This window comes from Deltaproteobacteria bacterium HGW-Deltaproteobacteria-2 (genome assembly GCA_002840505.1).
Classification (GTDB): domain Bacteria; phylum Desulfobacterota; class Syntrophia; order Syntrophales; family Smithellaceae; genus Smithella.
In genome coordinates this window covers 95,412-153,082 of sequence record PHBC01000003.1, presented here as the reverse complement: position 1 = coordinate 153,082, position 57,671 = coordinate 95,412, and the positions used below count along the sequence as shown (strand labels likewise).

The following is a 57,671-nucleotide window of genomic DNA, read 5'->3' as shown; positions in this document are numbered from 1 at the left end:
ATTCGATGGTGTGGGAAGCAGCCTGGTGCGCGATGCAGTGATTGAAGGTGGAATTATTAATCTCCATGATATTACCGACCGAAAAATTACGGAGGATCGGATAAGAAAGGCATTGGAAGCGACTGTTCAGGCTATTGCCGTAACCGTTGAAACGAGGGATCCTTACACGGCTGGTCATCAACGAAGGGTGGCTGATCTGGCTCGTGCTATTGCCACAGATATGAACCTTCCTATTGATATAATCAATGGAATAAGCATGGCCGCTACCATCCATGATCTTGGCAAGATATCCATCCCGTCAGAAATTCTCAGCAAACCAAGAAAACTAACGGATATCGAGTTCAGTATCATCAAACTCCATCCTCAGGCCGGTTACGATATATTGAAGGACATTGACTTCCCCTGGCCCGTTGCCAGGATAGTTCTGGAGCATCATGAAAGAGTGAATGGTTCGGGTTATCCGAGTAAGCTGTTTGCGGAAAAAACCCTTCTGGAGTCACGCATTCTGGCCGTTGCCGATGTGGTGGAATCCATGGCTTCACATCGACCTTACCGTCCTTCCCTGGGCATTGAGGCTGCCCTTGAGGAAATCAAGAAGAATAGAGGAATCCTTTATGACAATAAGGTTGTAGATGCCTGTCTTAAATTATTTTTAGAACAAGGTTTTCAACTTATAACTTTAGAACTTTAAGGAAAGAAGGGAAACCAAAATGAACATATCTAATTATTTATTGATGTTCAGGAAAATTTCGCAGAGCCTGTCGGGTGCTTTTAAGAAGGTGCTTCATGATACTGCTTTATTTGAATACTGTGGCAAGGTGACCTTCCTGCCACATCACAGAAGAATACCTGTGAAAATAATCCTTTCTGCTGCTGTGGTTGTATTTCTGGCAAGTCCGGTGTTCTCCGATGAAATCAAAAAGGGTCCACAACTCGGTCACGATCTGACGGAAATGAGCATCGAGAATCTGATGAACATTGAAGTGACGATTGTATCAAAGGAACCGAATAAGTATTTTGAGACACCGGCGGCAATATATGTTATTACCGACGAGGATATCCGAAGATCAGGCGCTACCAATATCCCGGAGGTGCTGCGCATGGCGCCGGGAGTCGATGTGGAACGCATCGACTCCAACAAATGGGCTGTCTCGATACGTGGTACCGCCACGCGGCTTACGAGGACAGTTCTGGTACTGATTGACGGTCGGAGCATCTATACCCCTGTCTTCGGCGGCGTCTACTGGGAAGACAACGACGTGATGCTGGCAGATGTGGAACGCATCGAGATTGTTCGGGGACCCGGCGGCACTTACTGGGGGGCGAACGCCATCTCCGGCATCGTCAACATCATAACCAAGAGCGCAAAGGATACCCAGGGCGGGATCGTGTCATTAGGCGCCGGAACCTTGGAAAGAATATTCGGAAATGTCCGTTATGGAGGAAAAAGTAAAGGGGGATTATATTACCGCGTTTACGCCAAATACTCTGATCGTGATGGCCTCAATCATGACAATCCCGATATGGACAAATATGATGAATGGCAGATGGGACAGGTGGGCTTCCGCGCCGATAAAGATCTATCCGAAAATGACTCCCTGACCGTTCATGGCGATTTTCACAGTGCGAGAATAGGACTTTACGGCAGCGTTTCGTCTTACAGTGCGCCTTATTCACAGATCGTTACAGATAAAGATGACTCCTACGGAGGAAATGTTGTTGCTCGCTGGCAAAGAAAGCTGGGTGAGAAATCCGATTTAGCGTTTCAAATTTACTATGACAAAGTCAATCATCAGGATATCCTCTATAATTCCGACACAGACATCGTGGATTTGGATTTCCAGCACCGTTTCCCCTGGATCTGGCGGCAGCAGATTACCTGGGGGGTGGGGTACCGTTTCACTAACAGCAAGACGTCAGGATTGGATACATCCTTTTTTCGTCCCGAGGATGAAACATTCAACCTCTACAGCGCTTTCATCCAGGACGACATTGAGCTGATTAGAAACCGCCTGCACTTTATCCTGGGTTCCAAGATAGAACATAACGACGTAACAGGATTTGTGATTCAACCCAGCGCGCGTTTGCTCTGGACGCCTACCAGTGAACAGACATTCTGGGCATCAGCATCACGGTCGGTAAGGACGCCTTCCCGCTTCGATTACGAGTATCAAAGCACGACTTTTGGGGGCTTGGTCGGAGGTGTTGTTCCTGCTTATTCACGAATCATATATTTAAACGATCAGCCTCAGGACCTAATTGCCTATGAACTTGGTCATAGGATCATTTTCGGCTCAAAGTTTTCTCTCGATACGGCCGTCCACTACGATATCATTTTTGAGACGCCTAGCATAGAGCAGGGCACGCCCTTTATTTACGTAGAAACAACTCCGGCACCGGCACACTACATCGTTCAATATAATGTGGACCATAAACTGATGGCCAAGGCCTTTGGAGGAGAGGTGTCGGCGGAATACAGGCCTTTTAAATGGTGGCGTATTACCGCCTCCCAATCAATATTTTATTTGCATATATTTAAAGACGCCGACAGCACCGATCTAAGAGACATGAGCGATATGGAAAAGGTCGTGCCGCGGCACCAGAGTATTTTACGTTCTTACTTGGATCTACCAGCCAACATGAACCTGAGTGCAATGTTCCGTTACGTAGACAATATTTCTACCCTGGACATTCCCAGTTATTGCAGCCTCGATATCCGATTGGCCTGGAAGGTTAAACCGAATATCGAACTATCGGTAGTGGGGCAGAATCTACTGGATAATGAGCATCCGGAGAATTCTGTCGAGAGTGAAATCCCAAGAGGATTTTATACGAAGATACAATGGCAATGGTAATTTCGCTTAAGTTTTGTCGGGCATGATAGGCAAAATGTTTTTTACCTTCAAGGATAGGTAAATTTTTATGAAATACCGTTTATCAATTATTTCTAAATGCGCCCTAATGACAATTCTTTTTGCTTCTGCTTGTTTAAGTTACGGCAATCTTGCGTTTGCCGAAGAAGGGCAACCAACTGAAGCTCAGGTGAAGGCGGCATTTATTTATAATTTTGGGAAGTTTGTCGAATGGCCTCCTGATCGATGGGGAGGAAAATACTTTATTATCGGCGTCTATGGCGATGACGACTTTGCTCAGGTTCTTAGAGAGGTCGTTGCCGGAAAATTCATTCACGAAAAGCCCGTATCAGTAAAACGATTCTCCAGGATGGAAGATATTACCGGTTGTCATATTTTGTTTGTCGGAAATGACGCGAAAGATAATTTGACAGAAATATTCAATTCAGTTCGTAAAATACCAGTGCTGACGGTGAGTGATATGCAAGATTTTGCAGATCGGGGTGGTATGATTAATTTCAGAAGGGTAAAAAATTATATAAGATTTGAAATCAATGTGAAAGCGGCACAGCAGACTGGATTACGTATAAGTGCTCAACTTTTGAAGCTGGCGATAATTATCGAATAAGTATTGTTTAGGCAGGAATAAAACTAATGGTTCGTTTCGGGTATTTTTCTATTAAGAAAAAATTGATCTGGATCAGTATGATAGTCAGCGCTTCTGTTATGCTGTTGTCAAGTATAGCGTTCGTTGTTTACGAAGGGATGATCTTTCGCGATACCATGGTGCGTGAGCTAACAATTTTTGCCGATATTATCGGTATCAATAGCGCTTCCTCGCTAATTTTTAATGACCCTGTGTCCGCTAAAGCAACGTTGAACCCGCTGAAGACAAAACCCAGTATTATATCTGCCGGCATTTATGGACGAAACGGTCAGATATTTGCGGACTATAGTAAGAATAATAATATCAAGGCACCACAAAATTTACAGGATCGTACGGACGGATACCGTTTTGATGGTGATTGTCTGGTCTTGTTCAAAAGAATTACCTCTGAAGGCGAACAAATTGGAATGGTTTATATTCAATCTGATTTGAGTGAAATGGAAAATAGATTAATCCAATATGCCGGTATTGTAATGAGTGTTTTGATTTTGGCTCTTTTGATGGCTCTTTTGATTTCTTCGAAACTGCAACAAATGATATCCCAGCCTATTTTACATTTGGCAGCGACAGCGAAAAGCATATCCGACGAAAAGGATTATACCGTTCGAGCCACAACAGAAAGCCATGATGAGTTGGGTACATTGGTTGACGGTTTTAATGAAATGCTTACCCAGATCCAGCTACGGGATTCCGAGCTGCAGAAGGCACGAGACGGACTGGAGATACAGGTAAAGGAGCGCACAAAGGATCTTCAGCAGGAGATATCTATACGTAAAATGACGGAGGTAGCGCTGAGAGACTCTGAAGATAAGTGGCGTAGGCTTTTTGAAGAGGCACTTGATGCGATTTTTGTAGCTGATAATATAACTGGTGAAATCATAGATTGTAACTATGCCGCCACTGTTCTTATCGGGCGTTCAAAGGAAGAATTAATCGGACAGCATCAGCGCATTTTGCATCCGCAAACAGAGACCGGCGAACAGTTTTCAGAGACATTCACGAAACACAAGTCTGCTGCAGAAGGAAAGATACTTGAAGCCCAGGTGATCACAAAGGATGGTATCATTAAGGATGTAGAGATACGGGCAAGTGTTATTAATCTCGGTGGCCGAAAGGTTCTTCAGGGTACATTTCGCGACATTTCCGAACGCAAGATTGCAGAAAAAAAGCTGGGGTATGCAATGGAAGAGCTGGCCCGTTCCAACGCGGAACTGCAGAAGTTTGCTTATGTTGCCTCTCATGACTTGCAGGAGCCGCTGCGTATGGTAGCAAGTTTCAGCCAATTATTGGGGAATAGATACAAGGATCATCTTGGACAGGATGCGGACGAATTTATTGGTTTTATTGTGGATGGAGCCAATCGCATGCAACGATTGATCAATGATCTGCTGTCTTATTCCCGCGTTGGAACGCGGGGAAAACCTTTCCAATCAATAGATTTTTCTGTGATTTTAGGGCAGGTGCTCGTTAATTTAGGTCCTTTAATTGAAGAGAATGGAGCTATCATAACCAACGGTGATTTGCCTGTCCTAATGGCTGATGAAACACAAATTTCACAATTGTTTCAGAATCTGATCAGTAATGCTATAAAATTCAGAAGCGCTGAGCGTCCGGTTATTCATATAACGGCGAGAAAGGAACCGGATGAATGGGTTTTTTCTGTTTGTGATAACGGCATCGGCATTTCTCCGGAATATCATGAACGAATATTTGTTATATTTCAGAGACTGCATGCCAGAGAGGAATATCAGGGAACAGGAATCGGGTTGGCCATCTGCAAAAGAATTGTGGAGCGGCATGGCGGGCGTATATGGGTGGAATCCGAACCTGGGAAAGGATCAAAATTTTTCTTCACAATTTCATTGCAAGGAGGAAATGTATGAGTGCCGAAATGAATAGTATGAGACCGATTGAAATATTAATGGTTGAAGACAATCCCGGCGATGTAAGATTGACAGAGGAGGCGCTCGCGGACAGTAAAGTGAAAAACGTTTTGCATGTTGTACGGGATGGTGTGGAAGCAATGGATTTTCTTTTCAAAAGAGGGAATTTTCAAAATGCAGTCCGCCCGGACTTGATTCTTCTGGATTTGAACTTACCAAGGAAGGATGGACGAGAGGTATTAAGTGAGATAAAAAATGATGAAGATTTAAGAACAATTCCCGTGGTTATATTAACTATATCAAAGGCGGAGGAAGATGTTCTGAAAGCCTATAGTCTTCATGCTAATTGTTATATTACGAAGCCTGTAAATCTTGCCTGCTTTATTGAAGTCGTCAAAGCAATTGAAGATTTTTGGTTCACTATTGTTAAACTTCCGTCGAAATAGATGAAGGGATGGAGATGAACGGTAAGCGTATTAAGGTTCTGTTAATTGAGGACAATCCGGGCGATGTCAGGCTGATTCGGGAGATGCTGTCGGAAGACAGCCGTAATGTTTTCGAGATAGTCCATTCCGACCAGCTTTCAAAAGGTTTGGAGTGTTTGAAAGGCGATGGTATTGACGTCATCCTTTTGGATCTCGGTTTACCTGATTCTCAGGGGATTGATACGCTCTACGCGGTCTTATTCAATAACAACAAAATTCCTATAATTGTCCAGACGGGTCTGAGCGATGAAGAACTTGCTATCGAAGCAGTAAAGGCCGGTGCTCAAGATTACTTGATTAAAAGGCATATAAATAGTTATTTGCTTAGCCGCTCTATTCGTTATGCGATTGAACGCAAGCGAATCAAGGAGGAGCTTCGCGATAGTGAAGAACGATTAAAAACCCTGTATCAGGAAAGCCCCATACCAACCTTCACATGGCAGAAAAGAGGGGATGATTTTTATCTTATCGATTTTAATCTTGCCGCGGTTCGAATTACCGGCAACAACGTATGCAATTACCTGGATAAAAGCGCAGAAAGCCTCTATAAAAACAAGCCGCAGATACTTGAGGATATGAGACAATGCTTCACGGAACATTCTGTTATTAGACGAGACGTTGTCTCGAAATTATTTTATCCGGGGAAATATCTGTCTGTTCATTATGCTTTCGTTTCTCCAGATCTGATCATTGTGCATGCGGATGATCAGACCGATCGCAAGAAGGCGGAGGAAGCGCTTCAGAATAGTGAGGCCAAATATCGTTTTTTAACTGAAAGAATGAACGATATTGTCTGGACGCTGAACATGAATCTACAGACAACCTATGTAAGCCCATCGGTTGAAAAGATTCTCGGATTCACACCGGAAGAACGAATGTCCCAGAATGTTATAGATCAAATAACGCCTTCGTCTTTAGCGCGAATACAAAAACAATTGCTTGATGAGCTACAGCATGAAAAAAAAGGCTATACCGATCCAAATAGAAGCGTGAAAATTGAGGTCGAGTATTATCACAAGGATGGTTCCGTTGTTTGGATGGAAAATAATGTAAGCGGCATTCGCGACAAAGATGGCAAAGTGATGGGTCTTCTCGGTCTATCCCGTGATATTACCGAGCGCAAAAAGGCGGAACTAATGCTTAGTGAATTGGAACGGCATCTGGAGGAGATTATCTTGTTCTTCCCCGATCCGACGATGATAATCGACCACCAAGGAAAGGTTACAGCGTGGAACTATGCCATGGAGGAACTTACCGGCGTGAAAGCGGAAGATATGCTTGGTAAGGGTAACTATGAATATGCTCTACCCTTCTACGGGGAACGTCGTCCCATTCTCATCGACATTGCTATAAAACAAGACGGTAAGATTGAAGGCGGGTATGACTTTGTAACTTGGCACGGCAACACCATTTCCGGGGAAAACTATATTACCCATTTAGGAAGTGAAAAGGAATATTTTCAGGGTAGCGCCACGGCACTTTATAATTCACGCGGCGAGATTATAGGTGCCATTGAATCGATTCGCAATATTACCGAACGCAAGAGAATGGAGAATTTGATAAAGGAAAACGAGAGAAGGTTGAATTTTTCGATTCAAACCAGTGAAATGGGCATATGGGAACTCAACGTATTGACGGGTGAAGCTTGGCGGTCTTTGCGCCACGACCAGATATTTGGTTATGAAACTCTTTTGCCAAAATGGACGTATGAAATGTTTATTGAGCACGTTATTCCTGAGGATCGCAATGACGTCGATGACAAATTCCATAATGCGTTATTAGCTGGAACAACATGGGAATTCGAATGTAACATCAGGCGCAGGGATGGTGCAATTCGCTGGATTTGGGCAAAAGGCAATCCTGCGGAATACAATGATCAAGGTAAATTGGTTATCTTCAATGGATTTGTGCAAGACATAACGGATCGTAAGCAGGCGGAGGAAAAACTAAGAGAAAGTGAAGAAAGATATCGTGAACTCAGTATTGTCGATAATCTGAGTCAGCTTTACAATTCCATGTATTTTTATCAACAGCTAAAAATTGAAATCGAACGAACAAACCGCTACGGACAGCCCTTGACTCTTCTCCTCCTTGATCTGGACGATTTCAAAAAAATAAACGACACATATGGTCATCTCGAAGGAGATGTTATCTTATCGCGATTGGGCCAGGTGATTAAAAGATGTATACGGCAAACTGATTCGGGCTATCGTTATGGTGGAGAGGAATTCACGATCATCATGCCCATGTCAACAGATAGGGACGGCGCCATTATGGCGGAAAGAATCAGAACAGAATTCAAAAAAGAGATTTTCCCTATTGAATCGAGTAAAAAAGACATACATATGACTGTGAGCATTGGGCTTGCACAGTACAGACCGCAGGAGGACATAAAAGCCTTTATTCACCGGGTCGATCAGCTCATGTACCAGGCGAAGAAAAACGGAAAAGACAGAGTTTGTTTTGAATCGTAGCGTTAAAAAAGTTCACACGGTAATTATCACGTTACTTCCAATACCTAAACATTTGTATATGGTGTCTATCTTAGATATGCGAAACAGTTTTTCTTGAAATCCTTTTATCATTCCACAATATTTTATCAAATGTCATTGCAAATGAGGAGGCACTAAGTCCTGCATTTTTTTCATCGAGCTTTATCAACGGTATAAGCTTAAAAATAGGACGATATGCGTTTCCAGGCAAATTGCTGAAGGTATCCTCCAAAGTCGTTTGACATTACAAATTCGCTTTGTTATATTTCAATAATAATTTATTTTGTGACGCCTAATTGATTTGGATGCAGTAATTGATGGAGCAAGAATAATTCCAAATAACCCGCTTAAATTTTAAAAGGCATTTTGCCGAGGAGAACAAAACAATGGATCAAAATAAATACAGGAAAATAATTTCATCCGCGATAGAACGTGAAATCGAAGCGAATGCGTTTTACAGTGCAGTATCAAAAAAGGCTAAGGACAAAAACATCAAATCTATTTTCAGCAAACTTGCCGAAGAAGAAAAAGAACACAAGCGTACTTTAGAGGGGTTCCTTGCCAAAGCTCCGGAGAAAATGCATTTCTCGGAATCGACAGATTACAAAATTGTGGATGCGCTTGTTACACCGCCATTGACTGCCGATCTCAAACCTGTTGAAGGTATTGTAATTGCGATCAAGAATGAACTGGAAGCAATGCAGATGTATACTCAACTGGCAAATGTCAGCACGGACGCAGCGCAAAAGAATATCTTTCTTGAGCTGGCCACGATGGAACGTGGACACAAGAGTAAGCTTGAGGATATGTATACAAATATGGCGTTTCCTGAAGTCTGGTAAATGGTGTAGTTTCATATTTGACATTATGTTTCGCAAAGTTTTATTAAATATCAATTAAAAGGAATCTTAAATGCAATTCCCACATCTTTTTTCATCTGTGACCATTAATGGTATGACTTTAAAGAATCGGGCGGTTATGCCGCCTATGGGTACGGGATACGGCAATCCCGACAGCACGGTCAGCGACAGGCTGGTGGCATACCTTTCACGGCGAGCACAGGGTGGCACCGGCCTGATCATAACCGAAGTTTGCGCGGTTGATGCACGCGGCAAGGGTTTTCCCAATGAGATTGGCATCTGGAGTGATGCCTTTATTCCGGGGTTGGCGCGCATTCCTGAGGCATTGCATCTCTTTGGAGCTAAGGCTGCGCTTCAGCTCCATCATGCCGGCCGTGAAACTTTTGAAGATGCGATAGGCACTATTCCCGAGGCACCTTCGGCTATACCCAGCGTTATCCTGGGCCAGCCATGTGAGGCTATGAGCTTGGAACGAATTACCCAGCTTGTCGAGGCCTTCGCTAGCGCGGCCGGACGCGCAAAGGAGGCGGGCTTCGATGCTGTGGAGCTCCACGGAGCTCATGGATATCTTTTAAATCAATTCCTTTCTCCCTTTTCCAATCAACGCGATGATAAATACGGAGGGAGCGATGAAAGCCGCGCGCGGTTTGTTTTAGAAATTATTGCGGCGGTGCGTAAGAAAGTAGGTAATGATTTTCCTGTCTGGATTCGCGTATCGGCCGATGAACTGGTACGCGGCGGGTATGATTTGTCCTTCATGCAGAAATTTGCGCCAATGATGGTGTCTGCCGGAGTTGATGCCATTCATTGTTCCGTGGGAGTTTATTCCACACCCGGCGGTTTGTCCATCGCTTCCATGGATACAGAGCCCGGTTTCAATTTGTTCCGTGCCCGCGCGCTTAAGGATGTTGTACATGTGCCTGTTATTGGCGTGGGGCGTATCAATAATCCGGAACTGGCCGATCAGGCTATCGCGCGGGGCGACGCCGATCTTATAAGTTTTGGACGTCAACATCTTACCGATCCCGACTTTATCAACAAGGTTCGCGATGGAGCTCTTGACGATATACGCTGGTGCACAGCCTGTAATCAGGGGTGTATTGAGCGCTTGAGTTTCGAAATGAAGTCGGCTACCTGCAGTTTCAATCCCGAATGCGGCGGCGAACATAAGGGGCAAGCCCCCAAGGCAAAACCTTCCAAGCGCGTATGGGTCATCGGTGCCGGACCGGCTGGTTTGTCGGCTGCTATGGCGGCATCAGCGCGTGGGCATAAAGTAAAAGTATTTGAGAAGGAAGAAAAACCCGGAGGGCAGTTGTTGTCAGCCAGCCAGCCGCCGCACAAATCGGCTTTCAAGGACTGGCTTATCTGGTCGCTGCGTCAGCTGAAAAAAAGTTCCACACCTGTTCATTGTCAAAACCTGATCAGCAAAGAAGAAATAAAACAACATATGCCTGAGGCTGTGATCCTTGCCTGCGGTGCATATCCGGTCACGCTTCCCATCCCCGGCCTTGACTCAGAAAAGGTGGTTGATGCCCGTGACGTTCTTACAGGCAAGGTTGAACTTAAAAGTCCGGCTGTTGTTCTGGGAGCTGGTTATGTGGGTATGGAAACAGCTGATTATTTGCTATCCAAAGGTATACCTGTTACGGTTCTCGAGATGCAGGCATTTCCTCCGGTTGGAAAGTTAACGGCACATGGATACTGGTTGCACAAACGCATCAAAAGTGCCGGTGGCAGGCTGATCTTTGGTGCTCAGGTAACATGCATTGAAGCAGGAGATGTGCGTTATCGCCAGGGAGATACAGAACGTATGGAGAATGCAGCTATGATAGTGACTGCCATGGGTGCCAAGTCGGATAATTCTCTGGAAGATGTGCTCAAAGAGTTGAGCATTCCCTATATAATAGTTGGTGACGCCAAAAGTCCTCGCCGCGTTCTGGAGGCTATCCATGAAGGCCACAGAGCAGGGGGAGAAATATAGACAAAGGGGCTGTTGACCGGACGTGCATTCCCGTATGGGAAGCGCAATAAATATTAGGAATATTCCTCACCGGTAAAAGCTGGAGGCTTTTACAAAACGCTGCCTGTATGCACTGGGCTTTGCATTTGCGCAGTGAATCCGGCGAATGCCGGATGCGCCACATGTCGTGTGCCTTGCATCTGAAAATACCGTATCAAGTACGAAACAGCCCTAATCAAGCAAAGAATCAGGTTGCCTGTAATTTACCACCTTTCGATGAGCCTGCCTATTGCTGCTTAATGGTATAGTTCCGCCAAGAAAAACCAACTCCCGTCTTCTTTAAAACGAGATTCACTATTGCTTGATTATAATCGCGTGAACCAAAAAATATTCAATATAATTAAACTTTTAATCTGCCGTTGCTAATACTGCAACTTTGAGGATAAAAGGATTTAGTTTTATTCATGAAAAAATATTTCTTGACTTGTAGACGACCGGTCTATTATATTATTGGACAAGTTAAAAGTAAAGGAGAAAGACCATGGATATTTACGAACGATTAAGAGAAATTCTGGATTCACATCCGTCGACGGCGCCAAAAGCAAAGTCAATTAATGAGATACTACACATACTTTTTACGCCGGAGGAAGCGGCTCTTGCCGTCAATATGAGCTATAAAGCTAAAAGTGCCTCCAGTATAGCAACGCTGGCTGAAGTTTCGGAGGACATAGCAAAAAAAAATTTGGAATCAATGGCCAACAAAGGAATTATTTATTCGAAGAATAAAGAAGGAGAAAAGTTATACAGTTTGCTTCCACTTATTCCCGGTGTGTTTGAGTTTCCCTTTATGAAAGGTGGTGGAACACCCATGCATCAGCGCCTGGGCCAGCTATGGGAAGACTATCATCATGAAGCGCTTGGTGCTTCCTTTGCCGGTCAGCCGACACCGCTCATGAGAGTAATCGCTGTGGAAAAATCGATTACAGCGCAAGACAGAGTCCATCCCTATGAAGAGGTCAAAAATTTCATTAACAATGCAAACTACATTGCGCTGACCAAATGCGCCTGCAGAGTCAGCGTGGGCAAATGTGACAAACCTAAGGAAGTATGTCTTATCTTTGGTGAAGCAGCTGAATTCCTTGTGGAGAGAGGGTTTGCTCGTCAGATCAGCAAAGAAGATGGGCTGAAGGTGTTGGATCAGGCGGAAGAGGCTGGATTGGTCCATACAAGTAATAACAGTGCTGACCGTGCCAACTTGATCTGCAACTGCTGCCCCTGCTGTTGTACGGTTCTGCGGGGGAGAACACAGTTAAAGCATCTTCATGCTTTTGAGCCAAGCCGTTTCGAGGCGTACGTCACTGGTGAAGACTGCACCGGATGCGCTATTTGTGCCGAAGAGCGTTGTCCGGTGAAGGCTATCGAAATGAGAGATGATGTTGCATTCGTCAACACAAAAGAATGCATTGGTTGCGGCTTGTGTGTGACCGGATGTCCGGCCGAAGCTATTAAGCTTGTTGAAAGAAAACAAATTCCCTCTATTCCGGCTACAGTCAGGGAAATGGGAGCAAAAGTACTTCAGGAAAAAGGAAGACTTGACGCTTTTCTAAAAATTATGCAAAGTTAATACGATTGTTCATAGGGAGAATCAGTAATGACCAAAACAAGTACACGTGAGGAGATCATCCGCAAAGGAGCTGAACTTATTCACGCGCAAGGCTACAATGCCACTGGTCTTCAGCAGATACTTCAAGCCGTGGGTATTCCCAAGGGCTCGTTCTATTTTTATTTTAAGAGCAAAGAAGATTTCGGATTGGAAATCATTGATTATTTCAGTGCAATGATCAGCGGAATCATCACACACTATTTGGGTGACAAGAAAATGCCGCCCGTCAAACGATTGGAAAAATTATTGGAATTTTTCGAAAATGCTTTTCAACAAAACGGACATACTATGGGTTGTCCCATCGGAAATCTCTCGCTGGAGCTGGCAGGCACTAATGAACGTTTACGTGTTCATCTGAAAGACGTAATCGGATCTCTCATTGCGCAAATAGAATCATGTCTTGAGGAAGCCAAGCGCGACAAATCAATACCGGCCAGTTTGAATACTGCTGATGCCGCGTGCTTGATTTTTTATGGATTCGAAGGAGCCATCCTGCATATGAAGGTTGTGAAAAATATAGAACCTTTTCGTGCCTTCCGAAGCTACTTGACAGGATATTTTGAAAACATTAAAGCATAGGAAAAGAAATGAAGAGGCATGACAATTTGTATTGTTTTGCTGAAACAAATAATGAACAAAGGAGAATTAAATTCCCAATCAGAGATAATATTGAAGTGATGAGATTAAGTCGATAAATCCGACAAATATAGTGCTCTGATTAAAATAGGAATAAAATGATAACATGCATGAACTTCCCGTTACTGAGAGTATTTTAAAGGTTGTATTAAAACACGCAGAGAAAAACAGCGTGCGTCAAGTCGTGTCTATTAGTCTGCAGATAGGTAAACTCAGCGATCTCGAAGATGAATGGATTCAACGCTATTTTGATTACCTGAGCAAGGGCACTTTGGCCGAAGGGGCAAAACTCAAAATCGAGCGAATGCCGATCATGGTGCAATGCAGCGCTTGTTCCACTTCTTATGAAGCCGAGGCGGCAAGTTTAGGTGATCTTGTCTGCCCGGCCTGCGGAGGAAAAAACATCACGCTTGTTTCCGGAAGGGAATATTACATCAAGGATATGGAGGTACAATAGTGGAAGAGGTCAGGCTGATAGAAGTTAAAGAGGAAATCCTGGCGGACAACGTCAAAGTAGCTACTGAAGTTCGGGAACGGCTCAAAAAAACAAAAACCATGCTTTTGAACCTAATGTCTTCACCGGGTTCGGGTAAAACCAGTCTGATTCTTCAAACGATTGCCAATCTAAAAGGAAAATTGCGTCTCGGTGTGATTGAAGCTGATATCGATTCCAAAGTGGATGCCGAAAAGGTTGCCGCCCAGGGCATTTCAGCCGTTCAGCTCAGGACGGGTGGATTCTGCCATCTCGACGCTACTATGGTTACTCAAGGTATTGATGCCCTGGCTGTGAACGATCTGGATCTTATTATCATCGAAAATGTAGGGAATCTTGTTTGTCCTGCCGAGTTCGATACCGGCGCTCACAAAAATGTGATGATCCTGAGCGTTCCGGAGGGTGACGACAAACCTCTTAAGTATCCACTGATGTTTTCCATCTGTGATGTACTGCTCGTTAATAAAATTGATTATTTGTCTCTCAGCAATTTTGACATGGCGGCCATGCGTAAACGAGTCTTGGCTTTAAATCCCCGCATCACCATCATAGAGGTTTCCTGTGTAACAGGATCGGGTATAGAAGACTGGATCACCTGGTTGAAGAAAGAAGTGGACAGCTTCAGGCAGTTAAAATAGTTCTCCACCTGAAGTATTGGTAAAAGCGAATTATGGAAACAACACAAGCGCGTACAAACAAGGTTGCTGTTAATAGAGGTAACCTGAATTTTACGGCGATTGATTTTGAAACTGCTAACTACGAGAAAACCAGCGCCTGTCAGATAGGAATAGTCGTTGTTAAAAACAGTGAAATAGTAAAAACATATTCGAGTTACATAAAACCATCCCCTAATTTCTTTATTCCGTTCTTCACTGAGTTACACAATATAGACGCTGGAAAAGTAAGCAAATTCCCTTTATTCGGTGAATTGTGGAGGGAAATGTCCGAGTATTTAACGGATTCGGATATACTGGTAGCGCATAATGCAATTTTTGATATAAATGTATTAATGGCCTGTTGTGGGAAGTATGGAATTGAATACAAATTGCCAACCAGTTTCTGCACTTGTCAGGCCGCACGCAGAAATTTGCCCCATCTTTCAAATCATAAGCTGTCGACTGTTTGTAGTCATTATGGAATAGATCTGAATCATCATGAAGCATTAAGTGATGCCAGGGCAGCAGCCTTGATTGCATTGAAATTGCTGGGATAATAATTAACTTTAGCCAAACATTTGCATTGTGCTCATTTTGTGATACAAGCTCCTGCAAATATAGTAAATCTTCAGTTTTTCAATTTTTTATTCCCGAATTGATATTTTAGGCATTTTTTATGTCTATAAAGTGTCTTTATTTGAGGAAACTACGGAAAAAAGTAAAGAAGATCAAAGTACTATATATTGTGGTATAAATTATTAGATAACACCATTTGTTGTATTTTTTCTTTACAAAGGAATAATCTTTTGCTAGAATTTTATAAATTCCAGCACAGACATTAAACAGAAAAATTATGAATTTAAAAAAGTTAGAAATATCCGGTTTTAAATCGTTTCGCGACAAAGTTATTCTTGATTTTCACAACGGAATCACGGGAATAGTTGGACCCAACGGTTGCGGAAAGTCCAATATCGTTGACGCTATCCGGTGGGTAATGGGTGAACAACGCGTCAAAGCTTTACGCGGGACAAAAATGGATGATGTTGTTTTTAACGGCAGCCAGGATTCCGCGCCGGTAAGCATAGCGGAAGTTACCATGACTTTGGTTGCCAATGGTCAAAGTTTCCCGGGTGCTTATTCCGAATTGAGCGAGATTTCTGTTTCCCGTAAGGTTGTTTGTGAAGGTGAGCATGAATATTATCTCAACAAGGTTCCCTGCCGGCTTCTTGATATCAAAGAATTCTTCATGGGCACAGGTGTTGGCGCCAGAACATATTCTCTGATTGAGCAGGGGCATGTGTCTAATCTTGTTGAAGCCAAGCCTGAAGATAGAAGATTGTTTATTGAAGATGCCGCCGGCGTCTCCAAATATAAAAGCCGCAAGGAAGCCGCAGTCCGTAAAATGGAAGCGACAAAACAAAATATTTTGCGGCTGAACGATATCATTAAGGAAGTAAAATCTCAGCTCAATACCATTTCCCGCCAGGCCAAAAGAGCGGAACAATATAAAAACATAAAGCAGCAAAGCAAAGAAGCGGAATTAACAATTGCCCTGCAAAATTATGTTGAACTTGCCGGGAAAGAATCTTCTTTACAGGCTGTGCGAACCCAACTTCAAGATGAGAATTCAGGCATTCATGCAAATCTCGAAGCTAAAGAATCAGCGTTAGATGAGCTGAAAATGAAACTTTTGGAAAATGAAGAGTTGATAGCCAAAAGCCAGCAGGAACTCTACGAGATAAAAAATACAATCAGTATTAAAGAAAAAAATATCGAATTTGCCAGCCGCCAGGCAGAGGACACCTCGGAACGCAAGCAAAAAGATTTAGCGGAAATTCAACTGCTCCGGTCGAAAAAAGCTGATTTGATTGTAGAAATTGAAAATCTGCAAACAAGTGCGGCTAACGCCGAAAGTAAAATTGCCGTCCTAAAAACAGAACATGACGAAATTCAGCAAAAAGTTCAAGAACTGAACGATATCGATAAAACAGCAAATACTCAGTTGGAAGAAAAGAAAATTTTATATATCGATATAGTGACGGAAAAAGCCAAGCTCAAGAATATGATTTCCAGTCTGAGCAAAAATATCGAGGATTTGAAAAAACGTGAGGAAAGAGAAACCCGTGAGCTGGACGATGATAAAAAATTGTTTACTGATTTAACAGGCAAATTGGCATCGGTAAATGAAGAATTAACCAAGGATGAAGAGGACATCGTTCAGTTGGGAGAGAGAAGAACGATGGCGACGAGCGAGGTTGAGAGATATAAAGCGGATTTGCAATCAAACGAGGAAAGCATCGCTAAAATTAAGGAAGAGATAAACGTTAAATCATCCCGATTGGTTTCTCTGAAAGAATTTCAGGAAGCATATAAGTGGAGTAACGAAGGCGTTAAGACGATTATTGAAAATAATGAACAAAGAGATAATTTTTACGGAGTTGTGGCTGATCATATAAATGTTTCCCGTGAATATGAATCTGCTGTGGAAGCGGTTTTGGGAGAAAAGCTTCAATATGTAGTCGTCAAAAGTCAGGAAGACGGCGTACGTGCTATCGATCATTTAAAAAACTATCAATTGGGCCGCGGCAGTTTTGTATCAGTGGATTTGAGAAATCATGAAGCAAAAACTTTCAGCGAAGAACATCTTCAGGAAGCTGAATACTTATTGCAGAAAGTTAAAGTTCATGATGATTTTAAGCAAATTGCCGAATGTCTGTTAGGCGATGTTCTACTCATACCAACAATTGAAAAAGGTCTTTCTCTCTGGAAGAAAAATGGTTTTAGAGGAACTTTTGTTACACCGGATGGAGATATTATCAGTCGGCATGGAGTGTTAACAGGCGGTAGCGGAGCGGCAGTGGAAAAAAGTCTTTTAGCGACAAAAAGGGAAATTAATGAACTGGGAAACGAAGTATCATCGCTCTCTTCAGATTTAGAAGTAAAGACGGATCAAAAAAAGAAACTTGTTGCCATGATAGCTCAATGGGAAGAAGAATTGGCTCAAATGAGAACCAGGATTCATTTGTTGGAAATTGCTATTAACGGTAGAAAAAAAGATCACGAACGTTTTGGAGACGAAACAAACAGATTAAAGCAGAGAATTGCCGTTTTGGAATTTAACCGGCAAAACATAAAGGCGGAAGAAGTGGAAGCCGAAGAAAAGTTGCAAAAATTCAACGCCGATCTTTTACGCAAAGATGAAGAAGAAAAAGAAATCAATACACTAATTTCCAATTTAAACGCGGAAAGAGATCAGACGCGGGTGATAATTGATGAACAGGAGCGTTATTTAACGGACAAAAAAATAGAGATGGCTTCTTCAGAAGAGAAAAAGGAAGCTGATTTACGAACAATATCGCGACTGCAAAATGATATCAGTACAATAGAAAATGAAGATATGGTTAAAGGTGAGGAGATTGTTTCCTGCGAAAAGCAGATTATCGAATTAACCCAAACAATCGAAACGGAGCAAACGATACTCAAGGAACTTTATTCCGGCTTTGCAGCGCAGGAAACGGTTCTGGCAGAAAAAAAGGCGGCGCAGAATCGGGAAGACGCGCAACTGAAAATAAAAGAAAATGAAATCAGGGAAATTAAAAAGAAACTTGATGAATTACGTCAGCAGATAAATGAAATGGAAATTCAGTGTCGCGAAGTGGCCTTAAATGGCGAAAATTTGAGAAAAATAATTGCCGAGAAACATGATATTGACCTGAAAAGCATGGTCGACGGATTTACGAAAATCGAAGAGGAGAAACTTACCGAACTCATCGCCTTACTGGAAAAAAATAAGCAAATAATAGATGAATTCGGCGAAGTAAATTTGCTTGCCCTTAATGAATTTGAAGAGCTCGATAAACGTTATAACTTCTTATCGGCACAAATATCGGATCTGAATACTTCGCTTAATGTTTTGCAACGGACAATTACACGCATTAATAAAATTTCCCGCGCCAGATTTGCCGAAACATTTGAAGCCGTCAATGTCTGCTTTAAGGACGTATTTGCGCAGATCTTTCCGGGAGGCCGCGGAGAACTTTTGCTGACTGATGAAAATGATTTGCTGGAAACAGGAGTTGATATCGATATTCAGGTTCCCGGCAAAAGAAGACAAAATGTTAATCTGCTGTCCGGTGGTGAAAAGTCACTGGTGGCGGTTGCTTTGATTTTCGCCATTTTAAAGTACCGTCCTTCGCCGTTCCTGGTTCTGGACGAAGTTGACGCTGCCCTGGATGACGCCAATACCAATCTGTTCAACCGGTTGATTAAAGATGTTGCCCAGCAATCTCAGGTTGTTATGATTACGCACAACAAGAGTACAATGGAAGTTGCCAACTCTCTATTTGGAGTCACCATGCAAAAACAGGGGATATCTTCTCTGGTTTCCGTCAATCTCAACTAGCCCACTTTTAAATCAAAGCGCTATTTTTGTTGGCACAGCCTGCCTCGGCGTAGGGCCGGGGTTGCCGGTTTTTTCAACGTATAACCTGATGCTTTACTTCTTCATAAAAAGCGGTTATTAATTATCATCGCATAAGAAAGGTGTATGTATGGCAAAGATAAGTTTTTTTGAAAAAATAAAAAATGGGCTGACCAAAACAAGGAATGCTCTGACGAAAAATCTGGACAATCTTATTTTCGGCAGAAGAGTTCTGGATAAAGAACTCTTCGATGAACTGGAAGAGCTTTTAATTTCTGCGGATATGGGTCCCCAGTTTACCTACGATTTGATTGATGATGTTAAACAGCGCGTCAGCCGTAATGAACTGCAGAACGCTCAGGAAATAAAGAAGATTTTGCAGGAGCGGATGATTGCCATTCTGCAAAAGATGGAGACGCCCCTGTCTATTCCTAAAGGGAAACCATTTATTATTATGACTATCGGGGTCAATGGCAGCGGTAAAACAACCACCATAGGCAAATTAGCGAACTCACTGAAAAGTGATGGCTATGAGGTCATGCTGGTTGCCGCCGATACTTTCCGGGCGGCGGCTGTCGAACAGCTCGAAGTTTGGGGTCAGCGCGTGGGCGCTCCGGTCATCAAGCAAAAAACAAACGCCGATCCGGCGGCTGTTGTGTTTGACGCTGTGGCAAAAATTAAAGCCGGTTATTCCGGAGTTGTTATTGTGGATACTGCCGGCCGATTGCATACCAGAGTAAATTTGATGGAGGAATTGAAAAAGGTAAAAAGAATTATTAACAAAGAAATGCCAGAATTGTCGCCGGAGATATTACTGATTCTTGATGCGACGACAGGCCAGAATGCCGTTGTTCAGGCCAAGACATTTAAAGAAGAAATCGGAGCGACCGGCATTGTCCTGACCAAACTTGATGGCACATCCAAGGGCGGTGTGGTAGTGCGCATAGCCAGTGAGCTTGCCCTGCCGGTTCGGTATATCGGGGTCGGCGAGGGCCTGGATGATTTGCGCGTTTTCGACAGCGGTGATTTTACAAAAGCTCTTTTGGAATAAATTGTTATGAAATCAGGCAATATCTCATGAATAAAATCTATGCCATAGGAGATATTCACGGCTGTCTGGAAAAGCTTAAAGATCTGATGTCCAGGATTGATATCGACAGACAAAATGACACGCTGATCTTCATCGGTGATTACATTGATCGCGGCCGATTCAGTAAGGAAGTTATAGATTATGTCCTTCATCTACAAGGCAAATATAAAAAAATGGTATGTCTCCTCGGTAATCATGAAAGTATGTTTTTGAACTATCTGGAAGGTGTGGATGAGGACATGTATTTGACGAACGGAGGTATCAACACCCTTCATTCCTATGGTATTTCTCTTTATGACGATATTGAAAAAAGAAAAAACAAAATTCCCGCTGATCATCTAACCTTTTTCCAATCTCTGCGGCCCTATTATGAAGAAGGGACATATATATTTGTTCACGCCGGTTTAAATCCTGAAGTACCCTTGGCCGAGCAGGGAATATATGATTTATTATGGGTGAGGTACGAGTTTATAGAAAGCGAGCACGACATTGGTAAAATAGTTGTCTTCGGTCACACCCCAATAGGAGAGAGACCGCTAATCAAGAAGAATAAAATAGGCATTGATACAGGCGTAGTTTATGGCGGAAAGCTTACCTGTATCGAACTGCCGGATATAAAAATTTATCAGGCGTAAATATGAAAATTATTGAATGTGTACCGAATTTTAGCGAAGGGTGTGATTCCCGGACAATCACGGCGATTGCTGCTGTTTTTAAATCATTTCCCGACGTGCAACTGGCTGATTTTAGCGGTGATGCCGATCATAATAGAAGTGTCTTTACCTTTTTGGGAAAGCCGAAGGATGTGCTTGCCGCGGCGCTTGCTGCCTGCGGTAAAGCTCTGGAGCTGATTGATATGCGTAAACAGGCCGGAGCTCATCCGCGTTTGGGCGCAGTTGATGTTGTGCCTTTTGTTCCACTGGGGACGGCGAAGATGAAAGACGCGGTTGATCTGGCCCATTCTTTCGGGAAACAATTGGGCGAGCGCTTCGGCGTTCCCGTGTATTTCTATGGTTTTGCGGCGCGAAAAGATTCGTATATAGAATTGCCAGACGTTCGCCGCGGTGGATACGAAGGATTGGCAGAAAAAATGATGCGTATGAAAGATATTCCGGATGAAGGAGGGAAAAAATTCAACGCGCAGTCCGGTGCTACTGTTGTTGGTGCCAGAGATTTGCTGGTTGCTTATAATATAAATCTGGCTAGTGAGGACATGCATCTTGCAAAGCATATAGCGTCGCGAATCAGAGAAAAGGGCGGTGGTTTAAAATCTGTACGCGCCATCGGATTAATGTTAAAAAGCCGCGGTGTGGCGCAGGTGTCTCTTAATTTGCTTAACTATAAAGAAACGCCGCTAAAGACGGTTTTTGACCGGGTGAAAATTCTGGCGGCTGAGGGTGGCGCCAAAATATTGGAATCAGAATTAATCGGCCTTGCTCCCAAATGCGCATTTGCCGGCACAACACCTGAATATCTGAAACTCAAAGATTTTAACGAACATCGTCTGCTGGAAACACATTTAAAGTATTTATCCCAATAGGCTAAACTTTTTTCTTTGCTTCCTTTTTCTTCGCTTTAGCCAGTGCTTTTACAAGTTTTTTATCGGGAATTTCACTGATTGATGGGGAATGAGACTCGGATGAGTTTGTTGAGCCATTCGGCGTAACTTCGTTTTTCTCGCGGCGCGCACGTATTTTCCCGGCGATTGCCTCTGCCGCCATCCTGCCGAACTGTCCGATAAATCCGGCAATAAGAACAAGAACAATCCATTTCAGAACAGACCACGAACTGACGTATTCCAATATTTCCTTCATGTTTTATTCAAACCTGATTTAGATGCAAGAGTTCATGCGGATTGTCAAAAAGATAATCCGGTTTGGCCGCGGCCATTTTTTCTTTACTGTGCCAGCCCCAGGTTACGCCCACGGTTTTAACTCCAGCCTGTTTGCCTTCCTTGATATCTCCGGTTGTGTCGCCTATATAGTAAATATCGTTCGGCGCTCCAGAATATTTTTTTGCGGCGTAGATAATTTTTTCTTTTTTGCTGAACTTAAAATCAGAACCGAGAATTTCCTGAAATATTCCATTAAAATGATAAAGGCGCAGAGCCTCTTGAATGGTCGGGCTGTCATTTGAGGAAATAACTATAAGTGTATGATTTTTTCTGAGTTCATTAAGGACAGGCAGCATAGCTTTGAAGGGCTTCATTTTGCTGTAATCAATACGCGCGATAATATCTTCGGCGGCTTCCATAAACACGTCTAAATTAACGCCTTTCTTTTCCAGTGATTCGTAAAAATTATTGTCAAAAAGCTCCAGAAATTCTTCTCTGCCACGTGTTAACGGCTGATTTATTTTCTGGAGACAATCGGTAACTGTTTTTTCATAAACATCCAATGAGTCAACAAGGACACCGTCAAAATCAAAAAGAAACAATTTCATGAACGTTTTTCCCCTTTATGCATACTGGAAATGGAGATGCAATATGGTTTTGTAAGGATTCCCTTTTCCGTAATAATTGCCGAGATAAATTTAGCCGGCGTTACATCAAAAGCCGGATTATAAACTTTTGTTCCAGCCGGTGCGCTGCGAACTCCCTTAAACTTCGTTACTTCTTCACTTTTTCTTTCTTCAATAGGAATGACCTCTCCCGTCTTTAAAGAAACATCAATTGTGGAAAGCGGCGCCGCTATGTAAAATGGAATGCGATGCGCCCGGGCCAAAACCGCCAGAGAATAGGTGCCGATTTTATTGGCCGTATCTCCATTGGCGGCGATTCGATCTGCTCCCACTATAATCTTATCAATCTTTCCCTGGCTCATCAGAAATCCCGCCATGTTGTCGGTAATCAGCGTGAAAGGAATTTTTTCTTTTTTCAATTCCCATGTGGTGAGTCTTGCGCCCTGAAGTACAGGTCTGGTTTCGTCCACATATACATGCAGTTTTTTGCCCTGTTCGCAGGCCGCGCGAATGACGCCCAATGCGGTTCCATATCCGGCCGTTGCCAAGGCGCCGGCATTGCAATGAGTCAGGATATTATCTCCGTCGGCAAAAAGCGGGCTGCCGTTTTTCCCCATTTGCCGGTTGATTTCTATATCTTCAGAACAAATGCATTTCGCTTCATTGATTAGTTCTTTAATCAGATTACTTTGGCTTGCCGGTTTTGCTCGAGAAAGGACTTCTTTCATTCGTTCCAAAGCCCAGAAGAGATTGCGTGCCGTTGGCCGAGATTTTGCGATTTCGTCGCAGATGGCTAAAATATTTTTCTGGAATTCTTTTGGAGATAAAGAGGGCAGGTGCAGGGCTCCCAACGCGGCCGCCATTGCGGCCGCAACGCCGATGGCCGGAGCGCCGCGTACGGTTAAATCCTTTATGGCGGAAATTACTTCTTTATACGAATTGCAGACAACATATTTTTCAGCGATAGGCAAAGCATTCTGGTCGATTAAAATTACACTGTTATTTTTCCAAAAAATTGTTCTAATCATTGTGAAACTCCAATTCCGAAAGCGAAGCGTAGCGGAATTGGCAAATTGAACAATCCCGCGCAGCGGAGGGTGCTATGTTCCGCAGTTTGCTGCGGAACATACCCGTGGTTATTCGGCAAGCATCTTTTTAAGAAGTTCATTGACGAGCTGAGGGTTGGCTTTGCCCTGAGTCGCCTTCATCACCTGACCAACGAAAAAACCGAAAAGTTTTTCCTTGCCGCCGCGATAATCCTTAAGCTGCCCTGGATTGGCTTCGATGATGGCAGTGATAGTCTTTACCAGTTCGCCTTCATTCGTAATTTGCACCAGGCCTTTTTCTTCGATAATCATTTGCGGCGATTTACCGGTTTTGTACATATCTTCGACTATTTCTTTGGCCATTTTACCGCTGATGGTGCCTTCTTCAATCAGCCGGATCATATCGGCCAGGGATTGCGCCTTGATGGGACATTGACGGATATCGAGTTTATCTTCATTAAGAAATTTCATAACGTCGCCCATAATCCAGTTACTGGCGACTTTGGGTTTGGCGCAGAGCTTGACCACTTCTTCATAGTAATTCGCCAGCGCCTTGTCGGCTGTCAGTACGCCGGCGTCGTAAGCGGGAATTTGATAATCCTTGACGAATCTCTCCCGTTTGACCAGCGGCAATTCGGGAAGATCTTTTTTGATTTTTTCGACCCAGGCGTCATCAACCAAAATCGGAACCAAGTCGGGATCAGGGAAATAACGGTAGTCGTGCGCTTCTTCCTTGCTGCGCATGGAATTGGTGGCGCCTTGAGCGTCATCCCACAGACGTGTTTCCTGAATCACCGTGCCGCCGTTTTCCACAAGATATTGCTGGCGCTTGATTTCATATTCCAATGCGCGCTGTACATTGCGGAAGGAATTCATATTTTTTAATTCCGTTCTGGTGCCATATTCCTTCTGACCTCTAGGTCTGATGGATACATTTGCATCGCAGCGAAACGATCCTTCCTCCATGTTCCCGTCGCAAATTTCCAGATAAACCAGAATTTCATGCAGGCGTTTGAGATAGTCGGCCGCTTCTTCGGATGAACGCATATCCGGTTCGCTGACGATTTCAATCAGCGGAACGCCGGTGCGGTTCAGATCAACGTAACTTACTGGGTTGTGTTCGTCGTGCATCAGCTTGCCGGCGTCCTCTTCCATATGAATTCTCGTGATACCGATTTTCTTTTGCTCTCCGTTTATATCCAGAATAACATGGCCGTGTTCCGCCAGAGGATAGGAGTATTGGGATATCTGGTATCCTTTGGGCAGATCGGGATAAAAGTAATTTTTACGCGCAAACTCGCAGGATTTATTTATTCCACAGTTTGTTGCCAGCGCCATCTTCATGGCGTATTCGACAACTTTTTTATTCAAGACCGGCAGAACTCCGGGCATGCCCAGACAAACGGGACAGGTATGACTGTTGGGCGATGCGCCGAATTTTGTGGAGCAGCCGCAGAAAATTTTTGTGTCGGTTAACATTTGGGCGTGAACTTCCAGCCCGATGACTGTTTCAAAATCCATTATAACGCAGGCCTCCTCTTTTCAATTTTGGCGTTTTTCTCGTAAGCAGAGGCGATTTGAATTAATTTTCCTTCCTCAAAATGGCCGGCCAGAAATTGCACTCCTATCGGCAGGCCGCCGGAAGTAAATCCGCAGGGAACCGAAATTCCAGGTATTCCCGCCAGATTTGTTGATATGGTGAAAATATCGGAAAGATACATCTGCAGCGGGTCATCTGTTTTTTCGCCGATCTTAAAAGCCGGTGTCGGCGTTGTCGGAGTAAGTATAACATCACACTTTTTAAAAGCCTCTTCAAAGTCTCGCTTGATTAACGCCCGCACCTGGGAAGCCTTCTTGTAGTAAGCATCGTAATACCCGGCAGACAAGGCGTAGGTGCCTATCATGATTCTTCTTTTAACTTCCGCGCCGAATCCCTGCATGCGGGTTGTTCTGTACATTTCTAAAAGCTCGCGAACATCGGCCGACCGGAAGCCATATCTAACGCCGTCGTAACGTGCCAGATTGGAACTGGCCTCTGCCGGAGCGATGATATAATAAGTAGCTACAGAGTATTGAGTATGCGGCAGAGAAATATCCACGCATTGTCCGCCGCTTTGTTCGATTACCATTATTGCTTTTTTAATGGCAGCGGTCACCTCCGGATCAATGCCTTCAATAAAATATTCTTTGGGAATTCCTATCTTCCAGCCTTTGATATCACGTCCGACAAATTGCCGGTAATCGGGCACTTCCATGGGAACGGAAGTTGATTCTTTTGCATCATATCCGGCCAGAACATTCATCATAATAGCGCAGTCCTCTACATCTTTGGTAAAAGGTCCGATTTGATCAAGCGAAGACGCGAAAGCGATAAGTCCGAATCGAGAGACACGTCCATACGTCGGTTTCATTCCGACAACGCCGCAAAGCGCCGCCGGCTGGCGGATAGAACCGCCGGTGTCGGAACCGATGGAAGCGATGCATTCATCCGCGGCAACCGCCGTTGCGGAGCCGCCGCTGGAGCCGCCCGGAATTCTTTCCAGATCCCAGGGATTGCGGGTAGGGCCGAAATACGAAGTTTCCGTCGAAGATCCCATGGCAAATTCGTCCATGTTAGTTTTGCCGACAAATACTGCTCCGGCAGACGTCAGTTTTTCCACGACGGTGGCGTTATAAGGCGGTGCAAAATTATGCAATATGTGCGAACCGCATGTCGTGATGATGCCTTTAGTGCAGACAATATCTTTCAACGCAATGGGAATTCCGGTTAATGGTTTTATATCGCCTTTTTTAATGTTCTCATCAGCTTTTGCCGCAGCGGCAAGAGCTTCATCTTTTATCAAACGGATGTAGGAATGCACTCGTTCTTCCACGGCGTCAATTCGTGAAAAAACAGACTCGGTAATCTGTGTTGCCGACACGTCGCCGTTTTTGATTTTTTCCTGCAATTCATGAATGGTAAACTGATTTAACTCCATAGTCTCCTTGATAACATTGTTACACAAATCGGTATTTTAATTTTTTAAACGGCTTTGCAAAAAGATTCAGATACAAGGCGTGCAAAACCTGAGGAATGAGGCGTACTATTTTCGTACGTCGCAATGACGAAGGTTGCAGCACAACGCAGTAGATGAACTTTTTCCAAAGTCGTTAGTCGATGACTTTGGGTACCCGGAAGAATTCACCCCGCGCATCCGGCGCGTTGGTCAATGAATTTTCTGTGCCGATAGAATCCAATATTTTATCTTCGCGAAAAGCGTTAGTTACAGCAATAGCATGGCTCATTGGTGCCACGCCTTTCGTATCCAATTCATTTAGCTTATCTATATAGAGTAGAATATCATTGAGCTGGGCGGTAAATTTTTCAGTTTCCTTTTCCGTTACTTCCAGGCGTGCCAGATGTGCCACATATTCAACTTCCCGGGAACTTATTTTCAAAACATAATCTCCTTAGAACACTTTCCAGTAGGGACGAATTCTGGAAATGACTTTATTAATTAATTGTTCGGTTTCTTCATCGGCATCTTTTTCAAGATGAGAGAGCCTCTCTTCTGAAACATGTGTTTCATCAAGCATCTCTTCCAGGACAGCCTTTACCGATCTGGTTAATCCAACGACGTGATAACCGCCTTCCAGCACGGCTACAAAGCGTCCCTGGCAACATGTTTCGGCAATATTGAGTAATATGCGCGCCATGGCTGCGAATCCTTCCGGTGTTACGCGCATTCCGCCCAGCGGGTCTTGAAAGTGGGTATCGAAACCGGCGGACAACAAAATCAGTTCCGGTTTGAATTCCAACGCCAGCGGCTGTAAGACATTGCGGTATATTTTTACGAAGGCGACATCACCTGCGCCTTCCCGTAAAGGGACGTTGACAGTGTAACCTTCTCCCTCTCCCTGGCCAAATTCCTGCAAACTTCCCGTCCCCGGATAATAAGGATATTGGTGAGTGGAAAAGTATAAAACCCGCGGATCTTTGTAAAAGCTATGCTGGGTGCCATTTCCATGGTGCAAATCCCAGTCCACAATCAATATTTTTTTCATGCCGTATTTCGATATAGCATGCATTGCCCCGATGGCAATATTGTTGAATACGCAAAAGCCGGCGGCGGTATCTTTTTCCGCATGATGCCCCGGTGGACGTACAAAAGCAAAAGCGTTATCTACTTCACCCTTAATGACGCTATCGATGGCATTGCAAACTCCGCCAACTGCCAGCTTCGCAATTTCATAAGTTTCGGGTGAAGTGGCCGTGTCGGGATCGAGATATACACTGCGTTGTCCCGCAGTACTGGCAATAAATTGTACATAAGAAGGCGAATGGATCATTTCAATCTCTTTGTGGGTGGCCTCACGCGGTTCTATGTGAGTGAATTTCCAATCCATCAAAGGATTTTCCAGCATTTCATAAATTGCGGCTAGCCTTTCCGGACTTTCCGGATGGGCAAATCCTGCCGAATGCTGTAAGTATCTGGTGTCTTTGACAATACCTGTTTTTCTGGGCAAGTGTACCTTCTTTCAAACTGCCAATTCAAGACTATAGTTCGTCTATCATAAATGACTTTAAAGAGCAAAATATTTCCGATGGCCTGTTTCCGAGAATGTTTCAATAAAAAGGCTCCATAAACATGTAACGATTATGGAGCCTCAAGATTTTGAATTTAATACAATTAAATTAATTTTTTACTGTTTTGATGACAGCTTGTACCCGGCGGTTTTTCTGCCGTCCTTCCTCGGTGTCATTGCTGGCAATCGGTTTAGTCAGTCCATAGCCAACAGCGCTTAAGCGGGAGGCCTTAATTCCAAAATTGTTGATCAGGTACTGCCGGACGCTATTGGCGCGAGCTTGCGATAATTTCTGATTGTATTCTGCGCTTGCTATATTATCCGTATGGCCTTCAATTACGGCGGTAGTCTTGGGATATGCTTTCATGAAATCTGCTACCTTTTTAATATCATTATTATATATATCTTTGACAACTGCTTTGTTGGTATCGAATTCCACATTAAGTGCAACAGTGACTGTGGTGGGTGAACCGCAGCATGGTGGACACTTACAGTCTGGAATACGATTATCTATTGTTAATTCCGGTAAACCGCCGGCCCTTGTTTCCGCCTGCACTGCCGTGACGACAGCCATCAGCATTATAATAATTGCTAAAATTCCAATTTTTTTCATGACACTCTCCTTTCATCTTTTTTTGATAAGTTGATTTTTTGGGGATAGTTACACTTTAAAATATGCCAGCATTTCAATAAATGCTCTTTATTAATACTAAAAAATATTATTTATGTCAAAGGTATTCTTATAATTTGTTAATAAATTCTGATTGTTTAATCACGTTAATATTATATTAAAAACATAATCATTTGTACATTTAGGGTGGTCCAAAACAAAGGTCCCATAACCTTTAAAGCGGTTATGGGACCTGATATCTCTTTAGAATTTTCTGATTGTTTAAAACTTATTTATATACTGTCCTTACTGCTTCCATGACAGCTTCAACTCTGCGGTTCTGCTGTCGTCCTTCTTCTGTGTCATTGCCGGCAACCGGTTTAGTCAGTCCATAACCGACAGCGGTCAAGCGTGATCCGTCAATTCCGAATTTGTCGATAAGATATTGACGAACGCTGTTAGCGCGTTTTTCTGATAATTTCTGATTGTAGGCGGCACTGGCAATATTGTCAGTATGACCTCCAATTTCAGCGGTTGTATCTGGAAATTCTTTCATGAAATCTGCCACTTTCTTAATGTCGTCATTATATTTTTCCTTGATGACTGCTTTGTTTGTATCGAATTGCACATTAAGGGTTATGGTTACTTTTTCCTTCACTGGAGCAGGAGCTGGTGCAGGTGCAGGAACAGGGGCTGGAGCAGGAGCAGGTTCTGGTGCGGCTACTGGCTGAGCACAGCATTCTGGAAACAAACGACAATTACAGTCCTTAATGCTGTCATTTACATCAATGGGGGGTAACCCACCGGCCCTGACTTCTGCCTGTGCTGCCGTGACGACAGCCATTAACATTATTATAACCGCTAATATTCCAATTTTTTTCATAATACTCTCCTTTCATTTTAAGTTTGACAAATTGATTTTTTGGGGAAACTGTTTACGTTTTAAATATGTAATCTTAAAGTAGTTATTCTGCTACTAAAATAAATCTTTTATGTCAATAGTAATCTTGTCATGTTCGCAAAAAACATTGACAAAAACAGGAATCAATATATAGGTATATCTCAATTATTACGGAGGAATTAATTATCAATGTTTGGCATAGGAATGCAGGAACTTATAATAATTGCAATAATTGCTTTAATTATTGTGGGGCCCAAAAAACTGCCTGATCTTGCCAAAAGTCTGGGTAAAGGCTTTAGCGAATTTAAAAAAGCAACAGAAGGCGTCACTGAGGATCTAAAAGATGCCTTAAAGGAAGATGAAAAACCGAAGAACGACGATGGTTGGAAAGATTCTCTTTTAATGAAAAAGCCCGATGTGGAAGAAACAAAAGCCGATTCGTCTGATAACATTTCCTTAAAACAATAAGTTTCACAATAAATCCCCTTACATTTTAAAGCTGAAGACAGGCAAAACTTCAAACTATGGAAAATACGGAAACCACGGAAATCACCGAAACTAACGAAGAGCACAAAATGTCTTTGACCGAACATTTGGTAGAGTTGCGCAAAAGACTCACCAACTCTTTAATTGCTCTGGGTATTGGCTTTGCCGGCTGTTATTATTATAAAGATTGGATTTTCGATATAGTTACCAGGCCACTCACCCAGGTTCTGCCTAAGAATAGTTATCTGATTTATACCGGTTTGACGGAAGCTTTCTTTACATACATGAAGGTAGCTTTTTTTGCTTCTCTGATAATTACCAGTCCGTTTATTCTTTATCAGATATGGAAATTTATTGCGCCGGGATTATTGCCCAAGGAAAAAAAATATGTGGTTCCTTTTGTAATTTCTTCATCCGGTCTTTTTATAACCGGTGTTTTATTCGGGTATTTTATCGCTCTGCCTCCTGCCTTTGAATTCTTCGTCAGTTTTAACAATCAATATTTACAGGCAATGCTTTCTTTTAAAGATTATCTTTCACTTTTTGTGACATTTCTACTGGGATTTGGTTTATCTTTTGAATTGCCGATATTTATTTTTTTTCTGACCAAGCTGGGAATAGTAAACGCTGAAAAACTTTCCAGGCAAAGAAGGTATGCCGTTTTAGCTATTTTTGTGATTGCTGCCGCTTTAACTCCGTCTCCCGATGCTTTAAGCCAGATATTGATGGCCATACCCTTGATGTTTCTTTATGAAGTGAGTATATTTGTATCAAAATTTGCTGAAAAGAAAAAAGAAAATGTTGAAATTGATGAAAAGTGATTGGTAAAAATTATGCCGGTGTCCCGTAAAAGATCAAAATATAAAAATAATGGAGAAGTTAAAAAACTTTCCACACTTTTTAATCTTTTTCTGGGTATAATACTTGTTATCCTGTTTGTTACAGTTGGCGGAACTGCCACTTACTATGCCTTAACTCTGGATTTGCCGGGTATTGATGCACTCAAGGATTATCGACCAAGTATAGCCTCCCGTGTTTATGATGACAACAATGAACTCATTGATGAATTTTTCCTGGAAGACAGAAAAGTTATCAAGATCGACGAAATTCCAAAGATAGTCCGTCATGCTTTTGTTGCCTCAGAAGACTCACGCTTCTATCAGCACACAGGTCTGGACATACAAAGCATTTTTCGCGCAATGCTGAAAAATGTCGGAGCAGGGCACATTGTACAGGGCGGTAGTACTATTACACAGCAAGTTGCAAAAATGATGTACCTGTCGCCTGAAAAAAAATACACACGTAAAATAAAAGAAGCAATTCTTGCTTATAAAATTGATAAATATCTGAACAAAGATGAAATTCTGAATTTATATTTAAACCAGATTTATTTGGGACATGGCACTTACGGAATAGAATCGGCCTCTCTCGGTTATTTCGGAAAAAGCGCCAGGGACTTGAAACTGCACGAGGCGGCCCTGCTTGCCGGCTTGCCAAAAGCTCCTACCAACTATTCTCCATTCCTTCATTATGACAAGGCAAAAGAAAGGCAGCTTTATGTTTTAACACGCATGATGGAAGACGGTTACATTTCGCAGGAAGAATTGAAAAAAGCATACTCTCTTCCTTTGAAATTGCGACCGATTAGACCAAAAGATAAAGTTGCCGCTTATTTTGTAGAAACCGTACGCCGTTACGTGCAGGAAAAATACGGGGCTGATGTCCTTTATAAAGAGGGCCTTTCGATCTATACGACGCTGAATTTGTCCGCGCAAAAATACGCGCGTGATGCCGTAGAAAGAGGTTTGACGGAATTGGAAGATAGGGAGAAATATCAACGCGGGCTGGTGCAGGGTGCTCTCTTTTGCATGGATGTAAAAACAGGGGCTATTCGCGCAATGGTTGGCGGACGGGATTTCAACAAAAGCGAATTCAACCGCGCAACGCAGTCCCGCAGGCAGCCCGGATCCGCTTTTAAGCCGCTGATCTATACTGCGGCATTTGATAAAGGATTTAATCCATCGTCACGCTTTGTTGATTCTCCTGTTTCTTTTGAGGATCCAAGTCAGGAGGGAGGCCTTTGGAAACCAAAAAACTTTGATGAAAAATTCCTGGGACCGGTTACCATGAGAACCGGACTTGTTCAGTCGCGCAACATTGTAACAGTAAAGATTCTGCAGGAAATTGGCGTGGATTACGTAGTATCATACGCTACGAATATGGGGATCACATCCCCTCTGTCGCGGAACCTGGCCTTGGCTTTAGGCGTATCTGGTGTAACACTGCAGGAACTGGTTCAAGCCTACGGTGTTCTAGCTAATCAGGGCCAGAAAGTAACCCCCTATTTCATTAAAAAAATTGTTGACCGCACCGGTAATGTTTTTGAAGAAACTAAAGTTCAGCCGGAGCAGGTTATTGATCCCCGCATCGCTTTCCTGTCTACTTATGTCATGCAGGATGTTATAATAAGCGGTACCGGCACACGGGTTAGAAGCATCGGAAGACCTGTTGCCGCAAAAACCGGAACCACAAACGACACTCGCGACGCATGGTTTATTGGCACAACTCCTTCCCTTATTGCCGGAGTTTGGGTGGGCTTTGATCAGGAAAGGTCCTTGGGAAATCAGGAAGTAGGCGGAAGAGCGGCAGCCCCTATCTGGCTTTATTTTATGGAAAAGTTTTTGCAGAATGCACCGGTGGAATCTTTCCCTGTTCCTCAGGGCATTGTTTTTGTTAAGGTCAACGCTCAAACGGGAAAACCAGCCGGCGTTTTGGAAAAAGGGATTAACGAAGCCTTTCTGGAGGGTGCCTCGCCGAAAGATAAAGCAGGCGGCATGGGCGAAGAAAAGGAAGATTTATTCAGATAAAAATGCAGACATCTGTAAAATTTTAAATGATGATTGCCGTTACTTTGTATTTACGACTGGTTTCGGAGGTAATTGAGGCAATGGTGGCATGTAAGGCTTAGGCCTTGTTTGTAGTTGCACGGGTGGAACCGATTGTCTGGATGTAGAATCATGTGCCGCACCGGCCGATGTCGTCTTCGCTATCGCTTCACCATGCCTTCTTTCTTTCCCTGTACTCAAAGTGACAGTAATTTTATTTTCACCATGAACCAGAAATATAAATTCTGGATTAACTTTTACTAATTTATATCCGGCAATCATATCTCCCTCTTTAACCGCAACTTGTCTCTTTCCTCTTCCCGGTGTGGAGTATGGGCTTTTTCTATCCTCAATATAAGCTATCTTTTTATCATCTGTGATTAAAGTTCCATAAAGAACAATATCCGGAATGGCCATTTGTTGTTCTTCTTTAATTTCTGAAGGTATTTTCCTGAGAGGATGAAATAGATTTTTTTCCGATATAACGCCATAGTCCAAATAATTAGCGGTACTTTCTTTAACTGTTTTTTCTTCATTCTCAATCAAAGCTTCTTTTGATTTGGAAATTGTAAAAATATTATTTTTATCAACAAGAGACTCACCCAGTTTTAAGGATAAAAATATTGCTAATATTAAAAGCAACAAATTCAGAATATTAATGTTCTTTAGAAAAATTTTCATCGGGCTCATATTTTATTGTACACCTGTTAATGCCGCGATTTTTAATTTCGCAATTAAATCTTTAGGAGCAGTGTAATTTCTTACCCGAACATCCATTTCTTTTACAACCAGATAAGGAGTTTGCGTTTCAATTGCAAAAAGAGTATCGGAAAGAGCTCTAACATCAGGAAAAATAACGTCCAGCACTACATTCGTGACTTTGAATTTTCCACATTCCTCTGGTTTTTCTACTCTTTCAGAATTGATTGTGCCGCCTCTGCTCGTAATAATACCCTTAACCGAATCCTGTAGATTAGCAGATGCGATAGCCGATGTCTGAGCTGTCATGATTTTAACATTCTCACCATTACGTAAATCTTTAAGAGCCAGAATTTGCTTTTCCAGAGAGTTTTTTTGATAAATCGCCTCCATGTATTTCTGTAAAGTTTTTATTTTCACCATCTTCAAATCATTTACAGAACTTACTTCCTCACGAATACCTTTTATTCCGTATTCGTAAATTACTCCTGAGGCCAGTATAATAATTAAAGGGATGGCAATAATTAGAAAATTACTTTTTCTTTTCATTTATTTTGCCTATTTCTCCTTGTTTAGTAGGTGCATTTTCATTTTTCAGCTCAGTTTTAATTACAAAACGCTCGTTGTTTTGCCGCTGATCTCTAAATGTAGGAGACGCAAATTCTGCTTTTTGAAAATATTTGGAATTCTCCAGCTTAGAAATTATTCCTGTAGCTGATGAAGTATAACCTTCAATTTCAACCATATTTTCAGTGACTCGTATCCGGGTAAGCCATGTTTTAGCCGGTAATATTTTCGTGATTTCTTTTAAAATATCAATTGCCGGAATGCTATGTTTTTTGAAATTATTAATTGTTTTAATTTCTGATGATATCGTTTCAATTTCTTTCTTTAAGGCTTCGATTTTCTTGATTTCCGGTTTTAAAGAACTTATACGGTTATCTATCTGCTCAATACTTTGTTGCCCCGCAATAATAGGAGAAATGAGATGAAACACTCCAATTGAAAGAATTATCGTGAGTAATATTGCAGTCGCAATAAAAGGTGTATTTTTTTGCTTCCCATTCTTGACAGACAATAAATTAAATTCATTTTTATCGGCGGTAACTGTTTCTAAAAAACAGCCAAGGGCAAAAGAAGAAATCTCTCCGCTGCTTTCCGGTAAACCGAGTTTATTATTCCGTTTCAAGTTGAGAATCTGAAATTTAGATAATTTCTCACAAATTTTTTTATGGAGTTTTTCATCGGCATTGATCACAATTTTTGTCCCGACTTTGTCGGGACCGCTTTTTGTTAAAATATCTATAAGCGAATTAGTTTCGTTAATAATTTTATTTATTTCGGAATCATCCAAAAATTTTACTTTACCGGATGTGGAATTAACATTGAAATCATTGATAATCACTCCACATTCATAAGACTTTTCATTTACAGATACAAAAATTGAATTTTTGATTTTGTAAGTGTCTTTGATCAGCTTTTTAATGACAAATGCGCTGATGCTTATCTTTTCAAAATTTATGTTTTTACCGCGGAGAGCTTCCAGAAAAGAATTTATTCGGTCGGCCTTGGCCACGGCTAATAAGACTTTTATTTTATCCTGATTTTCGTCGATTATTTTATAATCATAATAGGCATTTTCGGGAGTCAGCGGAGTAAGACGATCAAGCTCATAATATATTACGTTGGCCAAATCATCTCTAACTGTCACAGGAAATTCAGCAACCTGCACAATTGTCCATGCTTTAGGAACACTCAGTACAAAAGAAGCTTTAGTTGCTTCCATTTCACCGACGGCTTTAGAAACTACTGCGGTAAAATATTCCGGAGTAAGTTCTTTATTTTCTTCCAGCGGAAATTTCTTAAAATATTTAATTGATATCTTCCAGAATATTTTTGTGCCCGAAATAAAATAAATGCCATCGTCTTCAATTGATACAGAGACAACTTTGGCAATAGAGAAGAGATTATCAGCAAGGCTAAACGATAAAAACTTCCACAGTAGCCTGCCGAATTTTTCCAACGACACAAGAACGGAATTAAATTTATTTCTATAATCTATCATATTTTATGACTTCTTTATTAGTGAAACTCCAATTCCGAAAGCAAAGCGCAGCGGAATTGGTAAGTTGAACAATCCCGCAAAGCGGAGGGTCAAATATTCCGCAGCTTGCTTTGCGTTTTCATGCTCGTGATGTTTGCCGGACTTTGATAATAAAGAATTCTGTAACGATCGCTGCCCTCCACCATAATTATTGATTTAATAGGGTAGCCTTTCTTATCAGCATTTTTTTCTTTATAGCCCAATACTTCTATGGCGAAAATATTGGAGTCGCTCGTGGAAATATATTGAGAAATCTTTGCATAATTACCACCTAATGCGGATTGAATATTCGTGCCATCTTTTTTTGTGTTATCGGCTTTGCGAAAGTTAATGATTTGCTGGACATCATTATCGGAAATAAAAGGTATCGCTTTTAAAACTTCCGTAGAAGCAGTGTTAATATTTATTTTATCCGTAGAGGAATATAAAGTAATAAAATTGATCAATCCTGGTTTCTCTTCATTGCCATAAAGAATTTCCGCAGTAACACCTTTAACTAAAAGAAGTTCTTCCAAATTATCAAAGTTTGCATTTTTCGCTTTGTAAGAATCTGATAAACTCATGTAGTAATCATCTTCCGCTCCGGAAAGGCGCGTCAGGTTATCTGTGTCTTTCCAGTCTAAGATGGAATCAACAATCGTGTCTGCAGTTTTCTTTTCTACACCCATATTTACCAGCAGATTATTCAATATTATTCCGGATGAATCAGTCATGATATTGATATTGATTTTGCCGGATTCATCATCGATACTTATTTTGTAATAACCGTTGCTCATTTCGCCATAATAAAGTGTGCCGTCAGTACAATATACTTCTTCCCCTCCAAAAGTAACTTGGTTGTTCTTGTTTGTATTGCGGTAGAATATTTCCATAATTGCTTTTTGCAGTCCGGCTTCGGCCAGATATTTATTTATCATTTGCTCTTTGAAAGTTATTGTCGAAAATATTTCCGTGCGGGCCATGACAGAAAATGAAAGCGCGATAACGATTAATACGGCCGTGATCCATAATACGATAAGCAGAGCTATCCCGGATTCGCGACCAGATGCCGCCACCTGAAAACCGTCTTTTCGAATCTCGTATTTATTTCTTTCTGTCACCTGTTTTGCTCTTTTCACCATTCACCATTCACTGCTTTTGATGTCATTCCGAACCCGCCGCAGGCGTGTGAGAAATCTTTAATTTGACATCAATCAAGATTTCTCGTCGCTTTGCTCCTCGAAATGACAAAGAGGGAAATTCACGCATTTCTCTTCACTTTCCCCCGACCGGCGGCCTGAGCGTAAGGGCAATATTTTTTGTGTTATATGCAATATTGATTTTTATTTTATCCGGTAATCCTTTTTCATCCTCAGGCCACTCCGTCACCCATTTACCTTCCTCGACAGCGTTTTTTAAAAAATATTCAAAACTGATATTATTGCATTCATTAAAAAGAATAGTCTCTTTTTTTTCTTTCAGGCCTATGACTTGCTCAGTTATCTTAAGAAAACTTTTGTCTTTTTCATTTGACTGTACATCGTATGTGACAAATGTATTTCCCCTTGTCCCTCGCCAGAGCGAAAAATTTGAAGTAAACATTAATTTGTCCTTCCCGCCGGCAAAAAATAATATTTTTTCTCCTTCATCATCATATTGATATGGAAATAATGACAGTATTTGCGATTCCACCAGAGAAAAAGATATTTTTTCTCTTTCCAGATAATTTATTTTATTTTCACCTTTGCCCAATGTCCGATGAGCCGTATTCAGCGTCCAGCCCATAATAGCTGCAATCAGAGCCAGCATCGTGATAGAAATGAGTAATTCCAAAAGTGTGAATCCACGACTATTCAATGGGCCAATTTCTCCTGTGATAAATAATTAATTGGTCGTATTTTTTAAAGTATCCGCTTTGGAAACAATCTTTGCCGTTTTTAAAATAACTTCCTTCTTTTTATTGTTATTAAGCCAGCTAGTTGCCAGCGTGATTTCTTCCATCTTAATACCTAAAGAATCCGTGCGTTCTTTTAAACTTTCCGCTATCGTAATTTCGTATGAATATCCATCCTTGTCCGTTTCATTCCATGATTTATCTTCAATTATTTCCAGATCAAGAATTTCCCGCATTTTGGAATTAGCATGAATTAGTGCGTTAATTTGATCATCGGTGGAGGCGAGATTCCTTAGATTTGCAGATGATAGTTGAATGACGGAAGAAACCACAACCGCGATCAAAACCAGCGCCACCATTATCTCCAATATGGTAAACCCTTTCCGGTTTTTAATAATTAACTGACACTTATTTATCATTTTCATTTTTTCTGTCATAAACAACATGGGCGATCATTATCGGGTCTGATTTAATCGTAATTATTTTTTCTTTCCGGGCAAGCTCTATAAAGTCCCATTCACTTCCGGCTGTTGTATCGCAACTGATAATATACTTGCCTTCCCGAACCGGATTTATGTTCGCATCTTTTTTATAAACGGTTATCGAAATTTCAGGAGCGATTGATTTTGTTTCCCGTCCTTTAATTGAAAAATTTCTGGCGTCAAGATCAATACTAATTGTTTGCTTTTCATTCTTAACAAAGGCCAGATGCCGGGCATATTTGATAGTAGCGGCTAATTCCCTGGCCGCGGCCTTATGCTTTGCCGCAGGTAGAGTATTGGCAAAAAAGACTGTTGTAATGCCGACAATTAATGACATTAAGAACACAACAATCATAACTTCAATAAATGTAAAACCCCGGCTCAAATGAATGATTTTTTTCTTTTCACCCTTCACTTTTCCAATCCTCTAATCCTCTAATCATCTAATCCTCCAATCCTCCAATCCTCTAGAAGGGGATATCTGTTATGCTGAATATTGCCATCAGCATTGAAATAACAATAAATCCTGTCAACAAGCCCATTGACAGAATCAGGGCCGGCTCCAGAAAACTAACGAACTTTTTAATCGATACTTTCAGGCTTTTTTCATACGTGTCGGCTATTTTTATCAACATGACATCAAGTTGTCCTGTCTCTTCTCCGACTTTAATCATGGACAAAGCTAAATTAGGAAATATTTTAGCATCGGAAAGAGGTTTCGCGATTCCCTGGCCTTTCTTGATGCCTGCTGATATTTTGTCTAAAGCTGACGATATTACATAATTGCCGACAATATCTTTGGCATTTTTTATAGCTTGTAAAAGAGGGACGCCGCTCTTCAACAAAGCGCCCAATGTGCGGCAGAAACGGGCGGTTTCCAGTTTTAAAATTACATCGCCCATAATTTTGATTTTCAGATCATCCCAATTATATCTGCCCTTTTCTGTTTTTAAATAATTTCTTAAAGCGAATCCTCCTGCAATAATAATCAAAATGATAATCCACCATGTAGATAAAATAACGTTGCTGAAAACTATGAGTATTTGCGTTGGCAGGGGTAATTGTGTCCCCATATCGCGAAAGATAACGGAGAATTTAGGCAAAACATATGTGACCAGAACTATTATGGATAATATTCCGGTAATGACCAGAATCACCGGATAAATTAAGGCGGAAAAAATATGATCTTTTAACTCCTTTGATGATTCTAAAAAATCAATTAACTTTTCCAGCACGACTCCCAATACACCGCCGGATTCCCCCGCTCTGACCATATTTACATACAAACCGGAAAATATCTGAGGATGTTTTTCCAGCGCGTCCGAAAAAGAACTTCCCTCTCTGATAGACCTCAAGATCGCGGAAATAATTTCTTTCATCTTTTTATTTTCTGTTATTTCCGTAAGTATATTCAGACTGCGATCCAGCGGCAATCCGGCTCCAAGAAGCGCGTATAGTTCCGTAGTAAATGTTTGCACTTCGTTTTTCGCGGATTTAAAGCTGAAATTATCGGCGCTGATAAGGCCATTTTTTTTGAGTTTTATTTTTAACGGAATTGCGCCGCTGTTTTTCAACATATTGATGGCGCTTTTTTCATCATGCGCTTCAATAACACCTTCCATGATAACACCTTCCCGGGTTGTTGAGCTGTAGGAATATGTTGGCAATTAAATCTCCTGAGTAACTCTGAATACTTCATTAACCGTTGTCTGACCGGCTTTTATTTTTAGCCAACCGTCTTCCAGTAAAGTACGCATTCCGTTTTCTTTTGCTTTTTCGCGAATTTGACGGGCATCGGCATTTTTAATAATCAACTGGTGAATCGAATTATCAACCTCCAGAAGCTCGTAAATGCCCGACCGGCCGTAAAACCCCGTATGCGCGCACTTTTCGCATCCTCTGCCTTTGAATAATTTAATGTCCGGCCCGCATTTTATATTCGTTCTTTCATCATTGGTCGCCGTTTCATCAAATTCGGCGCAATCCGGACATATTATCCGCACCAGGCGTTGGGCGAGAATGCCGCGAATTGTCGCAGCCAGAAGATAACTTTGCACACCGATATCGATCAGGCGGGTAATCGCCGTCGGCGCATCGTTAGTGTGTAATGTTGAAAAAACAAGGTGGCCGGTTAAGGCGGATTGAATAGCTATTTCCGCTGTCTCCAGATCACGGATTTCACCGATCATTATGACATCAGGGTCCTGCCTGACGATATGGCGCAGTATATTGGGAAAATCCAGCCCGATTTGCGGCTTAACCTGTATTTGATTAATTCCTTTGAGATGGTATTCAATAGGATCTTCTACAGTGATTATCTTCCTGTCAGAAGAATTTATCTTGTCCAACGCGCCATAGAGCGTAGTTGTTTTTCCGCTTCCAGTCGGGCCGGTAACCAGAATGATGCCGTTGGTATTTTTTATTATGTTATTGAAAGTCAGAAGGGTGTCGGTGGGAAAGCCCATTTGCTCCATATCGATTAGAATGCCTTCCTGGTGTAGCAGACGCATAACAAGGCTTTCCCCGTATAAAACCGGCACACTGGAAACACGGATATCTATTTCCGATCCTCCCACTTTTAATTTTATGCGCCCGTCCTGCGGCAGACGCCTCTCGGCGATATTGAGCTTCGCCATGATTTTTATGCGGGAGAAAATTGCGGCTTGCAGTTTTTTGGGTATTAACTCGATATCGTGAAGAACACCATCAATGCGATATCTCACTTTCAGTTCATCGGCATAAGGTTCAATATGAATATCACTGGCTCTACTTTCTACCGCCCGGGTAACTAACATATTGACCAATCTGATGATCGGCGCTTCCGAAGCAAGATCCTGCAGATGACCTACGTCGTCGTCTTCATGAATAAATTGGAGGGAATCATCTTCAATGTTTTCGATCAGTTTACCTATATCCTGAATTTCCTGTGTATAGAATTTTTCGATATATTCTTCGATTGCTTTCAGATTGCTGGAATAGATTTCTATATCATGAGAAACTGCAACCTTCAGTGCGTCAATAACCTCCTGGTTATCCGGATCGGCCATGACAATTTTCAAAGTGTTTTGTTTAAATTCCAGCGGAACGATTTTTTTTTCGCGGATGAAACGCGCGGAGAGCGTTTCCAGAACGAAGGGGACTTTGGGGAAATTTTCCGGTTCTAAATATTTTATATTCTGCATAATCTATATAATGTGCGTATCCTCCGCTGGCGCGTCTAGTCCGGCGTATGCCTGGAGAGGTGTCACCCGGCATGTGAGGCTGTGTCGCAATAATAAATACATTTAATGTCCTCCGCTGGCGGAGGTGTCACGTAGTGACGGAGGTGGAAGCCTGTAACATGGATGGAAATTACGACTACCCTAACACGTCCACCCCCCCCCCCCCCTTAATCCCCCGCCAGCGGGGGACACATAAAATACATAATTACACGAAAATTAATTACGACACAGTATCATGCGCCGGGCTAACGCTTTCTACTCTGTACTATTCTATTATTAATTGTCGCATAATAGTCTTTACATTGGTCATTCCGGCGAAGGCCGGAATCCAGTATTATTTAAACTGGACCCCGGCATGCGACGGGGTGACGACTCCGACGGGAACATGTCAAATGTCGTTACTATTATAAGACTGTTAATAACTTCTTTCCTTACGACTTGCTACGTGACCTCCGGCATTCGCCGGACTTCGCTTGTCCCTTATTGACTCAGATATTATTTCTGAACTTCTTTCTCAGACCCTCCCGCTTTTACTTGAAGGCTTTTTTTAACTTCCATGTTCATTTTTTCATCAGTTACTTTATCGGCAAATTTATTTGTAATGGCCTTGGCTTCCTGTTGATTTTTAACTACATGCGGTGTCAGCAGAATTACCAATTCGGTTCGCAGGGCTTCATTCTCCGTATTGCCGAATAAATAGCCCAGTATCGGAATTCTGCTCAACAAAGGAATTCCCCCTCTTGCTTTGGAATCATCTTCCCTGATTAGTCCACCGATAACTATTGTTTGTCCATCCTGCACCACAAGATTGGTTGACGCCTCAGTTTTATTTAGAATTATTTGTGTTTCATCCGCATAAAGAGTATCCTTCGAATACGTGGAAACCTCCTGCGATATCTGCAGGGCGACCAGGCCGCTGTCATTAATCTGCGGTTTAACCTTAAGAATCATTCCAATATCTTTATACTGAATAGTTCTAATTGGCACAGAGGTGCTCCCTGCGCTGCCATATGTTTCTGATGTTACGAGCGGCACTTGCTGTCCGACTTGTATTCTTGCCTCCCGATTATCGGAAACCATAATATGCGGCGAAGCTAATAGTTTTGCCTTGGATTTCGAAGCTAATGCATTGATGACAGCTCTTACCGATCCGCCCGAATCAATGCCGATTAGAGAAAGGCCGGAAGTCTTTGAAGTATCGCTGCTTAATTGAGAGGGATTGAAAGATATTGAGACCGGATTCATATTAAACATATTGGTTTGAAGCGACCAGGCCAGCCCCAAACTCAATTTATCAGTCAGCTGGAGCTGGGCTATGGTTCCTTCAATCAAAACCTGCCGGGGAACAATATCGAGCTTGGCGATAGTTCCTTTTATAACTTCGTAATCTTCGGGCGTACCTAAAATAATAATCGCGTTCATGATTTCATCGGCATATATTTTAACCAGATCGGAAACTAAAATATCTGCCCCGCCCTTATTTGCCATTCCCTGCAAATGCGGCCGTGGCGGGGTTGCAGACGAGGAAGGGGATGCTGGTGAAGTTGTTGACACTGACACACTACTCGCAGTTGTTTGTCCCGGAGATTTGGAGCCTAAAAATATCTGTTGAAGCAAAGCGCCTATATCCTTGGCGTTGCCATTTTGAATATGATGAACAAAAACCTGCGGCCCTTTATTCTTTTGTTGCTCAGAATCAAAGATAGTTACCAATTGTAGAAGACGTTTGACATTGGCGTCCGTATCTACAACGATAATATGGTTTGTTTTGGGGATATCTACAATTACAGCATTAGCCGATACAAACGGAGTAATTAATTTTACTATTTCCGATGATTGCACATGTTCAACAGGCACAACCTGCAATAGTGCCTTTCCTTTAATTTCAACTTTCTCCGCATCTCTGCCGATATTGATGGCCGAAGGTTCACGCGCCAGATCTCCTATCGGTATAATACGGTAAAGACTGTTTTCCTCTATTACAGCCACTCCGTTAAGACGCAGAATAACTTCCACCACAGGCAATACATTATCTTTCGGAATAGGCGCAACAGACCTGAAGGTAACTCTGCCTTTTACTTTCGGCTCGATAATATAATTTACTCTCAATATTTCACTAAAAACCGTTTGAATAACCGAATAAATGTCAGCATCATCAAAGTTTAAACTGATATGCCCATTGGAAGCTGATGTTTTATTGGTTGTAGTATTCGGCGGGGCAGACGTCATTGGTTTAGCATCTGTTGTCGAAGTAGCCGGTGCTTTATCTGAAGATGATTTCTTTTCATCAGGAGCAGGCAAATTGCCGGGAGAAACTTTATTATCATGATTTTGCGGTACTTTAGGTTGTGTCGCTGGAGGAAATATTGGTTTTAAAGATTGTATCTGTTGCTCTTTTGGGGGTTGTGTCTTGTTAGATTCTTTTTCAAGTTGGATTTGTTTTATTTCCGGTAATCCGGCGTTTTGTAACGCAGGTGTGAAGGGAGCATTACTTACAGAAGTGACTGAGTCATTTTTCTGAACACCTTCTTTTATTTCTACATTTTCCGCATAAACAATTATCGAAAGAAGAAACAGAGCAGAAATTATTGTTATGAATTTTCGCACAAATACCGTCCTTAATGTTTCTGTTATTCCCAGCTTACAACATCTTTATCTTCACTTTCTCCTCCGGTAATGCTGTCCCTGCCGTACGAAAATAAATCATATTCACCATGAGTACCGGGACATTGATAATTGAACGGTTTACCCCATGGATCATTTGGAAGTCCTTTCTTTAAATAAGGGCCATCCCAATTTTCAATATTTTGATTGGTTACTAAAACACTTAGTCCTTCCTGCGTTGTCGGATATCTTGATGTGTCGAGTCGAAATTGATCCAAGCCCTGTTCAAGTAATTCAATTTGTGCTTTTGCTGCGGATTGTTTTCCTTTGCCTAATTTCGGAAAAAGTCTTGGCGCTACTAAAGAGGCAAGCAGAGTGATAATCACCATTACAACGAGAATTTCAATTAAAGTAAAACCTTTTTCATCTTGGCTTTTCTTTAGTGCTGCACTCATAAAATATCCTTTCATGATCTTTGCAGGTGACTTTCTTATATATTCATGATGTCAGGATTAAACTAACCCACTGCTATCTGGATTGCGGGTAGTGCGGTATAATTATGTGCATAAAATAATATTCAAGAACAATCGTACAAAACCGGCAATATTTTAAAATAAGATTTTGTAACAACAAGCTAGAATTATTAAATAAAATATTTTCTAAATTATTCTTGATAAAACTTTTCCTTCCGCATTCGAAATAATTTTCAAAACGCATCAAATATGAATCTAACTTCTCTTCTTGGGAGTTCGGTGTCTGGTACTAAAAAGCTCGCTCAACATTTCTAACAATAATTTCAAAATTATATTTAATTATGTTTTCGGCACAAATTACACACCTATTATAATGCCTGATAAATTCAGCATGAATTATTTTGTCAATTTGTGCTGCTTAAAACTTGAAAAGGGTGCATCTAAAAATTAATGTTGAATACAATTATAGAAAAGTAAAAACATTGTCAATATCAAATCAAACATGAAACAAAATTCTATTTCAAGATGAAATAGAATTTTGTTTCATCCTGCTTATGCCAAATATATTTTTGATAAATATAAAAACAATAATATAAACAGTGTATTAGTGTATTTATGCCTCTTGATATCAAGAAAGCGATAAATGAAACATAAATCGAATTTTAATGAAATATGAGTAAATGAGTATTGAGGAGGTGAAATTCCCCCAAATCGAAGATTTTGCGCGGCATGCCGCGGAAAGCTTCAAATACCTGTCAAAGCGTTTATACCTAATACCGATCAAGTTCCAAAAGTAAAAGTTTTGTTTTGGACATTTCTTTAAATTTATTTTGATCGATGAGCGAGTTATCGTCTTTTTTCAAGTCGTCGGCCGTAACATACTTGTTGACAAGATCAGTGGTTTCCTGAATCAGTAAAAGAAATTTTTCCGGCGAAATATAATTGATTGACATCTGATATACAAAAATATTGTCATCAACAAGTTTTTCTGTTCTGATGCGCGCCTCATTTAATGAATCCAAAATATACTTACATGCTCCTATGGTCAAACACGGAGCAAAATCCCAGAAAATAATACACCACGTATATTTGACATAAGGAAGATAGCTTTCTGCCATTATTGAATTTTCAAACCGCGCAACTATATTTTTTAATGCTAATAATAAAACATATAGAGATGATTCATTTATGTTCCCTTCTGCGGAAACATAATTTCTTAACCAGCCAATTTCAGTAAAATAACGGATAGCCACTTTTTGAAAAACATTATGCTTATCGGAAAGGAAAGCATATTCTTTTTTATCAAGAAGCTTTTCGTCTGAAGAAAATAGTTCAATGAAACAGAGAGCACACAAATAGTAAAACATTGCGGTCCCATCTTTGCCTGCTGGAGATGCAGTCCAACCTTTTAAAAAATATTCCTTTGCTTTTTGAAAATTATCTAAGACATCTTCTTTACGAATGTTTTGCGCATTTGATAAATTATCTGCTCTAAGATAATTAACATATTTTTTTGCTCTGCCATAATAGAGAAGTCCTATTTCATTCCAGCTTATTTCATCGTTATTGCAACGCCTGATTATAAATTCACTTTCAGCTATTGCTCGCTCAAATGCCCGTTCGGAAATAAAAAAATCACTATTCATGTGAGCGATATTTTCATAAATAAGCATTCGCATGTGTCTGGCAATGACATTAAGAGGATCTGACAACAGTATATTAGAAATAATTGTGTCGGCTTCATATAGCATCTGCCGGCCACGGAGCACCTTGGCAATCTCGATTAACAGCAAGCTGCTATGGGGGAAGCGCTGCAACGTCCGGAGTGCTTCAAACGGGCTTTCCGAGAACATTTCCGGAAAGTAAAGGGCTTGCTGGAATTTATTATAAGATAGCTCGTTTTTGTCTATAGGAAGCATCCTCTCTTCTAACAGATAAGGAATATAGTTATAATAGTTGTAAGACATAAAATATTTGACAGTCCAAATATCGTTAATATTACTTTCATCGACGATGGAGTGATTCTTGTAGCGTTCAAAACCGACTTTAACATCGGCAACACGTGCGCATAAACGGGCATAATCAGTCAGGTAGATACCTGTTTCCCCTGTAAGTTTTGTTTCCAAAAGTGGTTGTACTACCAGATTAGTTTCGGCGACCAATCCTGCATGAATAATAATAACAAGCTTTTTTTGAGGGCTGCTGTATTCGGAAAGAAGCCATCGGACAGCCATCTGATGAGCAATTGCTAAACTGTCGCGTATAGCTCTGTCATAGAGGCGTGGTTGTTCCGCTGGTCCTTGTTTTTTCGGTAACTTTAGGCTGAAAGAAGCCGCGCCGCTGGATATAATGTTTTTATTGTGAATATGACCGGCAAGATTGAGGTACTCAATGCACTTTGATAATTCCATTCGCAGCCAGTTTATATCCGTCGGAGTAATTATTTCACCTTTCCCTTGAAGATGCAGTGTAACGGTTGTTCCCGACTTCTCTTTAGCATCATCAGCTTTTTTTGCCGAGCCGACGGCTATTTTGCACAGCATGTCATAATTCCAGCTTAAATCGGGCCGCTTCTGGGCCAGTCTGTACGCAAGAATCCTTAGCAAAGAGCGCTTTTTGGCAGTATTCAGTATAAAGTTCCTTTTCAATCTTGTAATCATTGAAGCTTTGATTATCGGCAACGATAATTCTTTTGTTATTTTTTCTAACTGGGTGATGAGCGAGTTTACAGAATAATTACCACAGAGGACGTCAATAACATCGGAAAAAGTCAATTCTTCAGGCAGCGGTTTATCTATGTCAGGCTTGTTGTTACTGGCAAGAAATTCAATGAATGCTTTTTCAGTTTCTTTTTCAATGATGCCGTTTTTGTGTGCAAATTTAATAATCCGGGAAATCGCCCGTGCGGAAACTTCACGATCCGTTTCTTTAAAGTCAACAAAACTGGCTACAGAAGGAAAAGTGTTCCATAATGAGTTCATTGTTATGTTTAAATCTGTCTTATCTTCTTCCATTGTTTCATCTCCTAAATATTAATTGAGTCGTGTTTCATTAAAATACGATTTGTGTTTCATGCATAGTTTTGTCCGGAATAAGAAGCATAAAATTACTTAGATGTTGTATTTATTATTGTATTTATGTTCAATAAAAAATTTGCTTAGCATAAGCAAGATGAAATGACAATGTTATTTCATCTTGAAATGGAATTATGTTTCATGTTTAGTTTTATTATTGACAGTTTTTTTATTTTTCTATAATTGTATTCACAATTAAATTTATAGTTGAACCACTTTCACGTTTCAAGCAGCACAAATTGATACACTAAGACAGGACGAAAAAAAATTATTGCTCAAAATATTGAGCGAGTATTTTTAGTACCAGGCATCAAATTCCCAAAAAGAGTAGTTAGATTCATCGTAGCAGCAAGAGGAAAAGTGTTCTTTTGCAAGGGGTGGGTATTACTGTGCTTAAAACAGGGATAATAAAAACATAAATCATATTCAGGAGTATGAACGCAATTTGTTAATTTGATTTAAGAAATAAAAAGCAGGAGCGTGAAAATGAGAATCAAATCTTTTGTTGCGAGACTAAAATTTCAAAAACGAAGTGCATTGAAATTTGTAAGTCGAACAATCCCGCATAGCGGAGGGTATGACACCCCGAATCTTACTTGGGGTGTCATACCCGTGATTTCAGTATTTGTTCTGATTACTTTTTTAAGCGGCGCATTTTTTGTTCCCAACTCTTTTGCTGATTCCAAAGAACGCGATGAGATAAAAAAAGCAATAGGGCACAAAAAAGCTCGCTGGACTGCGAGAGATACAAAAATATCACAGGCCCCAAGTGCTGAAAGAAAGAAACATCTTGGTTCTCACGTACCTGTTCTAACAACTCAAGAGAAAATTCTGACAACTACTTCCGCGGCGGTTCCTGGTCACCTTGACTGGCGCAATTATAATGGAAACAGCTACGTGACGCCGGTAAAAGAGCAGGGCGCATGCAGTGATTGCTGGGCTTTCGCTGTGACAGCCGCTCTCGAATCAAACAAATTGATTTCCAGCAACACTCCCGGTGTATTTCTCGATCTTTCCGAACAAACCCTTAATTCCTGCAGCGGTGCCGGAAGTTGCAGCGGCGGTTATATAGACGCGGCGGCCAATTTCTTACGGGACATAGGCCTGCCTCTGGAATCCTGCAATCCCTATACGGCAACTGATGGAATGTGCTCTGTTAGTTGTTCCGACTGGCTAACCAATCCTTATAAAATATCCGGCTGGTACAAAGTTAATCCCTCTATTGAAGCGATTAAATATGCCCTTTATAACTATGGGCCTGTGGTTGCTTTAATGTCTGTCTATACGGATTTTTATTATTACAGCACAGGTGTTTATGAAAAATCATGGGGCAGTTTTGAAGGCTATCACGCGGTGCTTATTGTTGGATACGATGATGTCGAACAGTGTTTTATTATTAAAGACAGTTGGGGTGAAGATTGGGGCGAAGCGGGTTATGGTAAAATTGCTTATGGCGAAATTGCCGGTGACACACTATTCGGTTTTTATACCATTGCTTACGAAAACGTTATACCTACAGGATTTCCCACGCTCAATAGCATCCCGCGTGATCCCAACAACCCCAATACAACCGGCCAGAATGGAAAAAGCACGGCTCAGTTATCTATCTTAACCGGCAGTGTTAAAGATGAATCAGGCAACGCCGTCAGTAGCGCCGAAATCAAAATAGGTAATTACAAAGCAACTTCCAGTGCGGCGGGCATTTATGTTTTTTCTTCATTGCCTGCCGGGAGCTATGTTGCAACTATTCAAAAATCCGGTTATTCCACCCTTAGTGAAAATTTAATAATTACAGCCAGCACGACTTTGATAAAAGATTTTGCTCTTTCTTCATCCGCAAATGATAATGCGTCAAAAGATAACAAGGACAGTTCAAAAACAAGCACATCAGGTGGCGGTTATGGCCCTGGTTGGATTCATGGAATAGGTAAGGGTATTACGTCCAAGGAAGCAAAAGAAAATTTGAAAGCCAGAAAAGAAAAAATGCTTGCCGCCGGAGAAATAAAAGCGTCATTGGCAGGTGCGGGGGCTGATTACGAAACAGATGAAATAAAAGAACTGGCCCGCGCTCTTCGTTATGATCCGAAGCTGATATACGATTACGTACATAACAAAATAGACTACGTTCCTTATTATGGTTCGCTCAAAGGAGCACAACTTACCTACTTGGACGGCAGTGGCAACGATTTTGATCAGGCATCATTGATGATTGCCTTGCTTCATGCCAGTAGTGGTAAAGATGCCAACGGCACCATCTATACAGCCGAATATGTTTATGGGCAAATGACAATTCCTCTGGATAAACTTGCTAGTTGGTTAGGTGTTGATGTATTAGGATACTACACCATCGGCACCATTGATACTGCAATTAGAGCTGGTTTTATTCCTCGTGATCCAATAGTAGGAACTGATACTACAATCACGTTAGATCGCGTATGGGTGAAATTAAATGGTACATATTTATTTGATCCGGCGTTTAAAGAATATGATAACAAAACCCATATAGATCTGCGTTCCGCAATGAATTATCAGGATGATCTGCTTAGTACAGCGGGCGGCACCGTGGATAATTATTACAACTACACGCAAAATTTAAATGAAACAAGTCTTAGGGGAAAACTTAATTATTACACAACAAATCTGGCCAATTTCATTAGAGCTAATCACCAGAACAGTGATATTAAAGATATCATTGGCGGACGTACAATTATCCCAGAAACATTGACTGAATTACCAACAACGCTTCCGTATTCACCAGTGCCAGACCCTGATATGTCCCAAAGTGATATTCTTAGTATAAAGTCAACATTACAGGTCGCTGTTTGCCGAAGTTCTAGTTGTCCTCTAGATTCATCATCGGAAATTTATAAATCTTTTGATACCGCTGATCTCAATGGAAAAAGATTGATAGTCAGTTTTAACGAAAACGCACCAAAGTTGCTTCTTGATGGCGGCAGTCCTCCGGACTGTACGAAATGTACAGGCAGTAATGTAACAGATCCCGTATATATGACCGTTAAAATAAATCATCCTTACCCAGCGCCTGCCAATTCGCAGAGTGCAGATTATAATTTAAAGATTGGTGGTACTTATGCCATAGTTTATCATTTCGGCAATGGTATTTCCGATATGCTTCTCCAGAAACGCCAAAAGCAATTGGAATTTAATCGTGCACAATTGGAGCTTAGTGGTGCGCAACCAGAGGTAATTAATGCGTCGGAATCAGTGTTAGGTGAAACGCTAAATATCATTGGGCAAAACTGGTTGAAGCAAAATGCTATGATCGATAGGATAATAGCTGGTATTTCCGAAAGACACCTTATTGAACATCATAATGTTGGCGTTATGGCGCAGGATTTAAGTTACTACATAGACGTCAAAGCCTCTCTTTATATAACTAGCCCTATAAATGTGAATGATAATAATGGATTTGAATATTTAAATAAGGCTCGTGCGCTCATGTTAAGCGGATTGGAACATGGAATTTTACAGCAACTAACCGGCGGTGCCCAAGTACCGGCTGTATCGACCATAAAGCTATTGCAGAAAGCTAATACTGATGGCCGGAAAGTAATTATGGCTAATTACGATACATATAATAGATATGGTTGGACGAATTTTAAGGCGTTATTTAGCAACTATAAAAATAATCCCGTATACGGAGGGTGTCTTTATACCTGTACTTCTTCAAATACACCACCGGGTTGCAGTAGTGCGCCTGCCTGTCCTTGTGAGAATTGCGTTGCCAGACTTGGAGGAGTGATTTGGGATGATACAGATTATACACACAATTACATTCTTCCTGATAATGGATCAATTGGCTGGAAAGATAGCAGTGGCAACGATTACCCCTTAAGGTTTAAAGGGTATATCCATAAAACTAAATACGATGACAGCTCATCTGGCATTGGGATGGTCATTGCAAATGAAAATGAAGATTTCTTCTATTATGGCGCATGGATAGCTAGGAATGCCGATGTACCATGTATAATTACCACCCATGCATCAGGGAAAATTACTGTTCTAACTTTTTCATCTGCGGGCATGTCTGAACTATTGACAAATCTTGCGTTAGCGTATGCTGGAGACCCTGTCGATATGGCCGGTGGTTCGTTTGTTTATGAGAACACAGATCTTGCTCTGGGGGGTGACATTCCTTTGGGGTTGGCATTTTCACGTTCTTATAACAGCAATAAAAATCTATCAAAGCAAACATTAGGTTATGGTTTTGATCATAATAATAATATCTATCTCAGCCCTGTAAGCCATGCCGAGCCGGTATTGGGAAGCCGTCAACCCCTAGATACTGTGGGCATGCTGGTGGCTATTTATGCTTGTTTGGATTTGATGAAGGCAACAGATACCGTAGGAAACTGGATGGTTGGAGCTTTGGTCGCCAACTGGGGTATTGATCAATTGATAGACAATTCCATAGTGATTAATATGGGCAACAAGATTACGGAATATATTAAACTGGCTGATGGAACATATGTTCCCCCTCCGGGCATCACCACACAATTGATAAAAAATAATGGTGATATTACGATCAAAGACGGTGATATTTTCAGCCTGCAAGAGCGTTCCGGCAAGAAAATGAATTTTAATGCCCTTGCAAAGAACGCAGACAATATAAGCTTTGGCAAGATTAGCCAGATCGTTGATGCTGATGGAAACACCGCAAACTTTACATACAAGGACGCTGATAAAAAGCTTGATAAAGTAACCGATGCCTTTGGCCGTTACATTCAACTTAACTATACAGGCGATAAAATAACTTCCGTTTCCGATTATGCAACCGGTTCCACCACGCCAATGAGAACAGTCTTGTATTCTTACGATACTAACTATCCTTATAATTTGACAGGTTATACAGATGTTGAAGGAAAAAACTGGAGTTACGGCTACGCGACCCCAGCAAATCATCTTATAACAACGCTGACAAAGCCTGTGACAAGCTCACAGAATATAACAACCATTACTAATGAATATGATACTCTTGGCCGGGTGAAAAAACAAACAGCGCCACGCCAGAGCGGCCAGGCCATTTATGACTTATACTTCTCCGGTTATCGAAATCAGGAAGTTGATCCTGACGGTCACGCAACTACCTATTATTATGATAAGAAAGGCAGATTATATGCGCAGGAGGACGCTTTGGGTAATAAAGTAACCAAAACATACGATGGTCAGGACCATGTTGTTAGTGTCACCGATCCAAGATCAACAACGGTAAATCCTATCGTTACAAACTATGAATACGAAAATAATAATCTTACTAAAGTTACCAATGCCCTTACTCAATCAGTCCGAAATATCTATGAGGCCACGTTCCCGTTCCGGCTGACCGATATGAAAGATGATTATGATTATGGACCGCATTATAATTATGACCCCGATCATCCTTATTTCGTTTCGGACGTAACAGATGCCTTGAATAATAAAGCGTATAGCACTTATTATTCAACAAGTGAGTTTCCCAAAGGTTTTAAAAAAACTCTAAAAGACCCACGTGGTACAATAACGACATTGACCTATGACGCTTATGGCAATCCGTTCACAGCCCAAACCACGGGGCATACCACGGGACAAACAATCGATCATCCCGCAATAAAATATACTTATGACATCATCGGCAGAATGACTGACTTTTACGATCAGTTAAATAATCCAACGACAGCTACTCATTTTGAGTATGACAAACGCGGACTGCTGCAATACAAAAGGGATCTGCTGGGCAAAACAACAAACTTTACATATTATGACGATGGCTTGCTGCATACAAATACCGACCGCAAAGGCCAGACAATTACTTACGCTTATACCCCAACTGATAAGATAGATACCATTACCTATTCCGATCCCAATGCCACGCAAGTCAAGTTTCATTACAACAATCTGGATCAGGTGATTGGCATGGATGACGCAATCTGTACACCATTGTCAACCTGTCCTTATCCTTCTTCTCCTTATCTTTACGACGCTGCCGGCCGTCTCAGGCAGATGAAAGATTCCAATGGTTTTGTGATTTCCTATGACTATGACGCTGCCGGTAATCTCACGGAGCTTACTTATCCCAGCAATGACAGCACTGTCAAAAAGGTTACCTACACCTATGATAAATTAAACCGATTGGAAACTGTTAAAATCACATGGCTCAATGATATAACAGCCACCTATAACGAATTCGATCTCGCCGGTCGTCTTAAAAAATTAACCAATTTCAACAGCACGATAACAACATATAATTACGACAACGCTAATCGTCTGACGGCAATAAACAATCTGAAAGCCGATGGTGGCAATGTTATTGCCACCTATCAATTTACCGAACTGGACGGCAACGGCAACCGCAAACAAATTGAACAGAGCGAACCTTACGCGCCGGCAATAGGTGAAGGAAATGTAACCTATGGCTACAATGATAAGAAAAACCGGCTTGAGTCCGTAGTCGTCGGGCAAACTAATTTTACTTATGATCTTGAAGGTCAACTGTCATCGAGCGATATCGGCACTGCTGTTTCCTATACATTCGATTATGAACACCGGCTCAAAAAAATCGGAACAGATACGGAATTCTTTTATGATGGCAGCGGCAAACGGCTCAAAGCTGTCCGGTCAAGTGTGGAAACCAGATACATTTACGATGCCGCAGGCAGGCTGCTGGCGGAAGCAAATGATAGTAACGTAATTACCAGATACTACATTTACGGCAAGGGATTGCTCGCGATGGTAACACCTGCCGATCAGACTTATTGCTACCATTTCAATGGAGTCGGCAGTACAATTGCGATGACCGACTCATCAAAAGATATTGTCAACAAATATTCTTATGATGCCTTCGGCAATATAGCCAGTGAGCAGGAAGCAATATATCAGCCGTTTAAGTATGTCGGCCAATTCGGTGTTATGACCGAACCCAACGGCTTCTACTACATGAAGGCCAGATACTACGATCCAACCGTCGGCAGATTCATTTCCGAAGACCCCGTCGGCTTCGGTGGTGGCGATACTAACCTCATGGCGTATGTCGGCAATAATCCGGTTACAGGGATTGATCCGAGCGGGCTATATGAAGATCATAATAAAAAATTTTATTTTCCGGGATATGATTTTGATAAACAAGATCATGGCCTGACCGCACCATACTTACCATTGAGTTTATGGCTCCATTTCCAAAGCAGGGCAGATGCTATGCAAGAAGTTAACTATGCAATTATGAACCGCGACCTAGATGCATTTGAAAGAGGTATGCATGATTTGCAAGATTCCTATGTTCATTTTGATAATGGCTATAGCGTGTTTACTTTAGGGCACAAGTTCCAGGATTGGTTCAGTGGAACAGACACAGATGCTATTACGACAGCTGTTCCCGAGGCTAGAAGGATTTCAGAATTTTATACAAATGTAATGAATTCAAATGGTGGGCCTGGTCCTGTAAATTGGTCTTTCAAAAATAAATAATATGGATAAAAGAAAAATTAAGATTATCTTAATACTGGAATTTATGATGCTTATGTTTTGCAGTGTCGTCATAAGCGGTGATTTGAGTAATACAGTGTCTGCCGTTTATAATTTTGATTTTGACAGTGCGGAAAATCTGGAAATCATGAACGGCTATGATATCTTTATAAAGGACGACAGCCTTTACGCTATAGTATGGAAATCAACAGGAATAATAGACGTTGGCTACGACAGCCGTTTGTTGATAAAGAAAAAAGGTTCTGAAGAGTGGACAATAGTTGATATACCCGGCAAAGCCTACTATCTTGGCGCCGCTTACAATAATGAAATATGCTCCACAATACAGGATAGAAAAAACAATATCTGGCATATTTCTTTTTATGATTTGGCTGGCAGGAAATTACGAGAGTATGAACATAAATATAAAGTATTCAGCAGAGAATATATTCATTATGAACCTGTGCCCTTGTGTTATGATGACGGGTCTTTAATTTTTTATACCATTTACAAATATGAGACACGCAATATTGTATCAAAAACTTTTCTGAATATGATTCTTTTGGGTTACGGTTCTGCAAAAGGTTTCAGCGAATATGTGGAAATTGTTCCCGATCTTATTAATAAAGAAAGCAAAAGACGATCATTTTCCTATGCCAGAGTAACTGACAGTTCCGGCCTCAGAAAGGCATTTCCACTCAATAAAGATATTCCTCTGTTTGATTCCATGAAAAAAAGAGATTTGACAGCGGGCAATTATAAAATTACCGCTTATGAATTGGAAGATAAAGACAGCAATTATTATTTTAATAATAACAAGCTGATAAAAGCTTCCGATAAAATGGAGATCGTTGATATAAATAATGGCAATAGAGTTGTTCTGCCCATGCCGCCTGCTATGGATAATATTTTTGTTTTTGATTTTGATAAATTTAAATTTGATGGCTTCGCACGTCGCGGTTCTGATGCCTGGGCTGAATCCGATGATGTCATTCTGGCTATAAGGGTAAGAGAACATCTGACAGCCAAAATAATTATTTACTTCTATGACAGCAAAAAAAAACAATGGTCAATGAATACATTAATTGATTCTAATGAAAATTACCGTCATTTAACAATGTATAAAAAAGATGAGTCCCTTTATATGGGCCTTTGGGGAAATTCTCAAAAATTTAGAATAATAAAATATAAGGTACAGTAAAAAAATCATGAAAGTTCTATTAAGATATTAATGCGTACACTGCGTACAAAGTTCAAAGTGTGAACGAAATTAGGGACAACGCCCAATAAAAAATAGGGACATGTAGCGAAGTAGCAAGGGTCAAGAAAAAAACAAAACCCGAAAGGAATGGAAGGAAAATGAAAATTATCAAAGGACTTAGAAATTCACTAATTCTATTTTTAATCATAATCAGCGCAATTCTTTTTATTAATGTCATTCCTTCTTTTGCTACCGATCCCTGTACAGGCGGCAACGCAACAATTGACGGCAACTATACAGTACGCACATGCACATCGAACTGTGCGATTGTGTGTACCGCCGATGTTTTTGTTGATTTTATTATGGTTGGCGGAGGCGGTGGCGGAGGTTCAAATCGTGGCTCCGGTGGTGGCGCCGGTGGCATCGTTGTATCTTCAGGTTCGATACCTGCCAATACGTATAATGTGGTTATTGGTGTGGGTGGTTCCGGTGGCACAGATCAGAATGATAATGCGACTGCTGGTGGTGATACAACATTAGGGATTGCCGGTAGTAGTATTTTTGTTGTCAATGGCGGCGGCAGAGGACGAGGTGGTACTGCCGGTGGTGCATATTCTGCTTTAAATGGCGGTGATGGAGTCTCTGCCGGTGGTGGATGCTATGGTGGGGTTTCAGGAAGCGCATCCGGAGGTGCTCAAGGGCCTACCGGCAGTCAAGGGCATGCAGGTGGCGGCTCAAGCAATTCCAGTCCCTCTTATGGTGCAGGCGGCGGCGGTGGCGCTGGTACGGTAGGGATTGATGGAACATCCGCCGCCGGCGGTAAAGGTGGCGATGGCCTATCAAACAGCATAACCGGCACCGCTAAATATTATGGTGGCGGTGGCGGTGGCGGCCAGCTTTCTACCAGCCAGACTAATAGCGGTGGACAAGGTGGCGGTGGAAACGGGGCCGGCTACAATACGGCAGTTCCTGCTACTGCAGGAGTAAATGGCACTGGCGGTGGCGGTGGCGGTGGCGGTGATGGAGGTACAACTGCGTATAATGCTGGTGGTGCTGGCGGGTCCGGTATTGCAATATTTAGATATTTGACTTCTGGAAGTTCTACCTACACGATAACAGCATCTGCGGGCAGCAACGGCAGCATTAGCCCTTCAGGTGATGTCACAGTTAATTCCGGTGCCAATCAGGCATTTACCATAACACCCAACAGCGGATATGTTGTGTCAGACGTACTTGTTGATGGTTCTTCAGTAGGTGCGGTTACAAGTTATACATTCAGTAATGTAACTGCCAATCATACCATCAGTGCAAGTTTTGTCCTCGGTTACACGGTAGCGGTGACTGCCGGAGGTAATGGCAGTATTACACCAT

Annotated in this window: 44 protein-coding genes (1 of these 44 only partly in view); 23 read left to right on the top strand and 21 right to left on the bottom strand. The window is 41.6% G+C overall.

Features of this window, described 5'->3' with window-relative positions; genetic code table 11:
- The 17 genes from CVU62_07595 to ftcD form a co-directional block, all read left to right on the top strand.
- On the top strand, positions 1-691 hold the 3' portion of the coding sequence (locus CVU62_07595) for a histidine kinase (GenBank protein PKN37587.1). Its footprint begins 686 nt before the window's first position; the window shows 691 of its 1,377 coding nt (coding positions 687-1,377); the start codon falls outside the window, past its left edge; its stop codon occupies positions 689-691.
- A 19-nt stretch (positions 692-710) separates the two neighbouring features.
- Positions 711-2,855, top strand: a complete 2,145-nt coding sequence (locus CVU62_07590) for a TonB-dependent receptor (GenBank protein ID PKN37586.1) — start codon at positions 711-713, stop codon at positions 2,853-2,855.
- A 67-nt stretch (positions 2,856-2,922) separates the two neighbouring features.
- On the top strand, positions 2,923-3,480 hold the full coding sequence (locus CVU62_07585; protein ID PKN37585.1) for a DUF4154 domain-containing protein: 558 nt from the start codon (positions 2,923-2,925) through the stop codon (positions 3,478-3,480).
- A 26-nt stretch (positions 3,481-3,506) separates the two neighbouring features.
- Entirely contained in the window at positions 3,507-5,402 is a 1,896-nt protein-coding gene (locus CVU62_07580) for a hypothetical protein (protein PKN37584.1), read from the top strand.
- Positions 5,399-5,848, top strand: coding sequence for a response regulator (locus CVU62_07575; GenBank protein PKN37583.1), 450 nt, complete (start codon positions 5,399-5,401; stop codon positions 5,846-5,848). The genes CVU62_07580 and CVU62_07575 overlap by 4 nt, the downstream gene beginning before the upstream one ends.
- A gap of 8 nt (positions 5,849-5,856) precedes the next feature.
- The gene (locus CVU62_07570) at positions 5,857-8,361 is read left to right on the top strand and encodes a hypothetical protein (protein PKN37582.1); all 2,505 of its coding nucleotides are present in this window, start codon (positions 5,857-5,859) and stop codon (positions 8,359-8,361) included.
- A gap of 404 nt (positions 8,362-8,765) precedes the next feature.
- Positions 8,766-9,221 (top strand): ferritin, encoded by a 456-nt coding sequence (locus CVU62_07565; protein ID PKN37581.1) that lies wholly within the window; start codon positions 8,766-8,768, stop codon positions 9,219-9,221.
- A 70-nt stretch (positions 9,222-9,291) separates the two neighbouring features.
- A complete protein-coding gene (locus CVU62_07560; protein PKN37580.1) occupies positions 9,292-11,220 on the top strand; it encodes an NADH:flavin oxidoreductase in 1,929 nt (642 codons plus the stop codon).
- Positions 11,221-11,740: 520 nt separating this feature from the next.
- Positions 11,741-12,823, top strand: a complete 1,083-nt coding sequence (locus CVU62_07555) for a hypothetical protein (GenBank protein ID PKN37579.1) — start codon at positions 11,741-11,743, stop codon at positions 12,821-12,823.
- 27 nt (positions 12,824-12,850) lie between these two features.
- Positions 12,851-13,441: a TetR family transcriptional regulator gene (locus CVU62_07550; GenBank protein ID PKN37578.1), complete on the top strand. Its 591-nt coding sequence runs from the start codon at positions 12,851-12,853 to the stop codon at positions 13,439-13,441.
- Between the two features lie 163 nt (positions 13,442-13,604).
- The gene (gene hypA / locus CVU62_07545) at positions 13,605-13,955 is read left to right on the top strand and encodes a hydrogenase maturation nickel metallochaperone HypA (GenBank protein PKN37577.1); all 351 of its coding nucleotides are present in this window, start codon (positions 13,605-13,607) and stop codon (positions 13,953-13,955) included.
- The gene (gene hypB, locus CVU62_07540; protein ID PKN37576.1) at positions 13,955-14,629 is read left to right on the top strand and encodes a hydrogenase accessory protein HypB; all 675 of its coding nucleotides are present in this window, start codon (positions 13,955-13,957) and stop codon (positions 14,627-14,629) included. Before hypA ends, hypB begins: the two co-directional genes overlap by 1 nt.
- Positions 14,630-14,661: 32 nt before the next feature.
- Positions 14,662-15,204: a DNA polymerase III gene (locus CVU62_07535; GenBank protein PKN37575.1), complete on the top strand. Its 543-nt coding sequence runs from the start codon at positions 14,662-14,664 to the stop codon at positions 15,202-15,204.
- Between the two features lie 296 nt (positions 15,205-15,500).
- The gene (gene smc, locus CVU62_07530) at positions 15,501-19,049 is read left to right on the top strand and encodes a chromosome segregation protein SMC (GenBank protein ID PKN37574.1); all 3,549 of its coding nucleotides are present in this window, start codon (positions 15,501-15,503) and stop codon (positions 19,047-19,049) included.
- Positions 19,050-19,206: 157 nt separating this feature from the next.
- Entirely contained in the window at positions 19,207-20,118 is a 912-nt protein-coding gene (locus CVU62_07525; protein ID PKN38048.1) for a signal recognition particle-docking protein FtsY, read from the top strand.
- Positions 20,119-20,144: 26 nt separating this feature from the next.
- Positions 20,145-20,792 (top strand): serine/threonine protein phosphatase, encoded by a 648-nt coding sequence (locus tag CVU62_07520; GenBank protein PKN37573.1) that lies wholly within the window; start codon positions 20,145-20,147, stop codon positions 20,790-20,792.
- Positions 20,793-20,794: 2 nt separating this feature from the next.
- Positions 20,795-21,697 carry a glutamate formimidoyltransferase gene (gene ftcD / locus CVU62_07515; protein PKN37572.1) on the top strand — a complete coding sequence of 301 codons (903 nt, stop codon included), beginning with the start codon at positions 20,795-20,797 and terminating at the stop codon, positions 21,695-21,697.
- A 1-nt stretch (position 21,698) separates the two neighbouring features.
- On the opposite strand, the gene CVU62_07510 is transcribed toward ftcD, so the two are convergent.
- The 9 genes from CVU62_07510 to CVU62_07470 form a co-directional block, all read right to left on the bottom strand.
- Positions 21,699-21,971, bottom strand: coding sequence for a hypothetical protein (locus CVU62_07510; protein PKN37571.1), 273 nt, complete (start codon positions 21,969-21,971; stop codon positions 21,699-21,701).
- 7 nt (positions 21,972-21,978) lie between these two features.
- Positions 21,979-22,599 (bottom strand): hypothetical protein, encoded by a 621-nt coding sequence (locus CVU62_07505; protein ID PKN37570.1) that lies wholly within the window; start codon positions 22,597-22,599, stop codon positions 21,979-21,981.
- Positions 22,596-23,645, bottom strand: coding sequence for an S-methyl-5-thioribose-1-phosphate isomerase (mtnA, locus tag CVU62_07500; protein ID PKN37569.1), 1,050 nt, complete (start codon positions 23,643-23,645; stop codon positions 22,596-22,598). Before mtnA ends, CVU62_07505 begins: the two co-directional genes overlap by 4 nt.
- A 108-nt stretch (positions 23,646-23,753) precedes the next feature.
- Positions 23,754-25,184: an Asp-tRNA(Asn)/Glu-tRNA(Gln) amidotransferase GatCAB subunit B gene (locus tag CVU62_07495; GenBank protein ID PKN37568.1), complete on the bottom strand. Its 1,431-nt coding sequence runs from the start codon at positions 25,182-25,184 to the stop codon at positions 23,754-23,756.
- Positions 25,184-26,641, bottom strand: a complete 1,458-nt coding sequence (gene gatA / locus CVU62_07490; GenBank protein PKN37567.1) for an Asp-tRNA(Asn)/Glu-tRNA(Gln) amidotransferase GatCAB subunit A — start codon at positions 26,639-26,641, stop codon at positions 25,184-25,186. The genes CVU62_07495 and gatA overlap by 1 nt, the downstream gene beginning before the upstream one ends.
- Positions 26,642-26,813: 172 nt before the next feature.
- The gene (gene gatC, locus CVU62_07485) at positions 26,814-27,101 is read right to left on the bottom strand and encodes an Asp-tRNA(Asn)/Glu-tRNA(Gln) amidotransferase subunit GatC (protein PKN37566.1); all 288 of its coding nucleotides are present in this window, start codon (positions 27,099-27,101) and stop codon (positions 26,814-26,816) included.
- 12 nt (positions 27,102-27,113) lie between these two features.
- Positions 27,114-28,067, bottom strand: a complete 954-nt coding sequence (locus CVU62_07480; protein ID PKN38047.1) for a histone deacetylase — start codon at positions 28,065-28,067, stop codon at positions 27,114-27,116.
- Positions 28,068-28,338: 271 nt separating this feature from the next.
- Entirely contained in the window at positions 28,339-28,842 is a 504-nt protein-coding gene (locus CVU62_07475; GenBank protein ID PKN37565.1) for a hypothetical protein, read from the bottom strand.
- Positions 28,843-29,128: 286 nt separating this feature from the next.
- The gene (locus tag CVU62_07470) at positions 29,129-29,722 is read right to left on the bottom strand and encodes a hypothetical protein (protein PKN37564.1); all 594 of its coding nucleotides are present in this window, start codon (positions 29,720-29,722) and stop codon (positions 29,129-29,131) included.
- A gap of 207 nt (positions 29,723-29,929) precedes the next feature.
- Between CVU62_07470 and tatB the strand changes: the two genes are divergently transcribed.
- From tatB to CVU62_07455, 3 genes are read left to right on the top strand one after another with little or no spacing between them, the layout of a single operon-like run.
- Complete coding sequence (tatB, locus tag CVU62_07465; protein ID PKN37563.1) at positions 29,930-30,208, top strand: twin-arginine translocase subunit TatB; 279 nt, start codon at positions 29,930-29,932, stop codon at positions 30,206-30,208.
- A 56-nt stretch (positions 30,209-30,264) separates the two neighbouring features.
- Positions 30,265-31,047 (top strand): twin-arginine translocase subunit TatC, encoded by a 783-nt coding sequence (gene tatC, locus CVU62_07460; GenBank protein ID PKN37562.1) that lies wholly within the window; start codon positions 30,265-30,267, stop codon positions 31,045-31,047.
- A gap of 12 nt (positions 31,048-31,059) precedes the next feature.
- A complete protein-coding gene (locus tag CVU62_07455) occupies positions 31,060-33,093 on the top strand; it encodes a penicillin-binding protein (GenBank protein ID PKN38046.1) in 2,034 nt (677 codons plus the stop codon).
- Between the two features lie 39 nt (positions 33,094-33,132).
- Here CVU62_07455 and CVU62_07450 read toward each other — a convergent pair whose 3' ends face one another.
- The 12 genes from CVU62_07450 to CVU62_07395 form a co-directional block, all read right to left on the bottom strand.
- Complete coding sequence (locus CVU62_07450) at positions 33,133-33,801, bottom strand: hypothetical protein (GenBank protein PKN37561.1); 669 nt, start codon at positions 33,799-33,801, stop codon at positions 33,133-33,135.
- Between the two features lie 3 nt (positions 33,802-33,804).
- Positions 33,805-34,359, bottom strand: coding sequence for a hypothetical protein (locus CVU62_07445; protein ID PKN37560.1), 555 nt, complete (start codon positions 34,357-34,359; stop codon positions 33,805-33,807).
- A complete protein-coding gene (locus CVU62_07440; protein PKN37559.1) occupies positions 34,343-35,875 on the bottom strand; it encodes a hypothetical protein in 1,533 nt (510 codons plus the stop codon). Before CVU62_07440 ends, CVU62_07445 begins: the two co-directional genes overlap by 17 nt.
- Before the next feature lie 89 nt (positions 35,876-35,964).
- Complete coding sequence (locus CVU62_07435) at positions 35,965-37,035, bottom strand: hypothetical protein (GenBank protein ID PKN37558.1); 1,071 nt, start codon at positions 37,033-37,035, stop codon at positions 35,965-35,967.
- 133 nt (positions 37,036-37,168) lie between these two features.
- Entirely contained in the window at positions 37,169-37,771 is a 603-nt protein-coding gene (locus tag CVU62_07430; GenBank protein ID PKN37557.1) for a hypothetical protein, read from the bottom strand.
- Between the two features lie 6 nt (positions 37,772-37,777).
- Positions 37,778-38,233, bottom strand: coding sequence for a hypothetical protein (locus CVU62_07425; protein PKN37556.1), 456 nt, complete (start codon positions 38,231-38,233; stop codon positions 37,778-37,780).
- Positions 38,196-38,684 carry a hypothetical protein gene (locus CVU62_07420; protein PKN37555.1) on the bottom strand — a complete coding sequence of 163 codons (489 nt, stop codon included), beginning with the start codon at positions 38,682-38,684 and terminating at the stop codon, positions 38,196-38,198. The genes CVU62_07425 and CVU62_07420 overlap by 38 nt, the downstream gene beginning before the upstream one ends.
- Before the next feature lie 52 nt (positions 38,685-38,736).
- The gene (locus CVU62_07415) at positions 38,737-39,936 is read right to left on the bottom strand and encodes a type II secretion system protein GspF (protein ID PKN37554.1); all 1,200 of its coding nucleotides are present in this window, start codon (positions 39,934-39,936) and stop codon (positions 38,737-38,739) included.
- The gene (gene gspE, locus CVU62_07410; GenBank protein ID PKN37553.1) at positions 39,937-41,451 is read right to left on the bottom strand and encodes a type II secretion system protein GspE; all 1,515 of its coding nucleotides are present in this window, start codon (positions 41,449-41,451) and stop codon (positions 39,937-39,939) included.
- A 534-nt stretch (positions 41,452-41,985) separates the two neighbouring features.
- Complete coding sequence (locus CVU62_07405; GenBank protein PKN37552.1) at positions 41,986-44,097, bottom strand: hypothetical protein; 2,112 nt, start codon at positions 44,095-44,097, stop codon at positions 41,986-41,988.
- A gap of 23 nt (positions 44,098-44,120) precedes the next feature.
- Positions 44,121-44,564 carry a type II secretion system protein GspG gene (gspG, locus tag CVU62_07400; protein ID PKN37551.1) on the bottom strand — a complete coding sequence of 148 codons (444 nt, stop codon included), beginning with the start codon at positions 44,562-44,564 and terminating at the stop codon, positions 44,121-44,123.
- 773 nt (positions 44,565-45,337) lie between these two features.
- Positions 45,338-47,581 (bottom strand): hypothetical protein, encoded by a 2,244-nt coding sequence (locus tag CVU62_07395; GenBank protein PKN37550.1) that lies wholly within the window; start codon positions 47,579-47,581, stop codon positions 45,338-45,340.
- Positions 47,582-48,127: 546 nt separating this feature from the next.
- Here CVU62_07395 and CVU62_07390 point away from each other — a divergent pair.
- From CVU62_07390 to CVU62_07380, 3 genes are all read left to right on the top strand, one after another.
- Positions 48,128-55,102, top strand: coding sequence for a hypothetical protein (locus tag CVU62_07390; GenBank protein ID PKN37549.1), 6,975 nt, complete (start codon positions 48,128-48,130; stop codon positions 55,100-55,102).
- Between the two features lies 1 nt (position 55,103).
- Positions 55,104-56,300, top strand: a complete 1,197-nt coding sequence (locus CVU62_07385) for a hypothetical protein (protein ID PKN37548.1) — start codon at positions 55,104-55,106, stop codon at positions 56,298-56,300.
- Positions 56,301-56,458: 158 nt separating this feature from the next.
- On the top strand, positions 56,459-57,671 hold a 1,213-nt coding region (locus tag CVU62_07380), incomplete at its 3' end, for a hypothetical protein (protein PKN37547.1).

Excerpts from the sequence above, each read along its gene's own strand:
- CVU62_07590 (PKN37586.1), top strand. The coding sequence starts at position 711 with ATGAACATATCTAATTATTTATTGATGTTCAGGAAAATTTCGCAGAGC.
- CVU62_07585 (PKN37585.1), top strand. The coding sequence starts at position 2,923 with ATGAAATACCGTTTATCAATTATTTCTAAATGCGCCCTAATGACAATT.
- CVU62_07580 (PKN37584.1), top strand. The coding sequence starts at position 3,507 with ATGGTTCGTTTCGGGTATTTTTCTATTAAGAAAAAATTGATCTGGATC.
- CVU62_07575 (PKN37583.1), top strand. The coding sequence starts at position 5,399 with ATGAGTGCCGAAATGAATAGTATGAGACCGATTGAAATATTAATGGTT.
- CVU62_07570 (PKN37582.1), top strand. The coding sequence starts at position 5,857 with ATGGAGATGAACGGTAAGCGTATTAAGGTTCTGTTAATTGAGGACAAT.
- CVU62_07565 (PKN37581.1), top strand. The coding sequence starts at position 8,766 with ATGGATCAAAATAAATACAGGAAAATAATTTCATCCGCGATAGAACGT.
- CVU62_07560 (PKN37580.1), top strand. The coding sequence starts at position 9,292 with ATGCAATTCCCACATCTTTTTTCATCTGTGACCATTAATGGTATGACT.
- CVU62_07555 (PKN37579.1), top strand. The coding sequence starts at position 11,741 with ATGGATATTTACGAACGATTAAGAGAAATTCTGGATTCACATCCGTCG.
- CVU62_07550 (PKN37578.1), top strand. The coding sequence starts at position 12,851 with ATGACCAAAACAAGTACACGTGAGGAGATCATCCGCAAAGGAGCTGAA.
- hypA (PKN37577.1), top strand. The coding sequence starts at position 13,605 with ATGCATGAACTTCCCGTTACTGAGAGTATTTTAAAGGTTGTATTAAAA.
- CVU62_07535 (PKN37575.1), top strand. The coding sequence starts at position 14,662 with ATGGAAACAACACAAGCGCGTACAAACAAGGTTGCTGTTAATAGAGGT.
- smc (PKN37574.1), top strand. The coding sequence starts at position 15,501 with ATGAATTTAAAAAAGTTAGAAATATCCGGTTTTAAATCGTTTCGCGAC.
- CVU62_07520 (PKN37573.1), top strand. The coding sequence starts at position 20,145 with ATGAATAAAATCTATGCCATAGGAGATATTCACGGCTGTCTGGAAAAG.
- ftcD (PKN37572.1), top strand. The coding sequence starts at position 20,795 with ATGAAAATTATTGAATGTGTACCGAATTTTAGCGAAGGGTGTGATTCC.
- CVU62_07510 (PKN37571.1), bottom strand. The coding sequence starts at position 21,971 with ATGAAGGAAATATTGGAATACGTCAGTTCGTGGTCTGTTCTGAAATGG.
- CVU62_07505 (PKN37570.1), bottom strand. The coding sequence starts at position 22,599 with ATGAAATTGTTTCTTTTTGATTTTGACGGTGTCCTTGTTGACTCATTG.
- mtnA (PKN37569.1), bottom strand. The coding sequence starts at position 23,645 with ATGATTAGAACAATTTTTTGGAAAAATAACAGTGTAATTTTAATCGAC.
- CVU62_07495 (PKN37568.1), bottom strand. The coding sequence starts at position 25,184 with ATGGATTTTGAAACAGTCATCGGGCTGGAAGTTCACGCCCAAATGTTA.
- gatA (PKN37567.1), bottom strand. The coding sequence starts at position 26,641 with ATGGAGTTAAATCAGTTTACCATTCATGAATTGCAGGAAAAAATCAAA.
- CVU62_07480 (PKN38047.1), bottom strand. The coding sequence starts at position 28,067 with ATGCTGGAAAATCCTTTGATGGATTGGAAATTCACTCACATAGAACCG.
- CVU62_07475 (PKN37565.1), bottom strand. The coding sequence starts at position 28,842 with ATGAAAAAAATTGGAATTTTAGCAATTATTATAATGCTGATGGCTGTC.
- CVU62_07470 (PKN37564.1), bottom strand. The coding sequence starts at position 29,722 with ATGAAAAAAATTGGAATATTAGCGGTTATAATAATGTTAATGGCTGTC.
- tatB (PKN37563.1), top strand. The coding sequence starts at position 29,930 with ATGTTTGGCATAGGAATGCAGGAACTTATAATAATTGCAATAATTGCT.
- tatC (PKN37562.1), top strand. The coding sequence starts at position 30,265 with ATGGAAAATACGGAAACCACGGAAATCACCGAAACTAACGAAGAGCAC.
- CVU62_07455 (PKN38046.1), top strand. The coding sequence starts at position 31,060 with ATGCCGGTGTCCCGTAAAAGATCAAAATATAAAAATAATGGAGAAGTT.
- CVU62_07450 (PKN37561.1), bottom strand. The coding sequence starts at position 33,801 with ATGAGCCCGATGAAAATTTTTCTAAAGAACATTAATATTCTGAATTTG.
- CVU62_07445 (PKN37560.1), bottom strand. The coding sequence starts at position 34,359 with ATGAAAAGAAAAAGTAATTTTCTAATTATTGCCATCCCTTTAATTATT.
- CVU62_07440 (PKN37559.1), bottom strand. The coding sequence starts at position 35,875 with ATGATAGATTATAGAAATAAATTTAATTCCGTTCTTGTGTCGTTGGAA.
- CVU62_07435 (PKN37558.1), bottom strand. The coding sequence starts at position 37,035 with ATGGTGAAAAGAGCAAAACAGGTGACAGAAAGAAATAAATACGAGATT.
- CVU62_07425 (PKN37556.1), bottom strand. The coding sequence starts at position 38,233 with ATGTTGTTTATGACAGAAAAAATGAAAATGATAAATAAGTGTCAGTTA.
- gspE (PKN37553.1), bottom strand. The coding sequence starts at position 41,451 with ATGCAGAATATAAAATATTTAGAACCGGAAAATTTCCCCAAAGTCCCC.
- gspG (PKN37551.1), bottom strand. The coding sequence starts at position 44,564 with ATGAAAGGATATTTTATGAGTGCAGCACTAAAGAAAAGCCAAGATGAA.
- CVU62_07395 (PKN37550.1), bottom strand. The coding sequence starts at position 47,581 with ATGGAAGAAGATAAGACAGATTTAAACATAACAATGAACTCATTATGG.
- CVU62_07390 (PKN37549.1), top strand. The coding sequence starts at position 48,128 with ATGAGAATCAAATCTTTTGTTGCGAGACTAAAATTTCAAAAACGAAGT.
- CVU62_07385 (PKN37548.1), top strand. The coding sequence starts at position 55,104 with ATGGATAAAAGAAAAATTAAGATTATCTTAATACTGGAATTTATGATG.